Below are 50,195 nucleotides of genomic sequence, written 5' to 3'. Positions count from 1 at the left end.
GGCCGTGGCCCCGGGGCCACAGTCGGCTCCGGCTCCGGCTCCGGCTCCGGCTCCGGGGATACGGTCGCCTCCGCCCGGCGTCGCACGGAGGCGTTCCCCGACGACCCCGCCGCCTGGAACGGGCTCGCGCGCGCCGCGATCGAGCGGGCCCGCACCACCCTCGACGCGGGGCCGCTCGACACCGCCGACCGGGCGCTGCGCCTCTCCCTCGCCCTCGACGGCAGCGGCAACTACGGTGCCGTGACCGGCCAGGGAATGCTCGCCAACGCCCGGCACGAGTTCGCCGGCGCGCGCGAACACGCGCTGCGCGGAACGCGGATGGCGCCCGACCGGCCGGACGCCTACGCCGTCCTGGCCGACGCCGAGATCCAGCTCGGCCACTACCCGGCGGCGCGGGCCGCCGTACAGCGGCTGCTCGACATCGCCCCGGCGAGCGCCGCGTACAGCAGGGCCGCGTACGACCTGGAGACCCACGGCAGGCCCGAGGACGCGGCCATCGCGCTCCAACGGGCCGTCGACAGCGCGGCGAACCAGGACGAACGGGCCTTCGCCGAGGCCCGCCTCGGCGATCTGCTCGGGTCCGGAGGCGATCCGGACGCGGCCGAGTGGCACTACCGGCGCGCCCTGGACGCCGTCCCCGCGCATCCCTACGCGGAGGCCGGGATCGCGCGCGTGACCGCCGCGCGCGGGCAGACCGACACGGCCCGTGCGCTGTACGGGAAGCTGGTCGCGCGGACGCCGTTGCCGCAGTTCCTGCTGGAGGCGGTGGAGCTGCGCCGGGCGTCCGGGGATCCGGGGCAGGGCGGCGAGGGGGCGGCGCTGGCTGCGCAGGTGCGGCTGGCGCGCGCCGACGGCGGCCCCGTCGACCCGCATCTCGCCCTCTACGCGGCCGATCACGGCGATCCCGAGGTGGCGGTGGAGCTGATGCGCCGGGAGTGGACCCATACCCGCGGCGTGATCGTCGCCGACGCGCTGGGATGGGCGCTGCACCGTGCGGGGCGGGACGCGGAGGCCCTCACGTACGCGATCCGCGCGGCCGGGACAGGATGGCGGAACGTCATGTTCCGCTACCACCGGGGCGTGATCGAGCAGGAGTTGGGGAGGGCGGAGGCGGCGCGCCATCTGCGTGAGGCCGCCGCCCTCAACCCGTACTACTCCCCGCCCGCTCCCCACCGCGCCGACTGGAGCGGCTGATGCCGGGCCTCCGCCGTACGGCGCCCCTGCTCGCGCTCCTCACGCTGCTGCTGTCGGCGGCCGTGCCGACGGCGGCCCACGCCCACCCGCTGGGCAACTTCAGCGTCAACCACCACGACGGGCTGCGGCTGTCCCACGACCGGATCGAGGACACCGCCGTCGTCGACAGCGCGGAGATCCCCACCGCGCAGGACCAGGACGCCACGGACACCGACCGGGACGGCACGGTCTCCCCCGCCGAGGCCGCGCACCGGGCGGCCGAGCGGTGCGCCGAACTGGCGCGCCGTACCAGGGTTTCGGTACGTGGCGAGCCCGCCGCCTGGCGTACGGGCCGCTCCACCCTGACGTACGGGAAGGGGGCGGCCGGTCTCCCGGTCGCCCGGCTGACCTGCGCGTTACGGGCCGACGCCGCGCTCTCCCGGCCGGCCGGCGTCACCTTCGCCTCGGGGGCGGACGTGGCGCGGACCGGCTGGAAGGAGATCACGGCCGTGGCCGGGGACGGGGTGCGGCTGACGGCGTCGTCCGTACCGGCGGGGAGTCCGACCGAGGTGTTGCGGCGGTATCCGACGGGCGAGGGCGAGCAGCCGCTCGACGTGACCGGTGCGACGTTCCGTACGGAGCCGGGCGCGGCGGGCGCGGCGGGAGCGGCCGGGGCGGCCGGGGCGGAGTCGGCCGGTCCAGGGCCCGCCGGTCCGGAGTCGGCGGGTGCGGCGACGGCGGGTGCGGCGCCCGCCGTTCAGGCCATGGCCCGGGACGCGGTCCTCTTCCCCGCGCTGGAGCACCGGCTCACCGCCCTGACCTCGGGCCGGGATCTCACCCTGCCGGTGGGCCTCCTCGCCGTGCTGCTGACGCTGCTCCTCGGCGCCGGGCACGCCGCCCTCCCGGGGCACGCCAAGCTCGCGGTCGCCGCCTGTCTGGCCCGCCGGGAGGGCGGGGTACGCGCGGCGCTGGCGGTCGGGGCGACGGTGACGGCGACCCACACGGCCGGGGTCCTGGCCATGGGGCTGGCGCTCACGGCGGGCGGCGGGTTCCTGGGGGAACGGCTGCTGGGGTGGCTGGGTGCGGTCAGCGGCGCGGTGATCGCGGTGCTGGGGACGGTGCTGGTGGTGACGGCGGTACGAGCGTTACGGACGGGGCGCCTCCCCTCGGCGCACACACATCACGAACACCATGGGCATCACGGGCACAGCCACACCCACGGACACGGGCACACCCACTCCCACACCCACCACGGGCACACTCACACCGACGCACACGGACGCGGACACGGACGCACACACGTCCACGGGACCGGCCCCACGAAGCCCCGTCGCGGCGGGCTCCCCGCCCTCCTCGGCGTCGGGCTCGCGGGCGGACTGGTGCCCAGCCCGTCCGCCCTCGTCGTCCTGCTGGGTGCCGTGGCCCTGAGCCGTACGTCCTTCGGAGTCCTGCTCGTCGTCGGCTACGGCCTCGGGATGGCGCTCACCCTGACCGCCGCCGGGCTGCTGCTCGCGGGCGGTGGCGGCCGGCTCGCCGCCCTGGGCGAGCGGCGCCTCCCGGCGCTGCGCCGCTACACCCCGTACGGCACGGTCCTGACCGCGTTCGCGGTGCTGGCCGTGGGCATCGGCCTCACGCTGCGCAGCCTGCTCTGAGGCCGGTGCCCGGTGCCGGGACGGCGGTCAGCCCAGCGCCGACTTCACCGCGTCGGCCAGCCGCCCGGCCACCGCGCGGGCCTGTTCGATGTCGGCGGCCTCGACCATGACCCGTACCAGCGGTTCCGTGCCCGAGGGGCGGAGCAGGACGCGGCCCGTGGTGCCCAGGTCGCGTTCCGCCTCCGAGACCGCCGAGGCGAGTTCCGCGGAGGTCCGCACCCGCGCCCTGTCGACGTCGGGCACATTGATCAGCACCTGCGGCAGCCGCTGCATGACGCCCGCCAGATCGGCCAGGGTGCGGCCGGTGGCGGCGACGCGGGCCGCCAGCATCAGGCCGGTCAGGGTGCCGTCGCCGGTGGTGGCGTGGTCGAGGACGATGACGTGGCCAGACTGTTCGCCGCCGAGGGCGTAGCCGTGCTCCTTCATCGACTCCAGGACGTAGCGGTCGCCGACCGCCGTCTCGACCAGGCGGATGCCCTCGCGCTCCATGGCCATCTTGAAGCCGAGGTTCGACATGACCGTACCGACCACGGCGTCGCCCCGCAGGGTGCCCGCCTCGCGCATCGCGAGGGCCAGTACGGCGAGGATCTGGTCGCCGTCGATCTCCTCGCCTTCGCCGTCCACGGCGAGGCAGCGGTCCGCGTCGCCGTCGTGGGCGATGCCGAAGTGCGCGCCGTGCTCGACGACCGCCGCTTTCAGCAGGCCGAGGTGGGTGGAGCCGCAGCCGTCGTTGATGTTCAGGCCGTCGGGCTCCGCGCCGATGGTGATGACCTCGGCGCCCGCGCGGGCGAACGCCTCGGGCGAGACCCGGGCCGCCGCGCCGTGCGCCTCGTCGAGGACGACCTTGAGGCCGTCGAGCCGGTTGGGCAGGACGCCGATCAGGTGTGCCACGTACTGATCGAAACCTTCGTCGTACGAGCGGACCCGACCGACGCCGGCGCCGGTCGGCCGCGCCCACGGTTCGCCGGTGCTGTGCTGCTCGTACACCGTCTCGATACGGTCCTCCAGCTCGTCCGCGAGCTTGTGCCCGCCCCGGGCGAAGAACTTGATGCCGTTGTCGGGCATGGCGTTGTGACTCGCGGAGAGCATCACGCCGAGGTCGGCGCCCAGCACACCGGTGAGATACGCCACCGCGGGGGTGGGCAGCACACCGACGCGCAGGACGTCCACGCCCGCGCTCGCGAGACCCGCCACCACGGCGGCCTCCAGGAATTCGCCCGAGGCGCGGGGATCTCGGCCGACCACGGCCGTGGGCCGGTGCCCCTCGAACGTGCCCACCTCGCCGAGCACGTGCGCCGCCGCGACCGACAGACCGAGCGCAAGCTCGGCCGTCAGGTCGGCGTTGGCGACACCGCGCACGCCGTCCGTGCCGAAGAGTCGTCCCACAGCTCTCCCTCCGAGAACGCCTGAGCGGCGCCAGTGCCGCCCTGGACGAGAGCGCTCCGAAAACCCAAGCGCTCCGAAAATGATCCGAAAATGCGAAGCCATGCACATACACGTAAGGCCATTGAGCACCGGCTGCACTCTCGTGCACCCTGAATGCTGTTATACGCCCGAGGCTCGCGATAAACGAACGCCCCGGCGGCACGGAGTGCCGCCGGGGCGAACGGTAGGCCGAAAGGCTGTGAAAGCCTGAGCCGGCCGGGTGCGCTTTAGCGCTTGCTGTACTGCGGCGCCTTGCGGGCCTTCTTGAGACCGGCCTTCTTGCGCTCGACCGCACGGTCGTCGCGGCTCAGGAAGCCGGCCTTCTTCAGCGTGGCGCGGTTGTTGTCCACGTCCGCCTCGTTGAGCGAGCGGGCCACGCCGAGGCGCAGGGCGCCGGCCTGACCGGAGACGCCGCCACCGGAGATACGGGCGATGACGTCGTAGCGGTTGTCGAGCTCAAGCACCTTGAAGGGCTCGTTGACAGCCTGCTGGTGCACCTTGTTGGGGAAGTACTCCTCAAGGGTGCGACCGTTGATCTTCCACTTGCCGGTGCCCGGAACGATCCGGACGCGGGCGATGGCGTTCTTGCGACGGCCCAGGCCGGCCGCCGGCTGCGGGTCGCCGAAGCGGCCCGCCAGCGACTCGGAGGTGTACTCGCCCTCGACGGGGACCTCCGACTCGAAGGTCGTCACGGCGTCAAAGGTCTCTTCGACCTCGGCGCCTTCGACGGGGGTCTCTGCAGTGGTCTCGGCCACGATGCTCCTCAGATTTCTTTTCGTCTTAGGGGGTGGCCGGAACTACTGCGCGACCTGGGTGATCTCGAACGGCACCGGCTGCTGGGCAGCGTGCGGGTGCTGGTCGCCCGAGTAGACCTTCAGCTTCGAGATCATCTGACGGCCCAGGGTGTTCTTGGGGATCATGCCCTTGATGGCCTTCTCGACGGCCTTCTCGGGGTTCTTCGCCAGCAGCTCGTCGTAACGGACGGAACGCAGACCACCCGGGTAACCGGAGTGGCGGTACGCCATCTTCTGGGTCTTCTTGTTGCCGGACAGGTGCACCTTGTCCGCGTTGATGATGATGACGAAGTCACCGGTGTCAACGTGCGGCGCGTAGATCGGCTTGTGCTTGCCGCGCAGAAGGTTGGCGGCGGTGGTCGCCAGACGGCCCAGGACGATGTCCTGCGCGTCGATGATGTGCCACTGGCGCGTCACATCGCCGGGCTTGGGGCTGTACGTACGCACGGTCGTATGCCTTCGCTTCTTCAGTGATGAGGTTCCCGCAGCCCGCGAGGGTTGTGGGACGGGTCCTGACAAGGCCACCCGGACGATCACGACAGCCATGGTGATGCGACGGGGACGCAACCCGTGCACCTACCGCTGTCCATCGGCCCGGTGAACCGGCGTAAGGGCCCCTCGCGTGAGAACGACCAAGCCAATACGCATAACGAACCAGCAGAATACCGCCGCCGCCCCGTACGGGTCAAAACGGGGGTCACACCGGGACAAGCCCGCCACGCACCACGTCCCCGCCCACCGTCTCCGCACCGCCCACCGCGCCCGTACCACTCACCGCGCACGCACCACCCTGCGCTCGTCCCACACCGGCTCCGGCGTCTCCCGTACGACCCCGTCCGAGCCGAAGACCAGATAGCGATCGAACGAGCGTGCGAACCAGCGGTCGTGTGTCACCGCCAGCACCGTCCCGTCGTACGCCTCAAGGCCCTCCTGGAGCGCCTCCGCCGACTCCAGGTCCAGGTTGTCCGTCGGCTCGTCCAGCAGCAGCGCCGTCGTCCCCGCCAGCTCCAGCAGCAGGATCTGGAAGCGCGCCTGCTGGCCGCCGGAGAGCTTGTCGAAGGGCTGGTCGCCCTGGCGCTCCAGCTCGTACCTGCGCAGCACGCTCATCGCGCCGCCCCGGTCCTTCGCGTGTTCCGTCCACAGGATGTCGACGAGCGGCCGCCCCAGCAGCTCCGGGTGCGCGTGGGTCTGCGCGAAGTGCCCCGGCACGACCCGCGCGCCGAGCTTCCACTCGCCGCCGTGCCGGACCTCCTCGCCGGCCAGCAGCCGCAGGAAGTGCGACTTGCCGGAGCCGTTCGAACCGAGGACGGCCACCCGCTCGCCGTAGAAGATCTCCAGCGAGAACGGCTTCATCAGGCCGGTCAGCTCCAGATCCTTGCAGGTCACGGCCCGTACGCCGGTACGGCCGCCGCGCAGCCGCATCGTGATCTCCTGCTCGCGCGGCGGCTCGGGGGGCGGTCCGGCCTCCTCGAACTTCCGCAGCCTGGTCTGCGCCGCCGCGTACCGGGAGGCCATCTCGTGGCTGACCGAGGCCGCCTGCCGCAGATTGATCACCAGCCGCTTGAGCTGCGCGTGCTTCTCCTCCCAGCGCCGCTTCAGCTCCTCGAACCGCGCGAACCGCTCCCGCCGCGCCTCGTGGTACGTACCGAACCCGGCGCCGTGCACCCACACGTCGGAGCCGCCGGGCCCCGGCTCCACGCTGACGATCTTCTCGGCGGCCGTGGCCAGCAGCTCCCGGTCGTGGGAGATGAAGAGGACCGTCTTACGGGTCTCCTTCAGCTTCTCCTCCAGCCACCGCTTGCCCGGCACGTCCAGATAGTTGTCCGGCTCGTCGAGCAGCAGCACCTCGTCGGGACCGCGCAGCAGGGCCTCCAGCACCAGCCGCTTCTGCTCGCCGCCGCTGAGTGTGCGCAGGGTGCGGAACTGGGCCTTGTCGTACGGGACGCCGAACGCCGCCGTCGTACAGATGTCCCACAGGGTCTCGGCCTCGTAGCCGCGCGCCTCCGCCCAGTCGCTGAGCGCCTGCGCGTACGCCATCTGCGCGGCCTCGTCGTCGACCGTCATGATCGCGTGCTCGGCCCGGTCCACGGCCTCGGCGGCCTCCCTGATGCGGGGCTGCGCGACCGAGACCAGCAGGTCACGCACCGTACGCTCGTCGCGTCCCGTGCCGTCGTCCCGCACCGACCCGACGAACTGCGACATCACCCCGAGCCCGCCGCTCACGGTCACCGTCCCGCCGTGCGGCTGCAACTCCCCCGCGATCATCCGCAGCAGCGTCGTCTTGCCCGCGCCGTTGGCCCCCACGAGGGCGACGACGCCTCCTTCCGCGACGCGGAAGGAGGCGTCGGCGAGCAGCACCCGCCCGTCGGGGAGGTAGTACTCCAGGTGCGCGGCCTCTACATGTCCCATGCTCCGCATTGTCGGCGCAGGCGGGGCCAGGACCCAAACCGGTTTCCGTGCCCCCTTCCACCTCACCCGCCCCACCCGTCCCACCGGGCCCGTTTCCCGGCCGGGTGCGCGGGGCAGGACGCACGCGCGCGCGACGCTCGGCGGGGCTTAAACTGCGCGGCATGAGCTTTGGGCATGGGCAGGGGGGGCAGGGCCCTTCGTGGGGCGGCCCCGGTTCACCGGACCACGATCCGTACGGAGCACGGCAGTCGCAGGGCGGGTACGGATCCCAGGACCCGTACGAGCCGCCGGCGTCGGACCCGTACGGCACACAGACACCCGACTGGGCGGCGCTGGCCGACGCGTCCGCCGCCCGCAGCCGCCGCAAGCGGTGGCTGATGATCGGCGGCGGGGTGCTCGCCACGGGCGCGGTCGCCGCGATCGTCGCGACGGCCGTCGTATCGATGAACGGCACCGGCGGCGCCGACGACGGTACGGAGAATGCCTCGGGCCAACTCCCCACCTCCTCCGCCGATCTGCCGGACCGGAGCGGCGAGCCCGCTCCGTCCTTCCCGTCGGCGGCGCCGCTGCCGCCGCCGGACCCGAAGGACTTCATATCCAGCGCCGACAAGGACAAGGCCCCGCTCGGCGAGGACACGTTGTTCCCCGGCAAGAAGCTGACGATGGGCGACCGCGTCTACCTCAAGGGCGCCACGACCTCCACCACCAACTGCGCCGCCGCGACCCAGGGCGCGCTGGGCTCCGTACTCGCCTCGAACAGTTGCGACCAGGTCATCCGCGCCACCTATCACAAGGACGGAGTGGCCGTCACGGTCGGCGTCGCCGTCTTCGAGCGGGAGGCCCAGGCGCTGAAGGCCAAGGACCAGGCGCAGGGCGGCGTCGCCTCGCTCTCCGGCGACGGGGTCGACACCTTCTGCCGGGCGCCCTCGGTCTGCCGCAAGACCACCAACTCGTACGGCAGGTACGTCTACTTCACCGTCGGCGGCTTCACGAGCGGCAAGAACGTCGTCAAGACCGACAAGGACGTCTACGCGATCGGCGACGACCTGGCGGAGTTCACCTTCCGCCAGATCCTCGGCCGGGGCCAGGCACAGGCGTCGGCGGCGGCCACGGAGCCCGTAACCCAGTAGCTGCCCCCGCGTTCACCTGAGTATGTTTCACAGAGACTGCACAGGATGATCACGGGGGAGAACCGATGACGGCCGTCAAGATCACTGTGGTGGTGCCGACGTACAACTCGGGACCCCACATCGAGCCGCTCGTCGACTCACTGCTCGGGCAGACCATGCCGCGCGACGCGTTCGAGGTCCTCTTCGTCGACGACGGCTCGACCGACGGGACCCCGGCGCGCCTCGCCGAACTCGCCGCCGAGCACCCCCACTTCCGCACGGTCTCCATCCCCAACTCCGGCTGGCCCGGCCGCCCCCGCAACGTGGGGGTGGCGGGGGCCAACGGCGCGTACGTGCAGTTCGCGGACCACGACGACCGGCTGGCGCCCGAGGCGCTGGAGCGGCTGTACGCGATGGCCGAGCGCAACCACTCCGACATCCTCATCGGCAAGGTCGCCAGCAACTTCCACGCCCGAGGCGTCCCGTACACCCTGATGAGCCGGACGCGCGAGTCCTGCACGGTGTGGAACGCGCCGCTGATCGACAGCCTCACCCCGCACAAGATGTTCCGCACCGCGTTCCTGCGCGAGCACGGCATCGTGCACCCCGAAGGGCCCTGGATCCTGGAGGACCAGCTCTTCATGGCCCGCGCCTACCTCAAGGCGTCCGTCGTCTCCGTCCTCGGCGACTACGTCTGCTACACGTACTGGGCGCGCGACGACGCCTCCAACGCCGGTACGTCGGCCATCGACCCGCGCTACTTCTACGGCAACCTGCGCCAGATCCTGGACACCGTCGTCGCGGGCACGGAACCGGGCCCCGCCCGCGACCGGCTGCTGCGCCGCTTCTACCGGGTCGAGCTGCTGCACCGCCTCGGGGTGGAGCCCGAGGGCCTGCCGACCGACCCGCCGTTCCGGGACGACCCGTTCGACGCCGTACGGGAGCTGGCCGACGAGTACATGACCGACGGCGTGCACGAGGGGCTGCCGGTCCTGTACCGCGTCAGGTCGACGCTGCTGCGGGCGAACAGGCCCGCCGAACTCACCGAGTTCACCCGCCGCCTGACGGAGCTGCGCGCCCACTGCGCCGTCGGACGCACGGGCTGGAACCGCGACCGCCTCAAGGCGTCCTTCACCGCCCGCTTCGAGGAACGCCCTGGCGGCCCCGGCCTGTTGCTGGCGCGACGCGGCGAGCGGTACTTCCTCGCCCCTTCGCTGACCGACGGGGTGCTGGAGCCCGTCGACGTGACCGACGCGCTGGGCACGTTCAAGGCGGACGTACTGCTGCGGCACACGGAGACCGCGCACGTGTGGCCGGTGGGGCGCGAGACCTCCCTCGTCCTGGAGGAGCACCAGGGGGCGCCCGGGGACGACGGCACGGTCCTGGTCCGCCCCGTCGTGCACGGCACCTTCGCCGTGGACCCGCTGCGTGCCGCGGGCGGCCGTCCGCTGGACGACGGCGAGTGGGAGGTACGGGTACGGCTCACCGGCGCCGGATTCGACCGGTACGCGACCGCGCTCGACGCCGGAGGCCGACCCCTGACCGTACGGCGTACGGACCCGCCCGCGGCCGGCGTCAAGGTCAGCGTCGTCGTACGGACGGCGGGCGCCCTGCGGACGGCGGGCGCCGCCGCGGACGTCGCACGGACGACGGGCGCCGCCGCCGACGCCCTGCGCCTCACCCTCGACTCCCTGGCCGCCCAGACCCTCCCGCCCGCCGCGTTCGAAGTGATCGTGGCCGAGGAGCGCGACGCCGGACTCGCCGACGCGACCGGGGCGTACGTCCTCTTCGTGGAGCCCGGCACCGAGCTGGGCACCGAGGCGCTGCAACGGCTGTACGCGTACGGCGTCGAGCACGACGCCGACATCGTCGCCGGAAAGCCCGCGGGCCGGGGCAGACCCGTCCCGCACGCGCTGTTCACCCGCGACCGGCCGCGGGCCACCCTCGCCAAGGACCCGCTGGCCGACAGCCTCGGCTCGGACAAGCTCTTCGACCGGGCGTTCCTCGCCGAACACGGGCTGCGCTTCGGCGCGGCTCCCGAGGTGGGCGTCGGGGGCCGGGAGACGCTGGCAGAGCAGGCGTTCACCGCCGAGGCGACCGTCCTGGCGGGCCGCACGGCCGTCCTCGGCCGGTACGTCTGCTTCCGCTACGGCCCGGCGCCCGAGGGCCCCGCGGCGGCGCCCGGCGCGTTCTACCCGGCGCTGCGCGCGCTCATGGCGCGGGTCGACGCCCTCACCGAGCCGGGCGCGGCGCGCGACCGGCTGCACCGGCGCTGGCTGCGCCTGGAGCTGCTGGACCGGCTGACCGGGACGGAGCTGCTGGATCTCGACGACGCCGCCCGGCGTGACCTGTTCGACGCGGTCCGCGCGCTCGTCAGGGACGGCGTCTCCCCCACCGCGGCCGCGGCGCTGCCCTCCGTGGCCCGGGTCGCGCTCGGCCTGATCGCCGACGGCCGCCCCGACGAGCTGCCGGCGCTCGCGCGCTGGGAGACGTCGATCGGCTGCCACGCCCGGCTGGACCGGGTGGTCCGCCCGGACGACGCCACGCTCCGGGTCACCTTCACCGCGCACCTGCGTACCGCCGAGGGCCCGCTGGACGTGTCGCTGCCGGACCCGGAGGCACGGCGGTCCCTGGCCCCGGTGGGGCTCGGCCAGCCCCTGCCGGAGCGCTTCGCCCGCGAACCGCTCACCGCGGGCGCGCACCCCGACCAGGCGTCCGCCGTCCTCGTCCTGCGCGACCGCGAGAGCGGCAAGGAACACCGGCCGGCCACGGAGTGCACCGTCGCGTACACCGGGGGCAGCGGGCTGAGCGTCACGGGGACGGCGTCCCTCACCGTGGCCGGCCTGCGCGCCGGCGTCTGGGACGCCTCCGTACGGCTGACCGCGCTCGGCTGGACGAAGACCGCCCGGCTCGGCGCGCACCGGAGCCCCGACGTACCGGAGGAGCTGCCGGCGGCCGACCGGATCGCCCCGTACTGGACCACTCCCGGCCGGGAGCTGTCCTTCCGGGTCGCCGCCCCACGGCCGGCCGGCCCCCGGCCCCGCATACTGCTGCACCGGGTGAGCCGCCGGCTACGCGGCGCGGCCCAGGCCTGAGGCGCCTGGGGCCTCTCGTTCGGATCTCGCTGGGCTCGCGTGCCCCGGTGCCGCGTCTCGCGGCACCGGACCCGTCCCCTTTTCCAGCCGGATCCGAACGAAAGGCCCTAGCAGCCCGCGCAGCCGCCCAGCGTCCGCTTGTTGCGTGCCTGGCGGTTGCGCGCGCCCAGCAGCTCGTCGGCCGGGTAGCCGACCTCCTCCAGCGTCAGCCCGTGCGGGCGTACGACATGGACCGCCGAGTCCCGTACGCCCGCCGCCAGGACCTTCGCCGGCCACTCCACCGGCCGGTGGCCGTCGCCCACGAAGAGCAGCGCGCCGACCAGCGAGCGCACCATGTTGTGGCAGAAGGCGTCGGCGCGCACGGTCGCGGTGATGACGCCGCTCGCGTCCCGCTCCCACTCCAGCCGCTGGAGCGTACGGATCGTCGTCGCGCCCTCGCGCCGCTTGCAGTACGCCGCGAAGTCGTGCTCGCCGAGCAGTCCGGCCGACGCGGCGTTCATCGCGGCCACGTCCAACGACCAGTCGTGCCACAGCACATGGCCGCGCAGCAGCGGGTCGACGCCCCCGGGGTGGTCGGTGACGCGGTAGGCGTACCGCCGCCAGATCGCCGAGAAGCGCGCGTTGAAACCCGCCGGCGCCTCCTCGGCCTTCCAGACCCGTACGTCGTGCGGCAGCCGTCCCGCGAGGCGCCGCAGCAGCCGCTCGCGGTGCTCCGCCCAGACGTCCAGCGGAAGATCCACCTGGGCGACCTGGCCGCGGGCGTGCACGCCCGCGTCGGTGCGCCCGGCCACGGTCAGGTCGTACGTCACGGAGGACCGCGTCACCGTACGGAGCGCGTCCTCGATCTCGCCCTGGACCGTGCGCCGGGTGCGCTGCCTGGCCCAGCCGGAGAAGTCCTTGCCGTCGTACGAGAGGTCCAGCCGCACCCGTACATGACCGGCCGCCGGGCCCTCGGGGTTCTCGGGGCTCCCGGTCTTTTCGACGACGCTCTCGGGGTTCTCGCTCACCTGCACACCTGTCCGATCCTCTCCCAACGGAAAACGGAACGGGCCCGCCCCCGTGAGGGAGCGGACCCGTCCGTACAGCCGACTGCAGGACTCAGGCGTCCTTGGACTCAGCCTCGTCCTTGGCCTCGGCGGCGGGCTTGGCGTCCTCGACGGTCTCGGCCGGAGCCTCGTCCTTCTTGAGGGCGTCTTCCTTGACCGCGCGCTTCGTGGCGGCCTCGGCCTCACCGGTGGCCTCCTGCGCCACGGTCAGGGCCTCGACCAGCTCGATGACCGCCATCGGGGCGTTGTCGCCACGACGGTTGCCGATCTTGGTGATGCGCGTGTAACCACCGGGGCGGTTCTCGTACCGCGGCGCGATCTCGGTGAAGAGCGTGTGGACGATGCCCTTGTCCGTGATCGACTGGAGCACCAGGCGACGGTTGTGGATGTCGCCCTTCTTCGCCTTGGTGATGAAGCGCTCCGCGACCGGACGCAGGCGGCGGGCCTTGGCCTCGGTCGTGGTGATGCGGCCGTGCTCGAAGAGCGACTTCGCGAGGTTCGCGAGGAGCAGCTTCTCGTGCGCGGCGCTGCCGCCCAGACGGGCACCCTTGGTGGGCTGCGGCATGGTGTTTCTCCTTGTGTCTGCACCGGCCGTATCAGGTACCGGTGTCAGTTCCCACGAGGCGGTCGCCCCGCGGAAGCGAAATCAGCTCAGCGCTGACCGGATTCCGCCCGTTGCCCGGCGGAACCCGGTACCGCTCAGTACTGCTCGGTCTCCACGAAACCGGCGTCCGCGTCGTCCTCGGCGCCGAAGGCGTCCGCGGCGGCGGTCGGGTCGAATCCGGGCGGGCTGTCCTTGAGCGCGAGGCCCATGCCGGCCAGCTTCGCCTTGACCTCGTCGATCGACTTGGCGCCGAAGTTACGGATGTCGAGCAGGTCCGCCTCGGAGCGGGCCACGAGCTCACCCACGGAGTGGATGCCCTCGCGCTTGAGGCAGTTGTACGACCGAACGGTGAGCTCCAGCTCCTCGATCGGCAGGGCGAGATCGGCGGCGAGCGCGGCGTCCGTCGGCGACGGGCCCATGTCGATGCCCTCGGCGTCGATGTTCAGCTCGCGCGCCAGGCCGAACAGCTCGACCAGCGTCTTACCGGCGGACGCCATGGCGTCGCGCGGCCGCATGGCCTGCTTGGTCTCGACGTCGACGATCAGCTTGTCGAAGTCGGTGCGCTGCTCGACACGGGTCGCCTCGACCTTGTACGTGACCTTGAGCACCGGCGAGTAGATGGAGTCGACCGGGATACGGCCGATCTCCTGGCCGACCTGCTTGTTCTGGACGGCGGAGACGTAGCCGCGACCGCGCTCGACGGTCAGCTCCATCTCCAGCTTGCCCTTGCCGTTCAGCGTGGCGAGGACGAGGTCCGGGTTGTGCACCTCGACACCGGCCGGCGGGGCGATGTCGGCGGCCGTGACCAGGCCGGGGCCCTGCTTGCGCAGGTACATCACGACGGGCTCGTCGTGCTCCGAGGAGACGACGAGCTGCTTGATGTTGAGGATGAGGTCGGTGACGTCCTCCTTGACGCCCGGCACGGTGGTGAACTCGTGCAGGACCCCGTCGATCCGGATGCTGGTGACGGCGGCACCGGGGATCGAGGAGAGGAGCGTACGGCGGAGCGAGTTGCCGAGGGTGTAGCCGAAGCCCGGCTCCAGCGGCTCGATCACGAACCGGGAGCGGTATTCGTCGACGACCTCTTCGGTCAACGAGGGGCGCTGAGCAATCAGCATGGTGCGATCCTTCAGTTGGGGACGCCCGCTATTTGACGTCCATCAATACTGACAAGGGTACGGGCGGCACGACGCGAAAGCGCCGTACCGCCCGCATCCTCAAGACAACCGGGCCTCAGACGCGGCGGCGCTTGGGGGGACGGCAGCCGTACTGCCGCGTGTGGGGGATAACCCCCACGCCCCCAGCCCGAAACTCCACCGCGGCCGGTGCTACCTCAGACGCGGCGGCGCTTGGGGGGACGGCAGCCGTTGTGCGGGGTGGGGGTGACGTCCTGGATCGAGCCCACCTCCAGGCCGGTGGCCTGGAGCGAGCGGATCGCGGTCTCACGGCCGGAGCCGGGACCCTTGACGAAGACGTCGACCTTGCGCATGCCGTGCTCCTGCGCGCGGCGGGCGGCCGACTCGGCGGCCATCTGCGCGGCGAAGGGGGTGGACTTGCGCGAGCCCTTGAAGCCGACGTGGCCGGCGGAGGCCCAGGAGATCACGTTGCCCGAGGGGTCCGTGATCGAGACGATGGTGTTGTTGAACGTGCTCTTGATGTGGGCGTGCCCGTGAGCGACGTTCTTCTTTTCCTTGCGGCGCACCTTCTTGGCAGCGCCCTGACGACCCTTGGGGGGCATCTATCTCTCCTACAGGGAGGTGGTCGGTCCTACAGCGAAGACCGCTGGTGAGCGTCCGGCTGAGGACTACTTCTTGCCCGGCTTCTTCTTGCCGGCGATCGCGCGACGCGGACCCTTGCGGGTACGGGCGTTCGTGCTGGTGCGCTGACCGTGCACCGGCAGGCCGCGGCGGTGACGCAGACCCTGGTAGCAGCCGATCTCGACCTTGCGGCGGATGTCGGCGGCGATCTCGCGACGGAGGTCACCCTCGGTCTTGAGGTTGCCGTCGACGTACTCGCGGATCTTGACGAGGTCTTCCTCGGCAAGGTCGCGGACGCGGACGTTGGCGTCCACGCCGACGGCGGCGAGGGTCTCCTTGGACCGGGTGCGCCCGATACCGAAGACGTAGGTGAGGGCGACCTCGACGCGCTTGTCGCGCGGGAGGTCAACGCCTGCGAGGCGTGCCATTCATGGCTCCTGATGTGTCGGAGGTCTACCGCAGTGTCTGTCCCGGCTGCCGTACGGCGTCCGTACGGTCCGGGTCCCCGGCCTCCGCCGGAGGTGTCGGTCCCATCGCGTGGGAGCCGGACACTGCGTCATTACGTTTGCTCGCGTCGCGCGAAGTACTGCGAGGTGCTGGGGGGTCTTGCGTCAGCCCTGGCGCTGCTTGTGGCGCAGGTTGTCGCAGATGACCATGACCCGGCCGTGACGGCGGATCACCTTGCACTTGTCGCAGATCTTCTTGACGCTCGGCTTGACCTTCATGGGATTGAGGTTCTCCGGGTCAGTGCGTACGCCCCGGTGAAGGGACGTCCACAAGATCTACTTGTATCGGTAGACGATCCGGCCACGCGTCAGGTCGTACGGAGACAGCTCCACCACGACCCGGTCATCGGGAAGGATCCGGATGTAGTGCATCCGCATCTTGCCGCTGATGTGCGCGAGGACCTTGTGACCGTTCTGCAGCTCCACCTTGAACATGGCGTTCGGGAGGGACTCGATCACGGTGCCCTCAATTTCGATGGCACCTTGCTTCTTGGCCACGCTTCGCCCTTCGAATCGGCTACCTTGATCGATTCTGGCAATCGCATGAGGACACACGGGTACACCAGAGCCGACGCGTCAGTCTACGGGAGCCCACCCGAAAAGACGAATCCGTTCAGTTTGCCCACCGTGGAAGATCTTTAAGCAGGGGCCGCGAGGGCGGCTCCGAGGCGTGCTCTAGGCGAGCGGGTCGGGCGCCGCCGTGACACCCAGCTCCGCCAGCTTCGCCCTGCCGCCGTCGGGGGCGGTGAGGACGAGGGGGCCCTCCTCCGTCAGCGCCACCGAGTGCTCCCAGTGCGAGGACCAGGTCCCGTCGGTCGTGATGACCGTCCAGTCGTCCTCCAGCACCTGCGTACGGGGGGTGCCGAGGGAGACCATCGGCTCGATCGCCAGGCAGAAGCCGGGGATCAGCTTGGGGCCCTTGCCGCGCTTGCGCGTGACGTAGTTCAGCAGGTGGGGGTCCATGTGCATCTCGGTGCCGATGCCGTGGCCGCCGTACTCCTCGATGATCCCGTACTTGCCGCCACCGGGGCGCGGCTGGCGCCTGATGTACGTCTCGATCGCGCGGGAGACGTCGATGAGGCGGTTGCCGGCGCGCATGGCCGCGATGCCCGCCCACATCGACTCCTCGGTCACCCGGGACAGCTCGACCAGCTCCGGGGCGTGACCGGTGCCGACGAAGGCCGTGAAGGCCGCGTCGCCGTGCCAGCCGTCGATGATCGCGCCCGCGTCGACGGAGATGATGTCGCCGTCCTTGAGGACCGTCGTGTCGTCGGGGATGCCATGGACGACGACCTCGTTGACCGAGGTGCAGATCGTCGCGGGGAACCCGCCGTACCCGAGGAAGTTCGGCTTCGCGCCGTGCTCGGCGAGCACCTTGCGGGCGACCTGGTCGAGATCCCGGGTGGTGGCGCCGGGCACCGCGGCCTCGCCGGTGGCGGCGTGCACGGCCGCGACGACCAGCCCCGCCTCGCGCATCTTCGCGATCTGCTCGGGGGTCTTGATCTCCACCATGCCTGTGCCTTCCACCTGACTGTCAGAGAATCGATACGCCGGGCCCTGCGGCCCACGGCGCCTGCTCAACAGTACGGCCGTGGTGCCCCTGGGACACCACGGCCGTACTGGTCATTGCTGGGGCTTGCGGGGCCCGGTCAGGCCTGTGAGGCCGGATCGCGCTCCAACGCGGCCATCGCACGCTCGGTCACCTCGGTGACCTTGCCGAGCGCCGAGATCGTCACGACCAGGCCCTGCGCCCGGTAGTGGTCGATGATCGGCTCGGTCTGCGTGTGGTAGACCTCCAGCCGCGTCCGTACGGTCTCCTCGGAGTCGTCGTCCCGCTGGTAGAGCTCGCCGCCGCAGACGTCACAGACGCCTTCCTGCTTCGGCGGGCTGTACGTCACGTGGAAGACGTGCGCGCTGTCGTTGCGGCAGATGCGCCGGCCGGCGATCCGCTTCACGACCTCCTCCTCGGGGACCTCCAGGTCCAGTACGGCGTCGAGGTGCACGCCGTCCGTCGTGAGCGCCTTGTCGAGCGCCTTCGCCTGCGACACATTGCGCGGGAAGCCGTCCAGCAGGAAGCCGTTCTCGGCGTCCGGCTGGGCCATGCGGTCCTGCGCCATCGCGATGGTGACCTCGTCGGGCACGAGATTCCCGGCGTCCATGTACGCCTTCGCCTGTTTGCCGAGGTCGGTGCCCTGGCTGATGTTGGCGCGGAACAGGTCGCCCGTGGAGATGTGCGGGATCGACAGGTTCTTGGCGAGGTACGCGGCCTGCGTTCCCTTGCCGGCACCGGGCGGTCCGACGAGGACGATTCGCATCAGCGGAGGAACCCTTCGTAATTGCGCTGCTGAAGCTGGCTCTCGATCTGCTTGACGGTCTCCAGCCCCACACCCACGATGATCAGGATGCTCGTCCCGCCGAACGGGAAGTTCTGGTTGGCACCGCCGAAGCCCGCCAACGCCATCGTCGGTACGAGAGCGATCAGCCCCAGGTACAGCGAGCCCGGCCAAGTGATCCTGTTGAGCACGTAGCTCAGGTACTCGGCCGTGGGCCGGCCTGCCCGGATACCCGGGATGAACCCACCATACTTCTTCATGTTGTCGGCGACTTCTTCGGGGTTGAACGAGATCGCCACGTAGAAGAAGGCGAAGAACACGATCAACAGGAAGTACGTCGCGATGTAGTACGGGTGGTCGCCCTTGACGAAGTGGGCCTCGATCCAGGTCTTCCACGCCGAGTTCCCGCTGGAGAACTGCGCGACCAGAGCCGGGATGTAGAGCAGCGACGACGCGAAGATGACGGGGATCACACCCGCCTGGTTCACCTTCAGCGGGATGTACGTCGACGTACCGCCGTACGACCGACGGCCGATCATGCGCTTCGCGTACTGCACGGGGATACGGCGCTGGGCCTGCTCGACGAAGACGACGAGGCCGACCATCACGAAGCCGATGAGGATGACCGTGCCGAACTCGATCCAGCCGTCCGCGAGCTCGCCGCTCTGCTTGATGGCCCACAGCGCGCCGGGGAAGCCCGCGGCGATCGAGATGAACATGAGGATGGACATGCCGTTGCCGATGCCCTTGTCGGTGATCAGCTCACCGAGCCACATGACGGCGGCGGTGCCGGCGGTCATGGTGATGACCATGACGACGGTGACGAAGATCGACTGGTCGGGGACGATCTGCGACGCCACCGGGCAGCCGCTGAACAGCGCGCCGCTGCGTGCGGTGGCCACCAGCCCGGTGCCCTGGAGCACGGCGAGGGCGACAGTCAGGTAGCGGGTGTACTGCGTGATCTTGGCCTGGCCGGAAGAGCCCTCTTTCTTGAGGGCCTCCAGCCGGGGGATGACCACGGTCAGGAGCTGCAGAATGATGCTCGCGGTGATGTACGGCATGATGCCGAGCGCGAAGATCGTGATCTGCAGCAGCGCCCCGCCGCTGAACATGTTCACCAAGCCGAACAGGCTGTTGTTGCCCTTCTGGGCCGCGTCGACACAGATCTGGACATTCGCGTAGCTGACACCGGGCACGGGCACGTGCGCCCCGAGCCGGTACAGCACGATGATGCCGAGTGTGAAGAGCAGCTTCTTGCGCAGGTCGGGCGTCTTGAACGCCCGGGCGAACGCGGTGAGCACGGTGCCTCCTGCGACCCCCGCGCTACTGCGTCAGAGGTGACGGTATTGAGGATCGACGGATACGGGAACGAGCTGGTCCCGGAGCGCGACTCCGGGTCCGGGGAGCGAGCCCCCGGCTTCGTACAGCAACAATGCACGCCACCTTACCGGCGACAGTGCCCCCCTAGGAACGACCAACCGGGGATGCCCCTTGGAAGAGGCATCCCCGGTCGGGTGTTCAGGCCATCGAGTTGTCTCAGACGAGCTCGGTGACGGTGCCGCCGGCGGCGGCGATCTTCTCCTTGGCGGAGCCGGAAACGGCGTCAACCGAAACCTGCAGCGCCACGGTGATCTCGCCCTGGCCCAGGACCTTGACGAGGCTGTTCTTGCGCACCGCACCCTTGGTGACCAGGTCGGCCACCGTGACCTCGCCACCCTCGGGGTAGAGGGCGGAGAGCTTGTCCAGGTTCACCACCTGGTACTCGGTGCGGAACGGGTTCTTGAAGCCCTTCAGCTTCGGGAGACGCATGTGGAGGGGCATCTGCCCGCCCTCGAAGCGCTCCGGAACCTGGTAACGGGCCTTGGTGCCCTTGGTACCACGACCTGCGGTCTTACCCTTGGACGCCTCACCACGACCCACACGGGTCTTGGCGGTCTTGGCGCCCGGGGCAGGACGGAGGTTGTGGGCCTTCAGCGGGCCGTTGTTCTCGGCCATGTCAGTCGACCTCCTCGACCGTGACGAGGTGCCGCACGGTGTTGGCCATGCCGCGGAACTCGGGACGGTCCTCCTTGACGACCACGTCGTGCAGGCGCTTCAGCCCGAGCGAACGCAGCGTGTCACGGTGGTTCTGCTTGCTGCCGATGTACGACTTCGTCTGCGTGATCTTGAGACGGGCCATTACGCACCCGCTCCCGCACGCGCACGGAGCAGAGCGGCCGGGGCGACGTCCTCAAGGGGCAGACCGCGGCGGGCCGCGATCTCCTCGGGACGCTGCAGACCCTGGAGGGCCGCGACCGTCGCGTGCACGATGTTGATCGCGTTGTCCGAGCCGAGCGACTTCGACAGGATGTCGTGGACGCCCGCGCACTCCAGCACGGCACGCACCGGGCCACCGGCGATAACGCCGGTACCGGGGGAAGCCGGCTTGAGCAGGACGACGCCCGCGGCCTTCTCGCCCTGGATCGGGTGAGGGATGGTGCCCTGGATACGGGGGACCTTGAAGAAGTTCTTCTTGGCCTCCTCAACACCCTTGGCGATGGCGGCCGGAACCTCCTTCGCCTTCCCGTAACCGACGCCTACGGTGCCGTCACCGTCGCCCACCACGACCAGCGCGGTGAAGCTGAAGCGACGACCACCCTTCACGACCTTGGCGACACGGTTGATCGCGACAACGCGCTCAACGTAAGCGGTCTTCTCGGCGGCACTGCCGTCGCGACCCTTCCGGTCCCGCCGCTCGCCGCCACCGGCACCGCTTCCGCGGCGCTGGGGTCCAGCCATTGGATTTACCTCTCTCTGTTACGTCCGTTAGTCCCGGAACCGGGGCCTAGAACTTCAGCCCGGCTTCGCGGGCGGCGTCAGCCAGAGCGGCAATGCGCCCGGCGTACCTGTTGCCACCACGGTCGAACACGACAGCCTCGACACCCGCGGCCTTGGCGCGCTCGGCGACCAGGGCGCCGACCCGCTGGGCCTGGGCGCTCTTGTCGCCCTCGCCACCACGGATCGAGGTGTCCAGGGTCGACGCCGAAGCGAGCGTGTGGCCCGCGATGTCGTCGATGACCTGGGCGACGATGTTGCGGTTGGAGCGCGTCACGACGAGGCGAGGACGCTCCGGCGTGCCGGAGACGTGCTTGCGCACGCGGATGTGACGACGCTTGATGGCGGCGCGCTTGTACGCGTCACCCTTGGCGATCTTTACACCGTATGCCATGGCTTACTTACCCGCCTTTCCGACCTTGCGGCGGATGACCTCGCCCGCGTACTTGACGCCCTTGGCCTTGTACGGGTCGGGCTTCCGCAGCTTGCGGATGTTAGCGGCGACCTCGCCGACCTTCTGCTTGTCGATCCCCTCGACCGTGAACTTCGTGGGGTTCTCGACCTTGAAGGTGATGCCCTCAGGGGCCTCGATGAGGATCGGGTGGCTGTAGCCCAGGGCGAACTCCAGGTTGGAGCCCTTCGCCTGGACGCGGTAGCCGACACCGCTGATTTCGAGCGCCTTGATGTATCCCTGGGTCACGCCGGTGATCATGTTCGCCACCAGCGTGCGGGACAGGCCGTGGAGGGCCTTGTTCTGACGCTCGTCGTTGGGGCGCAGCACCGAGAGGGTGCCGTCCTCGCCCTTGGTGACCTCGATCGGCGCGGCGACGGTGTGCGAGAGGGACCCCTTGGGGCCCTTCACCGCGACCGTGCGGCCATCGATGGTGACGTCCACACCGGCGGGAACCTGGATGGGGAGCTTGCCGATTCGCGACATGAGCTTTTCCTCCGTTCCCGACTACCAGACGTAGGCGAGGACTTCCCCACCTACGCCCTTCTTGCCTGCCTGCTGGCCGGTCAGGAGACCGTGGGACGTGGAGATGATCGCCACGCCCAGGCCACCGAGGACCTTCGGCAGACTGGTGGACTTCGCGTACACGCGCAGACCCGGCTTGGAGATGCGCTTGATGCCGGCGATCGAACGCTCGCGGTTCGGGCCGAACTTCAGCTCCAGGACGAGGCTCTTGCCGACTTCGGCGTCCTCGACCTTCCAGCCGGTGATGAAGCCCTCCTGCTGGAGGATCTCCGCGATGTGCGACTTGATCTTGCTGTGCGGCATCACGACGTCGTCGTGGTATGCCGAGTTCGCGTTACGCAGACGCGTGAGCATGTCTGCGATGGGATCAGTCATGGTCATGAGTTGGCCTTCGGCCTCTCTCGCCGGGGTTTCCTGTATGCGCCATCCCTCTCCCCGATCAGAGTCGGGACGGGTGCGGTGCGGGGACCTACGGCGTAGTAAGTCAGTCATGGACGGCGGGCGCCCAACCCCACAAGCCTACGGCATGTGAAGGAAGGCCCCCGCCAACCAAATTGCTTACCGAGAGCTTCGAGCAGTTCCGCCCACCGTCGCCCGACCGCCACCCCTCAAGGGCGGCCTTCGGCCGACGGATTGGATTCGGAACTACCAGGAGCTCTTGGTCACGCCCGGCAGCTCGCCACGGTGGGCCATCTCACGAAGGCACACGCGGCACAGGCCGAACTTGCGGTAGACGGAGTGGGGCCGGCCGCAGCGCTGGCAGCGGGTGTAACCGCGCACACCGAACTTCGGCTTGCGGGCGGCCTTAGCGATCAGAGCCTTCTTCGCCACGGTCAGTTCTCCTTGAACGGGAAGCCGAGGTGACGAAGGAGGGCACGACCCTCGTCGTCGTTGGTCGCCGTGGTGACCACGGTGATGTCCATGCCCCGGACCCGGTCGATCTTGTCCTGGTCGATCTCGTGGAACATGACCTGCTCCGTGAGACCGAAGGTGTAGTTGCCACGGCCGTCGAACTGCTTCGGCGACAGGCCGCGGAAGTCACGGATACGCGGCAGCGCGAGCGACAGCGTACGGTCCAGGAACTCCCACATGCGGTCACCGCGGAGGGTGACGTGGCAGCCGATCGGCTGCCCCTCGCGCAGCTTGAACTGCGCGATCGACTTGCGGGCCTTGGTGACGGACGGCTTCTGGCCGGTGATCGTGGTGAGGTCCTTGATGGCACCCTCGATCAGCTTGGAGTCGCGGGCGGCGTCGCCCACACCCATGTTGACCACGATCTTGACGAGGCCGGGGATCTGCATGACGTTCTCGTAGGAGAACTCCTCACGCAGCTTGCCGGCGATCTCCTCGCGGTAGCGCAGCTTCAGACGCGGCGCGGTAGTGGTCGCAGTCATCAGATGTCCTCACCGGTCCGCTTGGCAACGCGGATCTTGTTGCCCTCGTCGTCAAAGCGGTAGCCGACGCGGGTAACGACCTTCTTGCCGTCCTTCTCCACGACCAGCTGAACATTGCTGATGTGGATGGGGGCTTCGGTGGTCACGATGCCACCGGTCTGCGAACCGCGAGCCGTCTGTCCGGCCTTGGTGTGCTTCTTGACCCGGTTGACACCCTCGACGAGAACACGGTCCTGCGTGGGGTAGGCCACAATGACCTTGCCCTGCTTGCCCTTGTCCTTACCGGTGATGACCTGAACCAGGTCGCCCTTCTTGATCTTCATGCTTACAGCACCTCCGGCGCGAGCGAGATGATCTTCATGAACTTCTTCTCGCGCAGCTCACGGCCCACCGGGCCGAAGATACGGGTGCCACGAGGGTCGCCGTCGTTCTTCAGAATGACGGCGGCGTTCTCGTCGAAGCGGATGTACGAGCCGTCCTGACGACGACGCTCCTTCACGGTGCGAACGATGACCGCCTTGACGACGTCACCCTTCTTCACGTTGCCACCGGGGATCGCGTCCTTGACGGTGGCGACGATGACGTCACCGATGCCCGCGTAGCGACGACCCGAGCCACCGAGAACACGGATGGTGAGAATTTCCTTCGCACCCGTGTTGTCGGCGACGCGCAGTCGCGACTCCTGCTGGATCACGTCTATCTCCTGATCGTCTGCCGGTTCCCCGGGGGCCGCTCATCCGTGGACGCGCGGCTCCCGGAGCCTGGCGGAACTGTTCCGAGGGGAAACCCCCTCGGAGGGGGACCTGCTGGTGTTACTTGGCCTTCTCGAGGATCTCGACGATGCGCCACCGCTTCGTGGCGGACTGCGGCCGGGTCTCCATCAGGAGGACGCGGTCGCCGACGCCGGCGGCGTTCTGCTCGTCGTGGGCCTTGAGCTTGTTCGTACGGCGGATGACCTTGCCGTACAGAGCGTGCTTGACGCGGTCCTCGACAGCGACGACGACGGTCTTGTCCATCTTGTCGCTGACAACGAGACCCTCACGGGTCTTGCGGTCTCCGCGGTCGGCCTTGGTCTCGGTCACGTTGTTCTCAGTCATCAGGCGCTCTCCACCGTCTCGATGCCCAGCTCGCGCTCACGCATCAGGGTGTAGATCCGCGCGATGTCCTTGCGCACGAGCTTCAGCCGCCCGTGGTTTTCGAGCTGACCGGTCGCCGCCTGGAAGCGGAGGTTGAACAGCTCTTCCTTGGCCTCGCGGAGCTTGTCGACAAGCTCCTCGTTGCCCAGCTCGCGCAGTTCGGACGCCTTGGTCACGGCCGCCATCACGACTCACCTGCCTCGCGCCGAACGATCCGGCACTTCATCGGAAGCTTGTGAGCAGCGCGGGTAAGCGCCTCACGCGCAATCTTCTCGTTCGGGTAGGACAGCTCGAACATCACCCGTCCCGGCTTGACGTTCGCGATCCACCACTCGGGGGAACCCTTACCGGAACCCATGCGGGTCTCGGCGGGCTTCTTCGTGAGCGGACGGTCCGGGTAGATGTTGATCCAGACCTTGCCGCCACGCTTGATGTGACGCGTCATGGCGATACGAGCGGACTCGATCTGCCGGTTCGTCACGTAGGCGGGGGTCAGCGCCTGGATGCCGTACTCGCCGAACGCAACCTGCGTTCCACCCTTGGACATACCGCTGCGCTTGGGGTGGTGCTGCTTGCGGTGCTTGACCCTACGGGGGATCAGCATTTCGGTCAGGCCTCCGTTCCGCCGGTAGAAGAGGTCGTCGCCTCGGCGGCCGGAGCAGCGGTGGCGTCGGCCTTGGGGGCCTCGGCTCCCGGGCTCTGCTGCGGCTTGCGGCCACGTCCGCCACGCTCGCCACCGCGGCCACCACGGCCGGCGGGACGGTCGTTGCCGCCACCGCGGGCGGGACGGTTACCGGCGCGCGCCGCGGCGTTCTCGGCGCGGACCTCGGCGATGTTCTTGACGTCGCCCTTGTAGATCCAGACCTTCACACCGATGCGGCCGAAGGTCGTCTTGGCCTCGAAGAAGCCGTAGTCGACGTTGGCACGGAGCGTGTGCAGGGGCACACGGCCCTCGCGGTAGAACTCCGAGCGGGACATCTCGGCGCCGCCGAGACGGCCACCGCACTGGATCTTGATGCCCTTGGCGCCGGCCTTCATCGTCGACTGCATGCTCTTACGCATGGCGCGACGGAAGGAGACACGCGAGGAGAGCTGCTCGGCCACGGCCTGGGCCACGAGCTGAGCGTCCACCTCGGGGTTCTTGACCTCAAGGATGTTGAGCTGGACCTGCTTGCCGGTCAGCTTCTCCAGCTCGCCGCGGATGCGGTCGGCCTCGGCGCCGCGGCGGCCGATGACGATGCCCGGACGCGCGGTGTGGATGTCGACGCGGACGCGGTCACGGGTGCGCTCGATCTCCACCTTGGAGATGCCGGCCCGCTCCATGCCCTTCGTCATCATGCGACGAATGGCAACGTCTTCCTTGACGTAGTCCGAGTACAGCTTGTCGGCGTACCAGCGGGACTTGAAGTCCGTGGTGATACCGAGCCGGAACCCATGCGGGTTAACCTTCTGGCCCATTACCGGGTTCCTTCCTTGCTGCTGACGACCACGGTGATGTGGCTGGTCCGCTTACGGATCCGGTAGGCACGACCCTGCGCGCGCGGCCGGAACCGCTTCAGGGTCGGACCCTCGTCCACATACGCCTCGCTGATGACCAGCGAATTGGCGTCGGAGTGGTCGTAGTTGTGCGCGGCGTTGGCAATGGCGCTGTCAAGCACCTTGCCTACCGGCACGCTCGCGGCCTGCGGGGCGAAGCGCAGGACCGCCTGAGCCTCCGTGGCATCCATGCCACGGATGAGGTCCACCACGCGGCGGGCCTTCATGGGCGTGACGCGGATGTACCGCGCCTGGGCCCTGGCTTCCATGGTTGTCCCTTCGGTGAGAGTCATAGTCAGTTCACCCCGCGTTAGCGGCGCTTCGACTTCCGGTCGTCCTTGACGTGGCCTCGGAAGGTGCGAGTCGGCGAGAACTCGCCGAGCTTGTGGCCGACCATGGACTCGGTGACGAACACCGGGACATGAATCTTGCCGTTGTGCACCGCGATCGTGTGGCCCAGCATGGCCGGGACGATCATCGAGCGACGGGACCAGGTCTTGATGACGTTCTTGGTGCCTGCTTCGTTCTGTACGTCCACCTTCTTGATGAGGTGTCCGTCGACGAAGGGCCCCTTCTTGAGACTGCGCGGCATCTAAACCCGCTCCTAGCGCTTCTTGTTCGTCTTGCGGCGGCGGACGATGTACTTGCTGCTTGCCTTCTTCGGCGAGCGAGTACGACCCTCCTTCTGACCCCACGGGCTGACCGGGTGGCGACCACCGGAGGTCTTGCCCTCACCACCACCGTGCGGGTGGTCGACCGGGTTCATCGCGACACCGCGGACGGTCGGGCGGACGCCCTTCCAGCGCATACGGCCGGCCTTGCCCCAGTTGATGTTCGACTGCTCGGCGTTGCCGACCTCGCCGATGGTGGCGCGGCAGCGGACGTCGACCAGCCGGATCTCGCCGGACGGCATGCGGAGGTGGGCCATGGAGCCCTCCTTCGCCAGGAGCTGCACGGAGGCACCCGCGGAACGGGCGAACTTCGCGCCGCCGCCGGGCCGCAGCTCGATGGCGTGGATGGTCGTACCGACCGGGATGTTGCGCAGCGCCAGGTTGTTGCCGGGCTTGATGTCGGCGGCCGGACCGTTCTCGACACGGGCGCCCTGCGCCAGGCCACGGGGGGCGATGATGTAGCGCTTCTCGCCGTCCGCGTAGTGGAGCAGCGCGATGCGCGCGGTGCGGTTCGGGTCGTACTCGATGTGCGCGACCTTGGCAGGCACGCCGTCCTTGTCGTGACGACGGAAGTCGATCACGCGGTAGGCGCGCTTGTGGCCACCACCCTGGTGGCGAACGGTCACACGACCGGCGTTGTTACGGCCGCCCTTGCTGTGCAGCGGGCGGACCAGCGACTTCTCCGGCGTGGACCGCGTGATCTCGACAAAGTCGGCGACGCTGGAGCCACGACGGCCCGGGGTCGTCGGCTTGTACTTGCGGATACCCATTGTCTCTCAGTCCTCGGAAGAATTCCGGATCCTGGACGTCTCGACCTCCGTCAGGAGGTCGGGCCGCCGAAGATGTCGATACGGTCGCCCTCTGCGAGGGTCACGATGGCGCGCTTGGTGTCCGCGCGCTTCCCGAAACCGGTGCGGGTGCGCTTGCGCTTGCCCTGGCGGTTGATCGTGTTGACCCCGGCGACCTTGACCGAGAAGACCGCTTCCACGGCCTGCTTGATCTGGGTCTTGTTGGCCGTGGGCGCCACGATGAACGTGTACTTGTTCTCGTCGAGCAGCGCGTAGCTCTTCTCGGACACAACCGGCTTGACAAGAATGTCGCGGTGGTCGTGGAAGGTCTTGCTGGTGATCTCAGCCATCAGGCTTCGCTCCCCTCGTTGTCATCGGCCTTCTGGGGGCCAGACACGAAGGACTCGAAAGCGGCCTGGGTGAAGACCACGTCGTCGGAGACGATCACGTCGTACGTGTTGAGCTGGCCCGGCGCCAGGATGTGCACCTGGGGCAGGTTGCGGGCGGAGAGCCACGCGGCCTCGTCGGCCCGCTCGACGACCAGGAGCACGTTCTTGCGCTCGCTGATCTTGCCAAGCAGGGTCTTCGCGGCCTTGGTGGACACCGCGTCCTCGACCAGGCCGGAGACGACGTGGATACGAGAGTGACGGGCCCGGTCGGTGAGGGCACCGCGCAGGGCGGCGGCCTTCATCTTCTTCGGGGTCCGCTGCGAGTAGTCACGCGGCACGGGGCCGTGGACGACGCCACCGCCGGCGAACTGCGGAGCGCGGGTCGAACCCTGACGGGCGCGGCCGGTGCCCTTCTGGCGGTACGGCTTCTTGCCACCGCCGCGGACTTCACCGCGGGTCTTGGTCTTGTGCGTGCCCTGTCGGGCCGCGGCCAGCTGGGCGACGACGACCTGGTGGATCAGCGGAATGCTGACCTTGGCGTCGAAGATCTCCGTGGGGAGTTCGACGGTCCCGGCCTTGTCGCCTGCCGGCGAAATGATGTCGATGGTGCTCATCAGTTACCTCAGACCCCCTTGGCCGCGGTACGGACCAGGACGAGGCCGCCGTTCGGACCAGGAACCGCACCCTTGATCAGGATGAGGCCCTTCTCCGCGTCAACGGCGTGAACGGTCAGGTTCTGGGTGGTGACCCGCTCGTTGCCCATACGGCCGGCCATCCGCATGCCCTTGAACACGCGGCCCGGGGTGGCGCAGCCACCGATGGAACCAGGAGAGCGGTGCTTGCGCTGGGTGCCGTGTCCGGCGCCCAGGCCCTTGAAGTTGTGACGCTTCATGACACCGGCGAAGCCCTTGCCCTTGCTCTTGCCCGTGACGTCAACCTTGACGCCGGACTCGAACGCGGCAGCGGTGATCTCCTGGCCGAGCGTGTAATCGCTGGCGTCGGAGGTGCGGAGCTCCACCAGGTGGCGGCGGGGGGTCACATCGGCCTTGGCGAAGTGGCCCTTGAGGGGCTTGTTCACCTTGCGAGGGTCGATCTCGCCGAAGGCGATCTGGACCGACTCGTAGCCATCGGAGTCATTCGTACGGACCTGGGTAACGACGCAGGGTCCGGCCTTCACCACGGTGACCGGGACGACACGGTTGTTCTCGTCCCAGACCTGGGTCATGCCGAGCTTCTCGCCCAGGACACCCTTGATCGGCTTAGTCATCTCTTCCGCGCCTCTCAGAGCTTGATCTCGATGTCGACGCCGGCCGGAAGGTCCAGGCGCATCAACGAGTCAACGGTCTTGGGCGTCGGGTCGAGAATGTCGATCAGGCGCTTGTGTGTGCGCATCTCGAAGTGCTCGCGCGAGTCCTTGTACTTGTGCGGCGACTTGATGACGCAGTACACGTTCTTCTCAGTGGGCAGCGGCACCGGGCCCGCGACCGACGCACCAGTACGCGTCACCGTCTCGACGATCTTCTTCGCCGAGGAATCGATGACCTCGTGGTCGTAGGCCTTGAGCCGGATGCGGATCTTCTGTCCCGCCATGGCTGCTTCGTAGTCCTGTCTCTCGTAACGCTCTGGGACCCGGTGATTCCGGGCTCTTCTCCGACCCACGCGGTCGGGCGTGTCGCGTCCCCGTCCATGAAAATCTCCCGAAGGATTTTCCCTGCCAGGGGTGCGGGCCCAACGTCCGCGAGCCGGGGAGAACCGCGGGTATATCGCGTTCCACCACCGGGAGCCTGGCCGGTACCCCGCTGACACTTCCCGGAAGATTCCCGTACGTCCGGCCCCAGCGCTGCCCATAAGGCAGTTGGGGACGACGAGTACTGTGGGACTCGCTTCCGGTCCTCCCGACGGGAGGCGCGCAGCATTGGCACTCAACCGAGCAACCTGAACAGTGTGCCATAGGGGCCTTGACCCTGGCCAATCGGGCCGGAAAGCGTACCCCAGGCCACGATTGCCGAATCGCCGACACCCACATACCCGGACATGCACCACCCCTGCGCTTCACTCACAGTATTAATTGAGTCACGAACAGTGAAGTCGCGAGTTATCCTCACCCTCACGTGATCGCTCGGGAACGGCGCGGTCGGAAGCGGTGAAAGGTACCGGGAGTCATGGCAAAGTTACGGCTGATGATCGGCAGGGAGCACGTCGCGGAACTGGCCCGGCTGAGCAATCCCGTGGGCGCGGTCGAGGAGCTGATCTGGAACGCGCTGGACGCGGACGCCGGGCGGGTGAGCGTCGTACTGGAGCGCGGCGACCTCGGAGCCGTCGACCGGGTGGTCGTCACCGACGACGGCACGGGAATCGCCGCGGACCGCTGTGACGAGTACTTCCGGCACATCGGCGTCTCCTGGAAGAAGAGCGCGGGCACCAGCCCGGTGAGGAAGCGGACCCTGCACGGCAAGAGCGGCCGGGGCCGGGTGCGTGCCTTCGCGCTCGGTACGGAGGTCCGCTGGACCAGCGTGAGCGACGGCCCGCACGGGCTCCACCGCGTGGTCATCGAGTCGGACCGCGGCTCCATGGACGAGTTCGACGTCAGCGACCCCGAACCGGCGACCGGGCCGACCGGCACGGTCTTCGAGGCGCTCGGTGGCGAGGAGGCGCAGCGGCTGACCGAGGACACCGCCCGCTCGGCGCTGACCGCCGCCTTCGCCCTCTATCTCGCCGCGTACCCGGACATCGACATCGAGTACGACGGCCGGCGGCTGGACCCGTCGTCGGAACAGCTGCACGTCACCGGCCCGTACGAGATCCCGACGGGATCCGGCTGCCCGGGCGCCCCGGCGCAGCTCCGCCTCATCGAATGGAAGCGGCCCGTCGCCCGGGCCCTCATCCTCTGCGACGGCCGCGGCATGTCGCTGGCCCAGCTCAGGCCCGAGATCCAGGCCCCAGGCTTCCACTTCACCGCGTACCTCTCCTGGCCCGGCTTCGAGGACGCCGAGGCGGGGGACCTCACCTTCGCCGACTGGACGCCGGACGGAACCACGGCGGAAGTGGTGGCGAGGGCCCGCGAGCGTATGAGGACGCACTTCCGCTCCCGCGCCGACGAGCGGCGCGGAGAGCTTGTACGGTCCTGGCGTTCGGACGGCATCTACCCGTACGAGGGCGAGCCCGGCAGCGACCAGGAGCGCGCGGAACGGGAGACGTTCGACGCGGTGGCGACGACGGTGATCCGGCATCTGCCACAGGTGAAGAAGACGCAGCGGACGACCTTCGCACTGATGCGATCGGTACTGGCGCACGAGCCCAACGACGTGCTGCGGATCGTGGAGGAGCTTTTCACCCTCTCCAAGCAGGAGCGTGAGGAACTGGCCCGGCTCCTCGACCGGACCCCGCTGTCGGCCCTGATCAAGGCGTCGACGGTGGCGACGAGCCGGCTGGACTTCCTGGCCGCCCTCGAACACCTGGTCTTCGACCCCGAGACCAGGGGCCGGGTTAAGGAGCGCTCGGAACTCCACCGCATCCTGGAGAACGAATGCTGGGTGTTCGGCGAGGAGTACGGCCTGCACGCGAGCGACCGGAGCCTGAACGAGGTGCTGAACCAGCACTGCCACCTGCTCGGGCGCCCGGTCCCGGATCCGGGACCGGTACTGCGGCCGGACGGCCGGACGGGCATCGTCGACCTCATGCTGTCGAAAGCCGCACGGCACCGGCACGACGAGCGACACCATCTGGTGATCGAGCTCAAGCGCCCCGACGTCACCCTGGGCATGGCCGAGTTCGCGCAGATCAGCAGCTACGCACAGGCCGTGCGGCGGGACCCGAGGTTCCGGGACACCCGGGTGACCTGGGACTTCTGGCTGGTGGGCAACACCATGGACGAGACTCTCCGCGAACAGGCCCACCAGCGCGACCGCGAACCGGGCTGCGCGGCCGACCACCCGACGTACCGCATCTGGGTCCGGACATGGGGCGAGATCATCGAGGGCTGCCAGACGCGCCTGCGCTTCTACGGCGAGCACCTGGAGTACCAGTCCACGACCGAGCACGCCACGGACTACCTGATCCGCGCACACACGGCCGCCGTGACGGACCTGGTCGCCGACGGCACCCTCCCGACCGTCCCCGCGCCGCGCTCCGGCACGGGGGCGAAAGACTCCGTGACTCCCTGACCGCTCAGCCGCGCACGGTCAGCGCTTCTTCTCCGGGACGTCCACGGCGTACGGAACGAAATCGGCCCACGCGGCGGCGGCGAAGCCGAGCGAGGGCAGCCGTACATCCTTGGAGTCGCGGACATGGACCGTCCGCGGGGTGGCGGCGACCTCGACGCACGAAGGGCCGTCAGCCGTGCTGTAGCTGCTCTTGAACCACGCCAGGCCGGAGGCGTCTCCGGCGGACGGCTTGAAGGTCATGTCTCTCCCAGCAGTTTCTCGATGAAGGCCAGCGACTCCCGAGGCGGGAGGGCCTGCGCCCGGATCGTCCCGTAGCGGATGTCCAGGAGCTGGACCTCCCTGGGGTTGGAGATCACGCGGCTGAGGAGCTGGATCTCGTTCAGCGCGATCGTCGTCCCGTCCTTCAGCCTGAGCAGCCGGAACGCTCCGTCGAGACCGGCGTTCTCCGCACACCCCAGGGGGAGCACCTGAAAGTCAACATTACGCAACTGCCCCACCTCCAGAAGGTGTTCGAGCTGGCGTCGCATCACCATTGTGCCCCCGACATTGCGGCGGAGCGTGGCCTCGCACTGAACAAAGCTGAAGAGGGGCTGCGCGGTCGGGGACCGCAGGATCTGCTTCCGCGCCGTACGCCCGGCCATCCTCCGCTCCACCTCCTCCTCGGAGAAGGGCGGCCGCCGGTTGCCGAACACGGCCTCCGCGTACTCCTCGGTCTGGAGCAGCCCTTCGACGACGGAGTTGTTGTAGGCCAGCAGCTCGACGGCCTCGTCCTCCAGCTTCTTCACGCCCCGGACCTTCTTCGGGTAGCGCGCCTCCGCCATGTCCTCCTTCATCGCGGCGATCCTGCCGCCCGCGCCCAGCACCTCGTCCGCCCGGTCCAGGAACTCGGGCCGGGGGATACGGCTGCCGGCCTCGACCTTGTAGACCTGGTTCTCGCCGTAGCCGATCGCCGTACCGAACTCGGCCTGACTCAGCCCGGCCGCCGTCCGCCAGAGCTTGATCTGCCGCCCCAGCGCCGCGACGACGGCCCCCGAGTCGTCATCCTCGAAATCCGGCCCCCAGCCGGATCCGTCGAGACCGTCCATTCCGTCCGCACCGCCCCTGCCCGCACCCACCGCGCGCACCTCCGAGATCGACGTCAGTCACCACACGAACTCGGCGCGCGGCAGCCTCCGAGGCCGGTGACTACCTGTAAGCGCGCCATCACAGATGACCCTACGCACATCCGGCCACGCAGCGTGACGCAAGCAGCGAACCACCACTCGCGCGAGCGCCCCTCCACTCTGCGCCCCATGAACTCCGCACACCGTCCTCCACCCGGAGACAGAGCCAGCGCTGGACCTGCTGACAGTGCCCCAAGTCATGGCCCGCCTCCGACTCGGCCGCTCCGCCGCCTACGACCTGCTCCGCACCCGCCAGCTCGCATCGATCACCCTCGGCCGCGCCCGCCGCATCCCCGCCCACGCCCTCACCGAGTTCGTCCACGCCCGACTCGACCAGGAAGCCGCCTGATGACCACGCCCCGCGACCCCACTCCCTCCCGCCGCGTCCGCGCCAACGGCGACGGGACCGTCTACCAGCGGAAAGACGGACGCTGGGAAGCCGCCGGCTACGTCCTCGCCCCCGGCAACACCCGCAAGCGCATCCGCGTCTACGGCACCACCCGCAAGGAGGCCCTGGCCAAGCTCACCGAGAAGATCGCAGCCAGCAACCGCGGCGTCCCCGTGCCGTCCGCGCAGGGCAGCGTGGCTGCGTACCTGACGTACTGGCTGGAGGCCGTCGCCGTCCATCACCTCAGCGAGAACACCCACACCCGCTACACCGCCTGCGTCAACCAGCACCTCATCCCCGGCCTCGGCAAGAAAAGGCTCGCCAAACTCACCGCCAAGGACATCCGCACCTGGCTCAACCAGCTCCGCACCACCTGCCAGTGCTGCGCACGCGGCATCGACGCCAGCCGTACTCAGCCCCGTTGCTGCGCCGCCGGAGCGTGCTGCTCCAAGCGGCTCTCCCCGCTGACGCTGGCGTACATCCACTCCGTACTCAAGTCCGCCTTGGAGCACGCCGTCCGCGAGGAAGAGATCACGCGCAATGTCGCCCGCAACGTCCGTACGGGTACGCCCCGCCCCCGTCGGTTCGAACCACTCACGGCCGACGAAGCCCGCCAGTTCCTCGCTGCTGTCCGCACTCACCGCCTGTTCGCGCTGTACGAACTCGCCCTCCACACCGGACTCCGCAAAGGAGAACTCCTCGGCCTCCAGCGGGAAGAGCTCGGCCTCCACAACGGCACCGCCAGCATCCGCCGCACCCTCCAGCGCACCCAGACCGGCGGGCTTACCACCCTGCCCACCAAGACGCACGCATCCGAACGACGCATTGCCCTCCCGAGCGAGTGCATCCCCTCGCTGAAGGAACACCTTGAAGGTCAGGAACGGGAACGCGAAGCGGCAGAGGGGCGCTGGAAGGACAACGGCCTCGTCTTCACCACACCAGCAGGAGGGCCGATCGATCCCGCGAACCTCAATCGCAGCTTCCGCGCCCTCCTCGATCGGGCCGGCCTTCGCCGCATCCGCTTCCACGACCTACGGCACTCCACCGCCACCCTGCTCCTGGAGCAAGGCGTCGAACTCGTCGTGATCAAAGAACTCCTCGGCCACGCCCACATCGGCGTCACCGCCACCGTCTACGCCCACGTCAGACTCCGCCTCCAGCGCAACGCCATCAACCTCCTCGGCCGTACGCTCCACACCCCTTCCGAGACCGCCAACCAGCCTGACGCCGACGACACCCCAGCTCTCCTGCGCGCCCCCGTCCGCTGACGTTGCCGTCAACTACTGCCGTCAAACCGCCAGAAGCCCCACCGGACGAAAATCCGGTGGGGCCTCTAACGGCTTTATGGGGTGGGTGGGTCCTGAGCCATCCACCCCAAGTAGCGAGGTGTCCCTCACTACATCATTAACAACCCATGGAGGTCATCACCCAATCTTCAGAAATGACAATCTCCTGCCGCTCCCCATTTATCACCCATACTCCATCCCATTCGATTTTGCGAACCTCGCCACGGAAGTTCTCAAATTCTACGAAACTCCCAAGAGCGCCTTCGAGGTAGCCGAGCTCTCTGAGCAAGACATCTGGAGTTGCGAATCCGCGGGTAGGACCCACGCTTCCCCCTCCGGTCTTTCTGTTCTCGTAGCGCATCCGAAGATAGGGACTAGGCGCTCGAGACGTGAGAGTCGGTCGCAGCATTCGCTTGAACCGATAGGCTGCTTCCTCGACGGTCTCATTGCCGGAAAATTCGCAACGATAGGACGGAAATACCGCGATAACCGAGTCGTTCAGGGACTCGTCCCTCCCTGCGTGATATCCATGAACAGAAGGAGAGACTGCCGCCACCGAATCGAACCTGTAGCCTGCATGGGCGAAACCGGTCGCCACGGAGAATGGTCGCACTTCCGGCTCAACACGGAGCCGCCGGTGACGGGAAAACTCGAGGACAGCCTTGACCAGCCCCTCATCGAATGAATCGAGCGTGTTCATTTGGTACGCTCGATCCCCTTCAGGGCTCAATGCCAACGAGAAGACAAACCTGGGATTTGGCGACCATTGCCACGCATCAGAAAGGCCGGGGAACTCTCTGGCGTTCCCAATTCCAGTCACGGCCTGCCTGATATTCACGGTTCCACTCACTTCGCTCTCGCGCCTATCTTGAGTAGTTCGGCCCTGTGATTTGCCTGTACCGCTGCGTCATACTGCCACCCAAACTAGAGTTCAATGATCCCGACATCGGACGAAGATTACTTACGTCGTTGTAGTAGTCATTTCGAACTGCTCGACTACTGTTGTAGCCAATCGAATTCCAGTGATCAACCACAGGTGAGATGTGATCGTAGGTGACATTACCCTGAATGATACTACCCGTCTCATCGAGCCAGTTGCCCTGTGCGTCCGTCCATTGATTGCGCATGGCGTCATGAGTCGTAGCTCGGTACCCGCTCGGGTATTGCTCGCGACCGAGCCTGGTAGCCAGAGGATTGGGGTTGCTCCCCATAGTTCCATTGGCGAGCCTGGGCTGGCCTCCGCTTGCACAGGTACACGTTGATGAGTGCGCCGGGTTACTGCCGCCGCAATTGTGAACCAGGACCGGCGTAGCCCCCGCCAGCACATAGTACGTGTGGATGTCGGCGACGGTGAGGTTGTGAACCGTGGCCGGCTGGGTCCAGGTTTTGATGGCAGTGATCTGGATGTGGGTGCCGCTGCTGGTGCGGAGCCACTGGCCCGAATAGAGGTCCCTGGCGTTGATCCACTCGTCCAGTTCCGGGACCCAGAAGGGGTGTTTGTCCGTCGCTGTGAGCGACGCGGTCCTGCCGCCCTTCTTTCCGTCCAGGTCGATGGTGACCCTGACCAGGTTCTTGGCGCCCTTGCCGATGATTTCTGCCGTCACCGGCTTTGCGACTGTCTCGCCGGTTTTCGGGTCCGTCGCGAGAACCCGGTCCCCGACCTTTACATCGGCGATCTTCTTGCGGGTGCCGTCCGCCAGCAGGACCTCCGTCTTCGGGAGGAAGCTGTTCGGCGTCTTGCAACTACCACCGCCACCTCCACCGCCTCTGGCTCCGCCGCCGCTGCCCTTCGGGCTGCCGACTCCGCTTCCCCGTTTGATGACCTTGGAGGCAACCGCTTTGACGCCCTTGGCAATGGCCTTGCCTATCACTGCGCCTGCGGCTCCGGTGACGCCTCCGACCACGGCTCCCTTGCCCGCCGCTGCCGCGAAGCCGCCCAGGCTCTTGTCCGCCTTGGGGTCCAACGCGTTGCCGACCGCTCCCGCCGCCGCTCCCGCGATGGCGCCGCACGACGCTCCGACCGCCACGGCGCCGACGCCGCCCGTCACCACGCCCGCGCCGACCGCTACCGAGCCGCAGGCAACTCCCACCACCACTTCAGTGGTGATGGTGATGATCTCGGTCTTGTACTTCTTCCAGAATCCCTTGGCCTTGCAGATGAAGTCGCAGGGGGCGGGCTTGGTCACCGTGACCGTTTTGGTGATCGTGTACGTGACCGTCGTCGTCGTACCCGAACTGACGCTCCCGGAACCGGCGTTGCCACCGCCACCGCCACCGCTGCCACCACCCTTCTTCGGGCCGCCGCCGTAGTGCGGGGACGGATTCTGCTTCCCGTGGCCGCAGACGTCCGCCGGGCACAGCCCCGTAGGGTCGCTGGAGCTGACCGGGCTGTTGCCCGCGTACGCGTAGCCGTTCATCTGGAGCGGTTCGGTGACGTCGATGACCGGGTCCGCCGAGAGGAAGCGGCCCGCCGCCTGGTCGTACTCGCGGGCGCCGAGGTGGGTCAGGCCCGTGGCCGCGTCGTCGATGCCGGTGCCCAGGTAGCTGCGTTTGTTCGGCCAGAGGGCCGGCTTGGGGCCGCGGGCCTCTCCGTACGGTTTGAACGCCCGGCGCGTGACCGTCTGGGACCCGCCCAGTTCCACCGTGGTGTTGGCCGTGCCGAGGTGATCGCTGATCAGGGCGTTGACGGTGTGGCCCGTGCTCGAACCGTTGGTCGCGGTGCGGACGACCGTCGGCGCGCCCGGGTGGGAGTAGGAGCGGGAGGCGCGGGTGATCTTGCCGGTGGCGTCCGTGGTCAGCTCGGTCTCGCCGAGGTAGAGCGTGGAGCCCGTGGGCGAGTTCTCCAGGATGCGGTTGCCCGCCGCGTCGTACACGTACCGCGTCTTGACACCGTCGTCCGTGATCGTGTCGAGCCTGTTCTCCGGCGTCCAGGTGAGGTTCTGGGTGGTCGCGGGGAGGTCACGGACCGTCGTGTTGCCGACGTCGTCGTAGGTGTACGCGCTGCTCTTGCCTCCCGCCGTGGCGGACACCGAGGTGAGGGTGTGCGGCTGGACCAGGCCCTTGCCCGTGACCTGGCGGCCGTACCGGGAGGTGTACGTGACGCTCGATGCCGCGTCGGCCGGGTCGTGGTCCGTCAGCGTGGCCCGGTTGCCGAGCCAGTCGTAGGTGAAGGACTGGCGGTAGGCCGTGGTACCCGTCGAGACCGTTGTCGCCGCGGGCGCCGCCGCGGCCAGTGAGGTGGTCAGGCCCGCGCTCGGGGTCGTGGTGTCGGTCGCCACGGTCGGGGCGTCGGCGACCGGGCCGCCGGAGGGCTCGCCGTCCGCGCGGTAGCCCCAGTTGGTGCCGCCGGACGAACGGCAGCCGGTGCCCGAGGTGCCGGGGGTGATGTCCGACGTCCAGGCGTGGACCAGTTCACCCAGCGCGTCGTACGTGTAGCACTGGTTGTCCCAGGTGGAGCCGGACGCGTCGGTGAGCTTGCGGGCGTTCGAGGTGATCGTGCCCGAGGCGTCGTACGCGTAGTAGCTGTCCGCGACCCGGTGGGTGCCCGCCGTCTCGCGGTCGGTGACCGTGCGCTGGAGGCCCCCGGTGTGCTGGTCCACGAAGTTGGTGGTCCAGACCCGCGACGGCTGCGACCCGCTGACCGAGCGCAGCGGCTCACCGTACGGGGAGTAGGTGATGTCGGAGGTGTACCACGAGATGCCCGAGGTGGATTCCGGCAGACCATCGTCGTCGTACCGCGTGACGACCTTCTCGGCTGCCAGGCCGCCCTTCGCCGGGAGCGTGACCGACAGCGGCTTTCCGGTGGGGGTGTAGGCGTAGGAGTACGCGTACGTCCCGGAGAGCCCGGCCGTCGTCGCGTGCGACGGGATGACCGTCTCACGCCCGGTGACCTGGTAGTCCGTGTCGTACCCGGTGACCCGGTCGATGTAGTCGCCGGTGGCGTCGTGCCGGATCGAGGCGACGGGCAGGCCGGTCGCGCCGGGCAGGGTGTCGTACGTGAACTCCTTGACCGGCGCCGAGGTCGCCGAGCCCTCGCGGACGGCCACCACGCGGTCCAGTTCGTCGTACTGGGTGTGGACGCTCTTGCCGAGCACGTCGGTGGCCCGCGTCCGGCGGTCGGCGTCGTCGTACGCGAAGGTGGAGGTACCGGTGTCGGGGTCCGTGGAGCTGGTCAGGCGCCCGCGGACGTCGTACGTGTACTCCCAGGCGTTGCCGGCCGGGTCGGTGACCTTGGTGTGGTTGCCCCGCGCGTCGTACGTGTAATTCGTCGTCCGCCTGGTGCTCGTGGAGCCGGCCTTGGTGTAGTGCTGGACCGAGGTGACCCGGCCCTGCGCGTCGGTGAAACTCTGGGTGGACGGGGCGGTCTGGCCCGGCGGGTCGACGTAGACGTAGTCGTCGCCATAGGTGGTGTACGTCGCGTACTTGAAGTCGGCGCCGTGGTAGACGGAGGAGCGCACCGCGCGTTCGAGACCGTCGTACCGCGTCTTGGTCTTGTTCGGTACGAGGGATTCCGAGACGCGCGCGAAGAGCTTGGTCTCGGGCTCGCCCTGGGCAAGGTAGCCGCCGGTCTGCTCCCAGACCAGGCCGTGGTCGTTGTACTTGGTGTCGGTAATGATCCGGCCGGCGCCGTGGGCCTCGCTCTGCGTCTGGACCGTACGCCCCAGACCGTCGTAGAGCGTGACCTCGCTGGCATAACGCCCGTCGTCCTTGAGGGACTTGACGGTGACAGCGGCTGGCCGGGTCTCGCTGGAGGTCGCGACGGCGCCGCGGTACGAGATCTCCGTGTCCGGGGACTTGCCGCCCGAGGAGCGCCCCGGGGACCAGCCCTTGACCAGGCGGCCGAGGGCGTCGTACTCGGTTCTGGTGACCCGCCCGTTCGGATCGGTGGCCGTCAGGGCCTGGGCGCGCCCGGGGTCGTAGACCGTCGTGGAGGCGTGGCCCTTGGAGTTGATGAGCTTGACGGCGGTGACGGGGCCGCCGCTGTCGCCCGGGGTGTAGACCGTCTCCGAGGTGCCGGTCAGCGGCGTGCTGGATTTCCTGACGCGGCCGAGCGGATCGTACGAGGTGGTGGAGGTCACGGAGTGGGCTGAGCCGGAGCCGTTGATCTCCGAGACTGATGTCTCCAGCCCCTTGGTCGGGGCGGCTCCCCACGCCTGGCCGTCGAAGGAGGTACGGACCGATCCCAGCAGCTGTGTCGCGGTGTCGGCGGTGTCGAAGCCGGCGCAGGGCGTGGCGGTGGAGCGGGTCTCCTTGGCCTTGCCGATGATCCAGTCGGTGCGGTTGTGGACGTACGACGTCCGCATGCAGACCTGGTCGCTGACCGTCTCGCCGGTGCCGTTCGGCTTGACGACCGACATCTCCAGTTGGGTGGGCAGACCGTACGTGTCGTCGACGGTGGTCTCGGTTCGCACCGCGCGCCAGCTCGTGCCGACCTTCTGGACGGTGTCGGTGCGCGCGATCCAGGTGCGGTGGGCGAGCAGAGGATCGAGATCCGTCCCGTCCTCGGCCTGGCGGGGCCGGGAGCCGGTCTGCTCGGATCTGGGGAAGGCCAGGGCGCGGGCGAGGGCCTCGCGGTCCTCGGAGTGCTTGTACGTCAAGGTCTCGGCGGTCATCCCCGCGAACTGCGGTGCGTCGTCGGCCAGCAGGACGACGGCGTCCTTGGAGTCCTTCACCTGGCCGCCCGTGCCCTGGAAGAAGCGCGTGACGGTGTACGACTGCGACTGCGGATCGCCCTGCTGGGAGGTGGACTTGCTGCCCTTGGTGACGGCGACCTGCCGGTAGCCCCGCCACACGCTGTACGTGCGCAGCGCCGGGCGGAGGAACTCGTTGTCGGTCTTCTGCCAGGCGGGGGACGTGTACTTGTAGGCGGTCACGACGGGCTTGCCGTGGGTGGTGACCCGGTCGGTCTCGGTGACGGAGGCGACGACGTACTTGTTGAACCACGCCTTGGCCGGGGTCTTCTCCTCTCCGTCCGGGGACCAGCGCACGGGATAGCAGGTGGTGTTGGCCTTGCCCTTGTCGGTGGCGGGTTCCGCGGCGCAGCCGCCGGTGTACTCGACCTGGATGTCGCCGCCGTTCTCGGTCGCGACCGTGCCGATGCGCGGGCGGGTGAAGGCGGGCCGCTGGTCCCCGGGGCCCGACGGCACGAGATTGGGAAGCTGCCGGTCCCGCAGGCGCGCGCAGCGGGGAGGAGGAGCCCACGCGGTACTCGCCGAAGCTGACGCCGTCCTTGGACTGAAGGGTCCCTGTGGTGTCCCCGGGCGCGAAGCCTCTGCGGGTGATCGAGTTGAGCCACAGGCTGGGGGACGTGTCGTACCAGTCCTCGGGGAAGGACTGGTGGAGGGTGTACGTGTCGACCTTGCCCAGTCCGCTCTGGCCGGCACGGGCCGCCTTCGTCGTCACCGTGTCCAGGCGGAGCTGGGTCCAGAAGGACGGGAAGGCCGGGCAGAGTTTGGACGTGGACTTGCAGTTGAGGTTGCCGGGTGTGTCCCACCAGGGCCGGTAGGCGCCGGGGTCGTCAGTCTTGGCGAAGTTCGCCGGGTCGCACGCGGCGGCCGACTTGAGGCAGCGCTGCCGGACGCCGAACTCGACGGTGGCCGACGGCTTGGTCAGGTCGGCGGTGCGCATCCCGTACTCGATGGAGACGGGATAGGCGGCCCGGTCGTACTTCTCCGGGGACTTGAACTTCTTGTTGGCCGAGTAGTGGTTGGTCTCCTGCTTCCAGTTGACGACCATCGCGTTGCCGTGGACGTCGACGACCTTGTCCATGCCCCACTGCCAGGCTTGCTGTACGCCCGCACCGCAGCGGGAGTTCGCGAAGGTGGCGGCGTAGCAGGGCTCGTCGGGATGGTTGCCGTACACGGGCACGGTGGAGACGGAGCTGGTGACGGCGTGGCCGCCGCCGACGGCGTTCAGCCCGTAGTGGTACGTCGTGCCGTCCGGGGTGGTGACCACCCAGTACTCGCCTTTGTAAGCGCCGTTGGCGGCGCCGGTCTTCAGTTCGACACGTGTGCCGTCGTCGTTCTGCGGACGGTACGTGTTGGTGTCGCCCTCCCTGACCAGCTCGGTGGTACGGCCGTTCAGCGACATCACCGCGTTGTGCGACACCCAGCACAGGTCCGAGGTCTGGTCCTTCTTGGCCGTGTTGTTGGGCGTGCCGGCCTTGAGCTTCTTGGTGTCGTCCTTGCAGGAGCGGTAGCGCCGCTCGATGTGGCCGGGCTCGTAGTTCCAGCCCTCGCCGATCCACGAGGTCTGCGGTGAGGAGACGGCCGTCTTGCCGTCCACCTCCTGCGAGTCGTAGGCGAAGGAGACGTTCGGGGACGGACCGGCCGGGGTCGGTGGCACGGTCAGCGGGTACGACCAGGAGAAGGAGCCGGAGGAGCCTCCGGCCGCCCACGTTCCGCTGGAGGCGAGCGGGGTCGCCTTGAAGGAACCGCCCGCGCCCGCACCGGAGTCGGTGACGCCAAGCACGGCCGCACCGGCCGCCGCGGCCCGCGTCGCGGACGGCTGGGCGGGGTATCCGGCGCGGGTGACGGAGGGAGCGGAAGAGGCGGGGGCGGACGTGCCGTCGTCGGAGACCGTTCCCGTCCCCGCCCCGCCCGTCGTGTCGACCGTCGCGGTGACCGTTCCGTCAGCGGTGTCGTTGACCGTCTCCAGTTCCTCGTACGCCTGGCACTCCTCCGACTCGGGGGTGTCCAGGTAGCACGCGGGGAACTGGACGAAGCGCAGCCGCGAGGCCCAGTCGGCGCCGTAGAGGTTCTTGAACTTCTCGTAGTCGAACCGCACGGCGACCGGCACAGCTCCTGTGGCCGGCGGGCGTACGGTGACCACCGCGCCGTCCACGCCCTGCGCGGCCGTCTCCGTCCGTCCGGCGACCGTGACCTGCCAGGTCCCCGTCGGGGCGGTCTCCCCCGGTGCCTGCCCCAGGCTGACCGGCAGCTCCGCCACGGGAGTCAGGTCCGCCACGGAGGTCGTCCGCGTGGACGCCGTCCTGGCGTCGGATCCGAAGGTGACCGATCTGGTCTCGGCGGTCGGCACGGTGGTCGTCCCCGAAGGCGCCTGTTGCAGGTCCGCAGGAGTCTCCGTCTTCAGGCTGTCGAGGTTCCTGTTGGCGGTCCTGCCCGACACCACCTGGTCCTGGTCGAGCTTCTCCAGGACCAGTTCCTCACGCCCGCTCTTCGTCGGATCGGGCGGGATCGCCAGCGCCGCCTGTGCGGGGAGCAGCGCCACGAGCAGGGCGAGGCCGAGCCCCGGCACGACAGAGCGATGGACACGACGTCGCCGACGGCGAGTTTCAGACAGACGAGACACGCCAGATCCCCCAGGGACGCCACATGGAATGCAGGTCGGATGCAGAACGGGCCGATTCTGTGGGGGAGTTGCAAAGAATGACCAGAGGAAACGTGAATAAAGTGATCATCATCACGTTGGGGTGACGATTGCTCAGCAATGCGTCATGATCTGCTCGCTCGCTCACTCCGTGTGTTCGGACGACTGGATCCGTGTGAGGGGCTCCGTATCCCCGGTCGGCGACCCGCCGTACGCCGGGACCGAGGGGGGATCTCGCTCATGTCGCAACGCCGGTACCACCTGCCAGGACAGCGCGCCGTCGCCATGCTGTGCGCGGCCGGCATCGCCGTGAGCGGACTGACCTACGCCGGGCTGCGGTTGGCGGACACGGACTCCGGCGCCCCTGCCGAGTCACCGGCACGGTCCACCTCATCGGCGGTGAGCGAGAGCGAGGCCATCACCAGGGCCGCAAGGACCGGCAAGCCGGTGGAGGTCACCTCGCTGCGGACGTCCGACTCCACCACCTGGGCACGCGGCGACGGCCTGATGTCCCGTGAGATCCACGTGTCCCCGATCCGCGCCAAGGTCGGCGGCGAGTGGAAGCCGATCGACCTGTCGCTGCGCAGGACAGGACGAGGCTGGGAGCCGAGGGCCAGCAACAGCGCCGTCGTCTTCTCCGCCGGGGCCAAGGGCGACGGGAGTCGTGCGGAGCGTGCCTCACGGACGGACCGGTCGGACCGTGCGTCCGCCACGCGCCGCGTCTCGTTCCTCCAAGGTCCGGCCGCCGTGAACGCCGCCGAGGCGGACGAGACCGCAAGCCCTCTGGTCACCCTCCACTCCCAGGGGCACGACATCCAGCTCACCTGGCGGGGGCCCATCCCCGAACCGGTCATCGACACCAACCGGGCCCTCTACCCCGAGATCCTCCCCGGCGCGGACCTGGTGCTCACGGCGGACGACAACGGATTCGCCCAGCTTCTCGTCGTGAAGACCCGCGCCGCGGCCACCGACCCCCGCGTCGCCCAGATCGTCTACGGGCTGACCTCCCCCACCCTCACCTTCCGTCTCGACCCGCTCTCCGGCATCGTCATCGCCGAGAACTCCTACGGGGACGAGGTAGCCATGTCGCCCACCCCCATGATGTGGGACTCCGCGGGCGCCCCGGCCGTCACCGACGGCGGAGTCGGCGCCTCCGCGCAGCCCACCGCCCCCGAGGAACTGCCCGCCGACCCCACACCGGAGCCGGAGGAATCACCTTCGGACGAGGAGAGCGCGCCCGGCGACCCCAGCGGTGAACCGGACAGCGAGACCGACGAGCAGTCCGACCCGTACGAGGAAGCACTGCCCTCGGCGAGCGACGAACCCGTACCGGACGCCCCGGAACCGCCGCTCCCGTCCGCCCCGGCGGAGCCCACGGCCGAACCTTCCCACTCCGGGCCCGACGCCACGCTTTCCCTGCCCGGGCTCGACGGCCCGTCCCCCGACTCCCACGGCGCCCTGGTGGACACCGATCTCTCCGGTGCCAACTGGCACATCACCCCGGATGCCGAGCTGCTGTCCGACCCGTCCACGGTCTTCCCGGTCTTCATCGACCCCTCGGTCACCAAGCACACCCAGAACTGGACAACCGTCTACAACCGCTACCCGAACGCCACCTTCTACAACGGCAAGGGCTTCAACAAGGGCGGCACGCACGAGGCCCGTGTCGGCTTCGAGTCCGACACCTGGGGCACCTCGCGCTCCTTCTTCAACATCGGCTTCGACAAGTCCTTGAAGGGAGCGGTCATCACCAAGGCCAGGCTGCGGGTCCTGGAGACGTACGCCTGGTCGTGCAGCGAACGTGCCGTGAGCGTCCACCTCACCGGCGAGATCGACTCCAAGACCAACTGGAAGAACGCCCCCAAGCTCCACAACGGCAACAAGGTCAGCACCAAGAGCTTCGCGCACGGCTGGAAGTCCCACTGCCGCGACGCCTACGAGACCTTCGACGTCAGGAAGTCCGCGCAGAGCGCGGCGGACAAGGGCTGGGACTCCATCACCTTCGGGATGCGCGCGGTGAGCGAGAAGTCCCAGTACGCGTGGAAGAAGTTCGCCGCCAACGGTGAGAACGGCCCCTCCCTCGTCCTCGATTACAACCGCAGGCCCGGCGCACCGGCCCTCCTCGACCTCAACCCCGAGTCCAAGTGCACCACCACGGAGCCGTACGCGCGGATGGGCGCGGGCGAGGTCTCGTTCGTCGCGTCGGCCACCGACAAGGACAAGAACCTCGCGTACCTGGACTTCGACCTCTGGCCGACGGGCAAGTGGGACACCACCGGCGACCTCCTCAAGTCGACCGGGAAGGTCTCGGTCGGCAAGGACACGGAGAGAGCCCGCGTGACGACGTCCGGCTTCGCCACCACCAAACTGACCAACAACACCCTGTACTCATGGCGGGTGAAGGCCTTCGACGCCGCGGGCTCTTCCTCCGACTACTCCCCGAAGAAGATTCCCTGCCGATTCATCCTGGACACCGCCGCGCCCAAGCCGCCCAAGGTCTCCTCCACCGACTTCCCCAACGCGGACGAGAACGAGAACGGGTTCGGCAACCAGCCGGAGGACTCGCTCTGGTCCTCGAAGAAGTTCGGCTCACCCGGCTCCTTCACGGTGCGCGCCCTCGACAAGGACGTCGTACGGTACGAGTACGGCTTCAACTCGGCGAGTTACCCGTTCAGCCTGGCCCGTACCGCCGGTACGGCGACCACCACCAGCGCGACGCTCGCGAACACCAGACCGCCGGCCGCCGGGCCGAATGTGCTGTACGTACGGACCGTCGACGGGGCGGGCAACGTCTCCACGCCGACCAAGTACTTCTTCTACGTCAGCCCTCGGGACAAGGCCGACGCGCCCGGCGACATGACCGGCGACGAGCTCCCCGACCTCCTGACCGTCACGGAGAAGGGCAACCTCAGCCTCTACATCTCCCAGACCAACACCGACCTCACCAAGGCCACGGGGAAGCTGGGCTACTCGATGCCCAGCGCGTACCGCGCCAACCCCGCCAAGGACCCCAACGGTGACGACCTGCCTTCCTTCGTCGCCGCGCCCACCGGGCACTTCGACAAGGCCCTCATCACCCACAACGGCGACATCTACGGTGGCGACGGCCTCCAGGACGTCGTCGCCCGGGTCGCCGGAAAGCTCTGGGTCTACCCCGGCGATGGATACGGCGCCGTGAACATCGACAAACGCCGCGAGATCCTGCTCCCGTCCGACGCCCCCGACCCGGCCACCTTCACCCAGATCGTCTCCGCGGGGGACGCGACAGGCGACGGCAAGGCCGACTTCTTCATCACGGTCGGCGACGCGCTGTGGGTCCTCACCGGTTACAACGGGGCGACCATCGAGAAGGCCACCCGCCTTTCCGGCTCCTCCTGGGCCGACCGGGACACCGTCATCGCCCTGGACGTCACCGGCGACGGCGTGACCGACCTGGTCTACCGTTCCGACGCGACAGGCCGGCTGCTGCTCCGTACGGGCGTCAAGGCGGCATCGGGCGGGGTGGACCTCGGCTCTCTCGCATCCGCGGCGAACTCGGGAGCGGGTACGGACACCCAGTACGCCGCGTCCGGCTGGTCGAGCTCCGCCGTTCCCCATCTCATGGGCACCGCGGACGTCACCGGAGACGGCATCCCCGACATCTGGGCCGTCCACTCCGACGGATCCGTACGCCTCCACACGGGCGGCAGAACGGCGCTGAGCGGCACGGGGACCAACGTCATCGCGCCCTCCACCTGGTGGAAGACCCGCCAGACGATCGGCTGAGCGGAAAGAGCGGCCGGGCGGGGCCGCCGGGGCGCGTTGGCCGGAAGGTGCAGCAGGTGAGCCGGAAAGGCTCTGGGAAAGCGGTGCCCTGCCGAGGAATCTTGGTCTAGACCAAGCTGCCTACCGTTCGAAGGGTTGATCGCATGTCCCCCACCACAGCCACGACCCGGAACAACGCCCCCGCCCGCCCCCGCACCGCCCGCACCGCGGCGGCGCTGACCGCGGCCTCGTCCCTGCTCGCGCTCGGCGCGGTCGGTGCCACCGCCGCCCCGGCCGCGGCAGCGCCCAGCGGCGCGCAGGCCACCGGCCAGGCCACCTGGTACAACACCGGCCTGGGCGCGTGTGGCTGGTCCAACAACGACAGTGAGCTGGTCGTGGCGATCTCGACCACGCTGTACGGCAACTACCCCAACCCCAACAACTCCCCCCAGTGCGGACGGCAGATCCGGGTCAACGGCCCGCTCGGCTCCGTCGTCGTGAGAGTCGTGGACAAGTGCATGGGCTGTGCCACCAACGACGTGGACCTGAGCCCCACCGCGTTCTCGCGGATCGGTGACCTCAACGCCGGACGGATCAACGTGAGCTGGGACTGGGTCTGACCGTAGGCGCGGTGTGCGCCGGGGCCGGGGTGTGCGCGCCCCCGGCCCCTCCGTCGGGCGGTGGAGGAAAAATCGGTGGACACCGTGCTTGGCGGCGGCGACCGTGGGCGGCATGGGTCAGAAGGAGATCTGGGACACGGAAACCGCGCAACGCTACGACACACCCGGAACGGGCATGTTCGCGCCCGAAGTCGTGACGCCCACCGTGGACCGCCTCGCCGCGCTCGCGGGTGACGGAGCGGCCCTTGAGTTCGCCGTCGGGACGGGCCGGGTGGCGGTTCCGCTGGCCGCGCGAGGGGTGCCCGTCACCGGCATCGAGTTGTCGCTCCCGATGGTCGAGCGGCTGCGCACCAAGGCCGACGAGGCGGCGATCCCCGTGGTCGTCGGTGACATGGCGACCGCCACGGCGCCCGGGGAGTACGCGCTCGTCTATCTCGTCTTCAACACCATCTCCAACCTGCTCACCCAGGCCGAGCAGGTCGCGTGCTTCCGTAACGCGGCCCGCCACCTCGCGCCCGGCGGCCGGTTCGTGGTCGAGCTGTGGGTCCCCGAGCTGCGCAAGCTCCCGCCGGGCCAGGCGGCCACGGTCTGGCATGCGGAGCCCGGCTACATCGGGCTGGACACGTACGACACCCTGCGCCAGCACGTCGTCTCGCACCACTTCCGCTTCGACGAGAGCAAGGAAGCCGAGCTGTTCCGCAGCCCGCACCGCTACATCTGGCCTGCCGAACTGGACCTGATGGCCCAACTGGCCGGGTTCGAGCTGGAGAGCAGGGACGCGGACTGGGCGGGTGCCGAATTCACCGCCGATACGCGTTCCCATGTGTCCGTCTACCGCCTCCCGCGTGCGTGATCCGTGCCTGAGGTTCAGCGTCTTCGTGCCGGTCATGCCACCGCCCTGCTCGCGTTCGAGCGGGAGAACCGGGCCTACTTCGCGGCGTCCGTCCCCGACCGGGGTGACGCCTACTTCGCCCGGTTCGAGGAGCGGCACCGCGTGCTGCTCGCAGAGCAGGAGGCCGGGGTGTGCCACTTCCATCTGCTCGTCGACGGGGGCGGGGTGGTGTGGGGGCGGGTCAATCTGGTGGACGTGGCCGACGGGGCCGCCGAGCTGGGGTTCCGGGTCGCCGAGCGGGCGGCCGGGCGTGGGGTGGCGAGCGCGGGGGTGCGGCGGGTGTGTGAGCTGGCCGGCTCGGAGTACGGGCTCTCCTCGCTGCGGGCCAGGGCGGCCGTGGACAACGCCGGTTCGCGTGCCGTGCTCACCCGGACCGGGTTCACGCAGGCCGGCGAGGTGGAGCTGAACGGACGGCCCGGGCTGCGGTTCGTGCGTGGACCGGTGGGGTGACGGGGCGGCCTCTCCAGGAGTCTCTGCCTTATTGACGGGGCGTCCGGTATGGGACACATTGAGCCGGGGCAGGGGGGGATACGCATGGCTCGTGGGGAGGGCCGCCCGGCGGAACGCTCGGTGCACTCGGCGGACCGGGCGGAGCGCTCGGTGCACGGGGCGGACCGTGCGGGTTCGGTGGACCCGGTGCGGCCGGCGGGTCCGTACGCCGTGCTGGAGTCGCTGATGGGCCGGCGTCTCGGCAGGGAGTGTCTGTACATGCCGTCGTGCCGGCTCGGGCTGTACGTGGCGCTGCGCCACTGGTGTCCGCCCGGTGGGCGGGTGCTGATGTCGCCGGTCAACGACGATGTGATCTTCTTCGTGGTGCTCGCCGCGGGACTGCGGCCCGTGCAGGCGCCGTTGAACCCGCGGGACGGGTCCATCGATGTCGCCGCCGTGCCGGAGTCCGTCTGGCGGGGGCTGTCCGCCGTGCTCACCACCAATCTGTACGGGAACCCCGATCCGGCGCCCGAACTGCGCTCCCGTTGCGACGCGTTGGGCATTCCGCTGATCGAGGACGCCGCGCACGCCATCGGCAGCGAGATCGGGGGACTGCCGGTCGGCGGGTTCGGGGACGCGGCCGTGTTCAGCCTCTCCAAGCACGTGGGGGCCAAGACCGGCGGCTTCCTCGCCGTCGCGGACCCGGGGCTGCGTACGGAACTGGCGCGGGCCCGCGACGCGTTGCTCCGGCCCACCCGGCTCACCGCCGAACTCGCCTACGCCGTACGCCCGTACGCCGAGGCCGGGGTACGCGGACTGCGGCTGGTGCGGGCCGCGCGGGCCGCGCTGCGGCTGCTCGGGCAGGAGGAGCGGGCGGATATCCGGATGCCCTTGCGGGGCGCGGAGTTGCGGAAGGCCCTCGGCACGGCGCCGGGGCTCGGAGGTTTTCACTCCTGGGTCCGGGTGGACATGCACGACTACCGGCTCAGCCCCGGCCGCCCGCGCCTCGGACGCACCGAACGACTGCTGCGCGGACTCGACGGGACCCTCGCCGCCCACCGCGACGGTACGCGGCGGCTGCTGGCGAGCCCGTGGGCCGCGCCGGGCACCGCCGAGGGGACCGTACAGCCGCTCTTCCGCGTGCCGCTGCTCGTCGAGGACCGGGACGCGGCCATCGCCGCCCTCGCCCGGCACCGGGTCACCACCGGCTACCTCTACGACCCGCCGCTCGACGCGTACGCGGGCGCGGACTTCACCGATCCGTCACCGGCGCCGGGCCCGGCGGCCTGGTTCGCCCGGCACGCCCTGCCCGTCGATCCGCGCCACGCGGACCGGGCGATCGCCGTCCTCACCGCACTGGGCTCCCGTCCGGTGGAGTGGGTGGAGACCGGCAGCGGTGGCTGACACCGCCCGGCTGCCGGGGCCGCACCTGGGGGACGAAAGCCTCGTGGACGGTGGCTCCGGGACCGGTGGCGTGCCCGCTGCGCCGCCGGGGTGCGGCGGCGCAGCGGGCGGGCGGGTGCGCGGCGCCCAGTTACGCAACGCCGACGCGCTCAAGCTCAACACCCGCGTCTA

Annotated in this window: 52 protein-coding genes; 13 read left to right on the top strand and 39 right to left on the bottom strand. The window is 69.2% G+C overall.

Translation table 11 applies throughout. From position 1 onward, the window contains the following. Together ACFXPL_RS29535 and ACFXPL_RS29530 are read left to right on the top strand one after the other, a co-directional pair. A partial coding sequence (locus tag ACFXPL_RS29535; protein WP_384925287.1) for a tetratricopeptide repeat protein occupies positions 1-1,194 on the top strand: 1,194 nt, incomplete at its 5' end. Then, entirely contained in the window at positions 1,194-2,825 is a 1,632-nt protein-coding gene (locus ACFXPL_RS29530; RefSeq protein WP_384925285.1) for a nickel transporter, read from the top strand. The genes ACFXPL_RS29535 and ACFXPL_RS29530, both read left to right, overlap by 1 nt. 27 nt (positions 2,826-2,852) lie before the next feature. On the opposite strand, the gene glmM is transcribed toward ACFXPL_RS29530, so the two are convergent. The 4 genes from glmM to ACFXPL_RS29510 form a co-directional block, all read right to left on the bottom strand. Next, positions 2,853-4,211, bottom strand: coding sequence for a phosphoglucosamine mutase (gene glmM, locus ACFXPL_RS29525; RefSeq protein ID WP_384925283.1), 1,359 nt, complete (start codon positions 4,209-4,211; stop codon positions 2,853-2,855). 266 nt (positions 4,212-4,477) lie between these two features. Then, on the bottom strand, positions 4,478-5,005 hold the full coding sequence (rpsI, locus tag ACFXPL_RS29520) for a 30S ribosomal protein S9 (protein WP_329828631.1): 528 nt from the start codon (positions 5,003-5,005) through the stop codon (positions 4,478-4,480). Between the two features lie 42 nt (positions 5,006-5,047). Next, positions 5,048-5,491, bottom strand: a complete 444-nt coding sequence (rplM, locus tag ACFXPL_RS29515; protein ID WP_384925281.1) for a 50S ribosomal protein L13 — start codon at positions 5,489-5,491, stop codon at positions 5,048-5,050. A gap of 324 nt (positions 5,492-5,815) precedes the next feature. Beyond that, entirely contained in the window at positions 5,816-7,462 is a 1,647-nt protein-coding gene (locus ACFXPL_RS29510) for an ABC-F family ATP-binding cassette domain-containing protein (RefSeq protein ID WP_384925279.1), read from the bottom strand. A gap of 152 nt (positions 7,463-7,614) precedes the next feature. Between ACFXPL_RS29510 and ACFXPL_RS29505 the strand changes: the two genes are divergently transcribed. Continuing rightward, the gene (locus ACFXPL_RS29505; protein ID WP_384925277.1) at positions 7,615-8,583 is read left to right on the top strand and encodes a hypothetical protein; all 969 of its coding nucleotides are present in this window, start codon (positions 7,615-7,617) and stop codon (positions 8,581-8,583) included. Positions 8,584-8,648: 65 nt separating this feature from the next. Further along, positions 8,649-11,657: a glycosyltransferase gene (locus tag ACFXPL_RS29500; protein ID WP_384925275.1), complete on the top strand. Its 3,009-nt coding sequence runs from the start codon at positions 8,649-8,651 to the stop codon at positions 11,655-11,657. A gap of 107 nt (positions 11,658-11,764) precedes the next feature. Here the strand turns inward: ACFXPL_RS29500 and truA are convergent, their stop codons facing one another. From truA to rpsJ, 31 genes are all read right to left on the bottom strand, one after another. Next, positions 11,765-12,583 (bottom strand): tRNA pseudouridine(38-40) synthase TruA, encoded by an 819-nt coding sequence (gene truA, locus ACFXPL_RS29495; protein ID WP_384925296.1) that lies wholly within the window; start codon positions 12,581-12,583, stop codon positions 11,765-11,767. A gap of 172 nt (positions 12,584-12,755) precedes the next feature. Beyond that, positions 12,756-13,268, bottom strand: a complete 513-nt coding sequence (gene rplQ, locus ACFXPL_RS29490) for a 50S ribosomal protein L17 (protein WP_384925273.1) — start codon at positions 13,266-13,268, stop codon at positions 12,756-12,758. Between the two features lie 134 nt (positions 13,269-13,402). After that, entirely contained in the window at positions 13,403-14,425 is a 1,023-nt protein-coding gene (locus ACFXPL_RS29485; RefSeq protein WP_329828625.1) for a DNA-directed RNA polymerase subunit alpha, read from the bottom strand. Between the two features lie 215 nt (positions 14,426-14,640). Next, positions 14,641-15,045 carry a 30S ribosomal protein S11 gene (gene rpsK, locus ACFXPL_RS29480; RefSeq protein ID WP_003956432.1) on the bottom strand — a complete coding sequence of 135 codons (405 nt, stop codon included), beginning with the start codon at positions 15,043-15,045 and terminating at the stop codon, positions 14,641-14,643. 66 nt (positions 15,046-15,111) lie between these two features. Beyond that, a complete protein-coding gene (rpsM, locus tag ACFXPL_RS29475) occupies positions 15,112-15,492 on the bottom strand; it encodes a 30S ribosomal protein S13 (RefSeq protein WP_384925271.1) in 381 nt (126 codons plus the stop codon). 183 nt (positions 15,493-15,675) lie between these two features. Then, the gene (gene rpmJ / locus ACFXPL_RS29470) at positions 15,676-15,789 is read right to left on the bottom strand and encodes a 50S ribosomal protein L36 (protein WP_003956441.1); all 114 of its coding nucleotides are present in this window, start codon (positions 15,787-15,789) and stop codon (positions 15,676-15,678) included. 57 nt (positions 15,790-15,846) lie between these two features. Then, positions 15,847-16,068 carry a translation initiation factor IF-1 gene (gene infA / locus ACFXPL_RS29465; protein WP_003956442.1) on the bottom strand — a complete coding sequence of 74 codons (222 nt, stop codon included), beginning with the start codon at positions 16,066-16,068 and terminating at the stop codon, positions 15,847-15,849. 177 nt (positions 16,069-16,245) lie between these two features. Then, positions 16,246-17,082 (bottom strand): type I methionyl aminopeptidase, encoded by an 837-nt coding sequence (gene map / locus ACFXPL_RS29460; protein WP_384925269.1) that lies wholly within the window; start codon positions 17,080-17,082, stop codon positions 16,246-16,248. Between the two features lie 137 nt (positions 17,083-17,219). Next, positions 17,220-17,885, bottom strand: coding sequence for an adenylate kinase (locus ACFXPL_RS29455; RefSeq protein ID WP_384925266.1), 666 nt, complete (start codon positions 17,883-17,885; stop codon positions 17,220-17,222). After that, positions 17,885-19,204: a preprotein translocase subunit SecY gene (gene secY, locus ACFXPL_RS29450; protein WP_384925264.1), complete on the bottom strand. Its 1,320-nt coding sequence runs from the start codon at positions 19,202-19,204 to the stop codon at positions 17,885-17,887. The genes ACFXPL_RS29455 and secY overlap by 1 nt, the downstream gene beginning before the upstream one ends. Positions 19,205-19,439: 235 nt before the next feature. Then, positions 19,440-19,898 carry a 50S ribosomal protein L15 gene (rplO, locus tag ACFXPL_RS29445; protein WP_329828621.1) on the bottom strand — a complete coding sequence of 153 codons (459 nt, stop codon included), beginning with the start codon at positions 19,896-19,898 and terminating at the stop codon, positions 19,440-19,442. Position 19,899: 1 nt separating this feature from the next. After that, complete coding sequence (gene rpmD, locus ACFXPL_RS29440) at positions 19,900-20,082, bottom strand: 50S ribosomal protein L30 (RefSeq protein WP_024491595.1); 183 nt, start codon at positions 20,080-20,082, stop codon at positions 19,900-19,902. Then, on the bottom strand, positions 20,082-20,681 hold the full coding sequence (rpsE, locus tag ACFXPL_RS29435) for a 30S ribosomal protein S5 (RefSeq protein WP_384925261.1): 600 nt from the start codon (positions 20,679-20,681) through the stop codon (positions 20,082-20,084). Before rpsE ends, rpmD begins: the two co-directional genes overlap by 1 nt. Positions 20,682-20,727: 46 nt before the next feature. After that, complete coding sequence (rplR, locus tag ACFXPL_RS29430; RefSeq protein WP_384925258.1) at positions 20,728-21,111, bottom strand: 50S ribosomal protein L18; 384 nt, start codon at positions 21,109-21,111, stop codon at positions 20,728-20,730. Between the two features lie 3 nt (positions 21,112-21,114). Continuing rightward, entirely contained in the window at positions 21,115-21,654 is a 540-nt protein-coding gene (rplF, locus tag ACFXPL_RS29425; RefSeq protein WP_384925256.1) for a 50S ribosomal protein L6, read from the bottom strand. A gap of 21 nt (positions 21,655-21,675) precedes the next feature. After that, positions 21,676-22,074, bottom strand: coding sequence for a 30S ribosomal protein S8 (gene rpsH, locus ACFXPL_RS29420; RefSeq protein WP_384925254.1), 399 nt, complete (start codon positions 22,072-22,074; stop codon positions 21,676-21,678). A gap of 264 nt (positions 22,075-22,338) precedes the next feature. Further along, on the bottom strand, positions 22,339-22,524 hold the full coding sequence (locus tag ACFXPL_RS29415; protein WP_003948630.1) for a type Z 30S ribosomal protein S14: 186 nt from the start codon (positions 22,522-22,524) through the stop codon (positions 22,339-22,341). 2 nt (positions 22,525-22,526) lie between these two features. Further along, complete coding sequence (gene rplE / locus ACFXPL_RS29410) at positions 22,527-23,087, bottom strand: 50S ribosomal protein L5 (protein WP_030351443.1); 561 nt, start codon at positions 23,085-23,087, stop codon at positions 22,527-22,529. Next, the gene (gene rplX / locus ACFXPL_RS29405) at positions 23,087-23,410 is read right to left on the bottom strand and encodes a 50S ribosomal protein L24 (RefSeq protein ID WP_030351442.1); all 324 of its coding nucleotides are present in this window, start codon (positions 23,408-23,410) and stop codon (positions 23,087-23,089) included. The genes rplE and rplX overlap by 1 nt, the downstream gene beginning before the upstream one ends. A 2-nt stretch (positions 23,411-23,412) precedes the next feature. Next, a complete protein-coding gene (gene rplN, locus ACFXPL_RS29400) occupies positions 23,413-23,781 on the bottom strand; it encodes a 50S ribosomal protein L14 (protein WP_003966950.1) in 369 nt (122 codons plus the stop codon). A 118-nt stretch (positions 23,782-23,899) separates the two neighbouring features. After that, complete coding sequence (gene rpsQ / locus ACFXPL_RS29395) at positions 23,900-24,184, bottom strand: 30S ribosomal protein S17 (protein WP_384925251.1); 285 nt, start codon at positions 24,182-24,184, stop codon at positions 23,900-23,902. After that, on the bottom strand, positions 24,184-24,408 hold the full coding sequence (gene rpmC, locus ACFXPL_RS29390) for a 50S ribosomal protein L29 (RefSeq protein ID WP_031230018.1): 225 nt from the start codon (positions 24,406-24,408) through the stop codon (positions 24,184-24,186). The genes rpsQ and rpmC overlap by 1 nt, the downstream gene beginning before the upstream one ends. Beyond that, positions 24,408-24,827 carry a 50S ribosomal protein L16 gene (gene rplP, locus ACFXPL_RS29385; RefSeq protein ID WP_003966953.1) on the bottom strand — a complete coding sequence of 140 codons (420 nt, stop codon included), beginning with the start codon at positions 24,825-24,827 and terminating at the stop codon, positions 24,408-24,410. The genes rpmC and rplP overlap by 1 nt, the downstream gene beginning before the upstream one ends. 5 nt (positions 24,828-24,832) lie before the next feature. Further along, the gene (gene rpsC / locus ACFXPL_RS29380; protein WP_384925248.1) at positions 24,833-25,681 is read right to left on the bottom strand and encodes a 30S ribosomal protein S3; all 849 of its coding nucleotides are present in this window, start codon (positions 25,679-25,681) and stop codon (positions 24,833-24,835) included. After that, on the bottom strand, positions 25,681-26,028 hold the full coding sequence (gene rplV, locus ACFXPL_RS29375) for a 50S ribosomal protein L22 (RefSeq protein ID WP_119286202.1): 348 nt from the start codon (positions 26,026-26,028) through the stop codon (positions 25,681-25,683). The genes rpsC and rplV overlap by 1 nt, the downstream gene beginning before the upstream one ends. A gap of 41 nt (positions 26,029-26,069) precedes the next feature. After that, a complete protein-coding gene (gene rpsS, locus ACFXPL_RS29370) occupies positions 26,070-26,351 on the bottom strand; it encodes a 30S ribosomal protein S19 (protein ID WP_003966956.1) in 282 nt (93 codons plus the stop codon). Positions 26,352-26,363: 12 nt separating this feature from the next. Then, positions 26,364-27,200 carry a 50S ribosomal protein L2 gene (rplB, locus tag ACFXPL_RS29365; RefSeq protein ID WP_129770859.1) on the bottom strand — a complete coding sequence of 279 codons (837 nt, stop codon included), beginning with the start codon at positions 27,198-27,200 and terminating at the stop codon, positions 26,364-26,366. Positions 27,201-27,250: 50 nt separating this feature from the next. Continuing rightward, positions 27,251-27,568 (bottom strand): 50S ribosomal protein L23, encoded by a 318-nt coding sequence (gene rplW / locus ACFXPL_RS29360; protein ID WP_384925245.1) that lies wholly within the window; start codon positions 27,566-27,568, stop codon positions 27,251-27,253. Continuing rightward, the gene (gene rplD / locus ACFXPL_RS29355; protein WP_384925243.1) at positions 27,568-28,221 is read right to left on the bottom strand and encodes a 50S ribosomal protein L4; all 654 of its coding nucleotides are present in this window, start codon (positions 28,219-28,221) and stop codon (positions 27,568-27,570) included. Before rplD ends, rplW begins: the two co-directional genes overlap by 1 nt. A gap of 8 nt (positions 28,222-28,229) precedes the next feature. Next, positions 28,230-28,874: a 50S ribosomal protein L3 gene (gene rplC, locus ACFXPL_RS29350; RefSeq protein ID WP_384925241.1), complete on the bottom strand. Its 645-nt coding sequence runs from the start codon at positions 28,872-28,874 to the stop codon at positions 28,230-28,232. Between the two features lie 14 nt (positions 28,875-28,888). After that, complete coding sequence (gene rpsJ, locus ACFXPL_RS29345; protein WP_003948644.1) at positions 28,889-29,197, bottom strand: 30S ribosomal protein S10; 309 nt, start codon at positions 29,195-29,197, stop codon at positions 28,889-28,891. 572 nt (positions 29,198-29,769) lie between these two features. On the opposite strand from rpsJ, the gene ACFXPL_RS29340 reads away from it, so the two are divergent. Further along, a complete protein-coding gene (locus ACFXPL_RS29340; protein ID WP_384925239.1) occupies positions 29,770-31,770 on the top strand; it encodes an ATP-binding protein in 2,001 nt (666 codons plus the stop codon). An 18-nt stretch (positions 31,771-31,788) separates the two neighbouring features. Here the strand turns inward: ACFXPL_RS29340 and ACFXPL_RS29335 are convergent, their stop codons facing one another. Continuing rightward, a complete protein-coding gene (locus tag ACFXPL_RS29335) occupies positions 31,789-32,010 on the bottom strand; it encodes a DUF397 domain-containing protein (RefSeq protein WP_384925237.1) in 222 nt (73 codons plus the stop codon). After that, positions 32,007-32,855: a helix-turn-helix domain-containing protein gene (locus tag ACFXPL_RS29330; protein WP_384925293.1), complete on the bottom strand. Its 849-nt coding sequence runs from the start codon at positions 32,853-32,855 to the stop codon at positions 32,007-32,009. Before ACFXPL_RS29330 ends, ACFXPL_RS29335 begins: the two co-directional genes overlap by 4 nt. Before the next feature lie 250 nt (positions 32,856-33,105). On the opposite strand from ACFXPL_RS29330, the gene ACFXPL_RS29325 reads away from it, so the two are divergent. Continuing rightward, positions 33,106-33,282, top strand: coding sequence for a helix-turn-helix domain-containing protein (locus ACFXPL_RS29325; protein ID WP_384925291.1), 177 nt, complete (start codon positions 33,106-33,108; stop codon positions 33,280-33,282). After that, on the top strand, positions 33,282-34,589 hold the full coding sequence (locus ACFXPL_RS29320; RefSeq protein ID WP_384925235.1) for a tyrosine-type recombinase/integrase: 1,308 nt from the start codon (positions 33,282-33,284) through the stop codon (positions 34,587-34,589). Before ACFXPL_RS29325 ends, ACFXPL_RS29320 begins: the two co-directional genes overlap by 1 nt. A 136-nt stretch (positions 34,590-34,725) precedes the next feature. Here ACFXPL_RS29320 and ACFXPL_RS29315 read toward each other — a convergent pair whose 3' ends face one another. After that, positions 34,726-35,445 (bottom strand): hypothetical protein, encoded by a 720-nt coding sequence (locus tag ACFXPL_RS29315; RefSeq protein WP_384925233.1) that lies wholly within the window; start codon positions 35,443-35,445, stop codon positions 34,726-34,728. 25 nt (positions 35,446-35,470) lie between these two features. Continuing rightward, positions 35,471-40,753 (bottom strand): polymorphic toxin-type HINT domain-containing protein, encoded by a 5,283-nt coding sequence (locus ACFXPL_RS29310; RefSeq protein ID WP_384925231.1) that lies wholly within the window; start codon positions 40,751-40,753, stop codon positions 35,471-35,473. A 1,310-nt stretch (positions 40,754-42,063) separates the two neighbouring features. On the opposite strand from ACFXPL_RS29310, the gene ACFXPL_RS29305 reads away from it, so the two are divergent. The 6 genes from ACFXPL_RS29305 to ACFXPL_RS29280 all read left to right on the top strand — a co-directional run bounded on the left by ACFXPL_RS29305 (position 42,064) and on the right by ACFXPL_RS29280 (position 50,024). Then, on the top strand, positions 42,064-42,309 hold the full coding sequence (locus ACFXPL_RS29305) for a hypothetical protein (protein ID WP_384925229.1): 246 nt from the start codon (positions 42,064-42,066) through the stop codon (positions 42,307-42,309). A gap of 866 nt (positions 42,310-43,175) precedes the next feature. Then, positions 43,176-46,700: a DNRLRE domain-containing protein gene (locus ACFXPL_RS29300; RefSeq protein WP_384925227.1), complete on the top strand. Its 3,525-nt coding sequence runs from the start codon at positions 43,176-43,178 to the stop codon at positions 46,698-46,700. Between the two features lie 143 nt (positions 46,701-46,843). Next, the gene (locus ACFXPL_RS29295; RefSeq protein ID WP_384925225.1) at positions 46,844-47,299 is read left to right on the top strand and encodes an RlpA-like double-psi beta-barrel domain-containing protein; all 456 of its coding nucleotides are present in this window, start codon (positions 46,844-46,846) and stop codon (positions 47,297-47,299) included. Positions 47,300-47,411: 112 nt separating this feature from the next. Continuing rightward, positions 47,412-48,152 carry a class I SAM-dependent methyltransferase gene (locus ACFXPL_RS29290; RefSeq protein WP_384925223.1) on the top strand — a complete coding sequence of 247 codons (741 nt, stop codon included), beginning with the start codon at positions 47,412-47,414 and terminating at the stop codon, positions 48,150-48,152. 3 nt (positions 48,153-48,155) lie between these two features. Then, on the top strand, positions 48,156-48,641 hold the full coding sequence (locus tag ACFXPL_RS29285; protein WP_384925221.1) for a GNAT family N-acetyltransferase: 486 nt from the start codon (positions 48,156-48,158) through the stop codon (positions 48,639-48,641). Between the two features lie 225 nt (positions 48,642-48,866). Next, the gene (locus tag ACFXPL_RS29280) at positions 48,867-50,024 is read left to right on the top strand and encodes a DegT/DnrJ/EryC1/StrS family aminotransferase (protein WP_384925289.1); all 1,158 of its coding nucleotides are present in this window, start codon (positions 48,867-48,869) and stop codon (positions 50,022-50,024) included. The last annotated feature ends 171 nt before the right edge of the window (positions 50,025-50,195 follow it).

Origin of the sequence: Streptomyces sp. NPDC059092 (assembly GCF_042756365.1) — a bacterium.
GTDB lineage: Bacteria > Actinomycetota > Actinomycetes > Streptomycetales > Streptomycetaceae > Streptomyces.
This window is presented reverse-complemented; position numbering and strand designations above follow the sequence as displayed.

Bases quoted from the DNA above. Each gene is read 5' to 3' on its own strand.
- rplR (WP_384925258.1), bottom strand. From the start codon at position 21,111: ATGGCATACGGTGTAAAGATCGCCAAGGGTGACGCGTACAAGCGCGCC.
- rplO (WP_329828621.1), bottom strand. From the start codon at position 19,898: ATGGCCGAGAACAACGGCCCGCTGAAGGCCCACAACCTCCGTCCTGCC.
- ACFXPL_RS29530 (WP_384925285.1), top strand. From the start codon at position 1,194: ATGCCGGGCCTCCGCCGTACGGCGCCCCTGCTCGCGCTCCTCACGCTG.
- rplW (WP_384925245.1), bottom strand. From the start codon at position 27,568: ATGGCTGAGATCACCAGCAAGACCTTCCACGACCACCGCGACATTCTT.
- rplD (WP_384925243.1), bottom strand. From the start codon at position 28,221: ATGAGCACCATCGACATCATTTCGCCGGCAGGCGACAAGGCCGGGACC.
- rpsM (WP_384925271.1), bottom strand. From the start codon at position 15,492: ATGGCACGCCTCGCAGGCGTTGACCTCCCGCGCGACAAGCGCGTCGAG.
- rpmJ (WP_003956441.1), bottom strand. From the start codon at position 15,789: ATGAAGGTCAAGCCGAGCGTCAAGAAGATCTGCGACAAGTGCAAGGTG.
- rpsK (WP_003956432.1), bottom strand. From the start codon at position 15,045: ATGCCCCCCAAGGGTCGTCAGGGCGCTGCCAAGAAGGTGCGCCGCAAG.
- ACFXPL_RS29500 (WP_384925275.1), top strand. From the start codon at position 8,649: ATGACGGCCGTCAAGATCACTGTGGTGGTGCCGACGTACAACTCGGGA.
- rplF (WP_384925256.1), bottom strand. From the start codon at position 21,654: ATGTCGCGAATCGGCAAGCTCCCCATCCAGGTTCCCGCCGGTGTGGAC.
- rpmD (WP_024491595.1), bottom strand. From the start codon at position 20,082: ATGGCCCGTCTCAAGATCACGCAGACGAAGTCGTACATCGGCAGCAAG.
- ACFXPL_RS29505 (WP_384925277.1), top strand. From the start codon at position 7,615: ATGAGCTTTGGGCATGGGCAGGGGGGGCAGGGCCCTTCGTGGGGCGGC.
- rplB (WP_129770859.1), bottom strand. From the start codon at position 27,200: ATGGGTATCCGCAAGTACAAGCCGACGACCCCGGGCCGTCGTGGCTCC.
- ACFXPL_RS29300 (WP_384925227.1), top strand. From the start codon at position 43,176: ATGTCGCAACGCCGGTACCACCTGCCAGGACAGCGCGCCGTCGCCATG.
- rpmC (WP_031230018.1), bottom strand. From the start codon at position 24,408: ATGGCGGCCGTGACCAAGGCGTCCGAACTGCGCGAGCTGGGCAACGAG.
- rpsC (WP_384925248.1), bottom strand. From the start codon at position 25,681: ATGGGCCAGAAGGTTAACCCGCATGGGTTCCGGCTCGGTATCACCACG.
- ACFXPL_RS29340 (WP_384925239.1), top strand. From the start codon at position 29,770: ATGGCAAAGTTACGGCTGATGATCGGCAGGGAGCACGTCGCGGAACTG.
- rpsH (WP_384925254.1), bottom strand. From the start codon at position 22,074: ATGACCATGACTGATCCCATCGCAGACATGCTCACGCGTCTGCGTAAC.
- rpsS (WP_003966956.1), bottom strand. From the start codon at position 26,351: ATGCCGCGCAGTCTCAAGAAGGGGCCCTTCGTCGACGGACACCTCATC.
- rpsE (WP_384925261.1), bottom strand. From the start codon at position 20,681: ATGGCTGGACCCCAGCGCCGCGGAAGCGGTGCCGGTGGCGGCGAGCGG.
- ACFXPL_RS29290 (WP_384925223.1), top strand. From the start codon at position 47,412: ATGGGTCAGAAGGAGATCTGGGACACGGAAACCGCGCAACGCTACGAC.
- rplE (WP_030351443.1), bottom strand. From the start codon at position 23,087: ATGACTGCGACCACTACCGCGCCGCGTCTGAAGCTGCGCTACCGCGAG.
- ACFXPL_RS29510 (WP_384925279.1), bottom strand. From the start codon at position 7,462: ATGCGGAGCATGGGACATGTAGAGGCCGCGCACCTGGAGTACTACCTC.
- rpsQ (WP_384925251.1), bottom strand. From the start codon at position 24,184: ATGACTGAGAACAACGTGACCGAGACCAAGGCCGACCGCGGAGACCGC.
- ACFXPL_RS29455 (WP_384925266.1), bottom strand. From the start codon at position 17,885: ATGCGAATCGTCCTCGTCGGACCGCCCGGTGCCGGCAAGGGAACGCAG.
- ACFXPL_RS29320 (WP_384925235.1), top strand. From the start codon at position 33,282: ATGACCACGCCCCGCGACCCCACTCCCTCCCGCCGCGTCCGCGCCAAC.
- rpsJ (WP_003948644.1), bottom strand. From the start codon at position 29,197: ATGGCGGGACAGAAGATCCGCATCCGGCTCAAGGCCTACGACCACGAG.
- rplP (WP_003966953.1), bottom strand. From the start codon at position 24,827: ATGCTGATCCCCCGTAGGGTCAAGCACCGCAAGCAGCACCACCCCAAG.
- ACFXPL_RS29485 (WP_329828625.1), bottom strand. From the start codon at position 14,425: ATGCTGATTGCTCAGCGCCCCTCGTTGACCGAAGAGGTCGTCGACGAA.
- rplX (WP_030351442.1), bottom strand. From the start codon at position 23,410: ATGAAGATCAAGAAGGGCGACCTGGTTCAGGTCATCACCGGTAAGGAC.
- ACFXPL_RS29335 (WP_384925237.1), bottom strand. From the start codon at position 32,010: ATGACCTTCAAGCCGTCCGCCGGAGACGCCTCCGGCCTGGCGTGGTTC.
- ACFXPL_RS29295 (WP_384925225.1), top strand. From the start codon at position 46,844: ATGTCCCCCACCACAGCCACGACCCGGAACAACGCCCCCGCCCGCCCC.
- ACFXPL_RS29280 (WP_384925289.1), top strand. From the start codon at position 48,867: ATGGGCCGGCGTCTCGGCAGGGAGTGTCTGTACATGCCGTCGTGCCGG.
- ACFXPL_RS29330 (WP_384925293.1), bottom strand. From the start codon at position 32,855: ATGGACGGTCTCGACGGATCCGGCTGGGGGCCGGATTTCGAGGATGAC.
- rplV (WP_119286202.1), bottom strand. From the start codon at position 26,028: ATGGAAGCCAGGGCCCAGGCGCGGTACATCCGCGTCACGCCCATGAAG.
- rplQ (WP_384925273.1), bottom strand. From the start codon at position 13,268: ATGCCGCAGCCCACCAAGGGTGCCCGTCTGGGCGGCAGCGCCGCGCAC.
- map (WP_384925269.1), bottom strand. From the start codon at position 17,082: ATGGTGGAGATCAAGACCCCCGAGCAGATCGCGAAGATGCGCGAGGCG.
- rplC (WP_384925241.1), bottom strand. From the start codon at position 28,874: ATGACTAAGCCGATCAAGGGTGTCCTGGGCGAGAAGCTCGGCATGACC.